This is a genomic window from Methylobacterium sp. J-090, from assembly GCF_022829345.1.
In the GTDB taxonomy this organism is placed as follows: domain Bacteria; phylum Pseudomonadota; class Alphaproteobacteria; order Rhizobiales; family Beijerinckiaceae; genus Methylobacterium.
The window spans coordinates 1-57,671 of record NZ_JAKSXV010000063.1; the positions used below are offsets into that span (position 1 = coordinate 1).

Genomic DNA, 57,671 nt, shown 5'->3' on the forward strand with positions numbered 1-57,671 from the left:
AAAAATATAGTGTTGTCTTTCCAAACCGCTACAGTATCGAACTTGCGCGCACGAATTGTTTCTCGTGTCGTCTTACATGTAGTTTAGGCCCGTTTCGGTTGTCCGATTTCGTCCGCCCCGGACCCGCCTATGAAAATACGCCCCTCTTCATCATCGACGTGATTGTCATAATAAATATGATTCATCGGCCCGCTCGTGCGGAAAGAATCGCGGACCGTGAAGGGCGATGGAAGTCACCGGTTGCTGCGGGCGGACCGAGATCAGGCCGAGAAAGACCGGCGGCGACTTTCCCCGGCCATGCCTTTGACACGTGCAGGCCGAGTTGACGTCGAATCTCGTCCCAGCGGCACCGGACCGGACGCCGGGCCCGTGGGGAGCGGGCGTCGTGCAGCGTCGTCCGGCCGGGCCGCCGGTGCCGCCTTGACCCGGACGCGCCCGGCTTCCATCCCATCGGCATGCATCCCACCCGCATGACCCGTCCGCGCGACCACCTCTGGCGGCCCTACACGCAGATGAAGAATGCCGCCCCGCCCCTGGAGGCGGTGCGGACCCACGGCACGCGCATCGTGCTCGCCGACGGGCGCGAGCTCGTGGACGGCATCGCCTCGTGGTGGACGGCGGCGCACGGCTACAACCATCCCCATATCCGCGCCGCCGTCGCCGCCCAGCTCGAGGCCATGCCGCACGTGATGTTCGGCGGCCTCACCCACGCTCCGGCCGAGGGCCTGGCCGCCCGCCTCGCCGCCCTCCTGCCGGGCGACCTCGACCACGTGTTCTTTTCGGACTCCGGCTCGGTGGCCGTCGAGGTCGCGTTGAAGATGGCCGTCCAGCTGTGGCTCAACCGGGGGGTCGCCGGGCGCACCCGCATCCTCGCCTTCCGCGGCGGCTACCACGGCGACACCCTGGGGGCGATGTCGGTCTGCGACCCGCAAGAGGGCATGCACCGGCGCTTCGGCGCCTACCTGCCGACCCAGGTCTTCTGCGACCTCCCGACGGATGCGGAACGGATCGCGGCCCTCGATTCCTGCCTCGCCCGACACCGCGAAACCCTGGCGGCGGTGATCGTCGAGCCCCTGGTCCAGGGGGCCGGCGGCATGCGGATGCATCCCCCCGCGGTGCTGGCCGCGGTGGCGCGCCTCGCTCAAGCCCACGGCCTGCCCCTCATCGCCGACGAGATCTTCACCGGGTTCGGCCGCACCGGCACCCTGTTCGCCTGCGAGCAGGCCGGCATCGTCCCCGACATCCTCTGCCTGTCGAAGGCGCTGACCGGGGGCACGATGGCGCTGGCCGCCACCGTGGCCACCGGCGCGGTGTTCTCGGAATTCCTCTCGGACGACCCCGCCGCCGCCCTCATGCACGGCCCGACCTTCATGGCCAATCCCCTGGCCTGCGCGGCGGCACAGGCCAGCCTCGACCTGTTCGAAACCGAACCCCGCCTCGCGCAAAGCCGGGCCATCGGCCGGCGCCTGGACGCCGGCCTCGCCCCCTTGCGCGGCCGGCCCGGCCTCGCCGACGTGCGGGTGCTCGGCGCCATCGGGGCGGTGCAATGGACCGACGTGCCGGACCTCGCCGAGGTCAAGCGGCGCCTCGTCGAACGCGGCGTCTGGGTCCGGCCGTTCGGCGACATCGTCTACCTCACGCCGGCCCTCACCATCGACGAACCGGACCTCGACCGGCTCATCGAGGCCGTCGTGACCGTGGTGTGCGACGTGACACGGACATGAGGGCTGCAACCTGCGGCGCGCTTTCTCGTTGGACCAGGGTCGGGAGCGGCGCAGGACCCCGTGGACCGTTACGGGTACGCCCGTGGACCGTTACGGGCCGCATCCCATGGAACGGGCGGGAGGGTGCATCGTGGTGGATGAGACGACGGGCTCGGACGACGATCGGCCGGTGATTCTCTTGGTCGAGGACGAGGCGCTGACCATCATGGATCTCGGCGACGTGCTCGAAGGGGGGGGCTACGACACGGTGCAATGCGCCTCCGCCGAGCGGGCCCTCGGCATCCTCCACGAGCGCCCCGATATCTGCGGCCTCATCACCGACGTCGAATTGTCGGGCAAGACCAATGGGTTCGACCTCGCCAACGCGGCCTCGGCCGCGCGCCCGCACCTGCCCATCGTCATCGTCTCAGGGCGGGCCGCACCCGATCCCGAGCGGATGCCGCCGGGCGCCCGCTTCATCGCCCGCCCGTGCACGGGCGAGGATATTCTCCATCAGATCAAGGGCTTGCTGCCCGTCTGAGACTCTCCGGCGAGGTGGTTCCGCCACCATGCCAAGGTGTCGTCGAGGCCCGTTTCCAGGGTGAACCGGGGGCGAAAGCCCACCTCTTCAGCAAGGCGCGCGACGGCGGCCTCGATCACCGCCGGCTCGGACGGCCCCAGCGCCCGGGCCCCGTATTCCAAGAGGTCCGGTCGCCCCGTCCGCTCGGCCAGCCCGTCGAGGAGTTCGCGCACCGACACGGCTCGTCCCGATGCGATATTGACGGCGCCCGCCACCGGACTGTCGAGGAGAGCGGCCAAAGCGCCTGCCGTATCAACGACATGCAGGAAATCACGGGCCTGGTGTCCCGGCGACGTCGGGAACGCGGCGCCGGTGAGGAGGGCGTGGGCGGCGTCGCTCACGAGGCGGCCCCGGCGCTCACCGGGTCCGTAGAGATAGAATAGCCGCCCCCAGGCGAAGGACAGACCGACGCTCTCGGCGTAGGCCGAAAGTATTCGGCGCGTTCCGTCCTTGGCTGCGCCGTAGAGGGTCGCTGGCCGGCAGGCACTGGTTGCCTCGTCGAAGCGCGGAGGACCCCAGGCATACTCGGCGCAGGTGCCCGATACGACGAGCCGCCTGCCTCCCGCCTCGTGAAAGCTTCGAGCGAGGTCGAGGCTGGCCGCGACCCAGTCGAGGTTGCGCGGCGAGGTCCAGTACCGGCCCGGCTCGGCGTCCCAGGCCAGGTGCAGGAGGTGGCTCGGCGCCACCTCGGCGATGAGCGCGCGGCGCTGGACTTCGTCGAGGAGGTCGGCGGCGTGGACGACGGCGCCGGACATCGGAGCCCGCGCAACGGCATGGACGATGAACCCGCGCGCCGCCAGGGCCGGGACGGCATGACGCCCGACGAAGCCGGAGGCGCCGGTGACGAGGACCCTCATGCGGTCCAGTCCGGGTAGGCGAGATCGCGCTCGGCGATCACCGTGACGGGCTCGGGCCAGGTCACATCGAGGGCCGGATCGTTCCAGCGCAGCCCCCGCGCACTGCCGGCGACGTAGGCGCGGTCGATCATGTAGAGCACCTCGGCGTCATCGCTCAGGGCCTGGAAGCCGTGGGCGAAGCCGGCCGGGATGTAGAGGGCGCAGCGGTTGGCCGCCGTCAGCTCGACGGCGAAGCTCTTGAGATAACTCGCGGAATCCGGCCGCAGATCGACGATCACGTCGTGGATGCCCCCCCCCGTGCAGCGCACGAGCTTGGTCTCGGCGTGCGGAGGAACCGAGAAATGCATCCCCCGCACGGTGCCGCGCCGCGTGTTGAACGACACGCTCGACTGGGCGAACGCCCCGACGAGGCCATGCGCCGCGAACTCGTCGGCGCAGGCGGTCCGGGCGAAGAAGCCGCGCGCGTCGGCCATGGGCTCGGGCCACACCCGGTAGGCGCCGGCGAGCGGCGTTTCCTCGAAGCGCATGGCGTCAGTTTATGTCGAGGCGCGGGATCGCCGTGACGAAGCGCCCGCCCCAGTCGCGGATGGCGGCCATCTCGCGGGCGATCTCGTCCTTGAGGTTCCAGGGCAGGATCAGGACGTAGTCCGGCCGCAGGGCGAGCAGGTCTTCCGGCGAGACCACGGGAATCCGGCTCCCGGGCAGGAGGGTGCCCTGCTTGTGCGGCGAGCGGTCGGCCACCGCCGCGACAAGTTCGGGGCCGATGCCGCAATAGTTGAGGAAGGTGTTGCCCTTGGCCGCCGCCCCGTAGGCGCAGACCCGGGCGCCCTTCAGGCGAAGATCCGCCAGGAAGGCGAGCGTCGCGCATTTGATGGCGACCACGTCCTCGGCGAAGGCCGCGTAGCCGTCCGCCGCGAACAGACCGCCGGCGCGCTCGGCCTCGCGGACGCGCTCCACCGCCGGACCGGTCGGATGCCCGGCCTCGGTATGGCAGAAGAACACCCTGAGGGAGCCGCCGTGGGTCGGCAGTTCCTCGACGTCGAACACCCGCAGGCCGTGGCTCTCCAGGATGCCCGACACCACACCGAGGGACAGATACGAAAAATGCTCGTGGTAGATGGTGTCGAACTGGCGCTCCTCGATCATCCGCAGGAGGTGCGGGAACTCGAAGGTGCCGGCGCCCTCGGCCTTGAGCAGGATGCGGAACCCCTCCACGAAGTCGTGGATGTCGGGCACGTGGGCGAGCACGTTGTTGGCCGCCGTGAGGTCGGCGGCGTGGCCCTCGGCCACGAGGCGGCGGGCGGTCTCGGCGCCAAAGAACGCGACCTCGGTCGGCACGCCGCGCGACACGGCGACCTTGGCGACATTGGCCGCCGGCTCGACGCCCAAGGCCGGGATGCCGCGCGCGACAGCGTATTGCAGGAGGTAGCCGTCGTTGCTCGCCACCTCCACGACCTTGCTGTCGGCCCCGAGGCCGAAGCGCGCCTGCATGCCTGCGACATAGGCCTCGGCATGCGCCAGCCAGCCGGCGGAAAAGCCTGAAAAGTAAGCGTAATCCGAAAAAATCGCCTCCGGCGTCTCGAAGGCTTCGAGCTGCACGAGGTAGCAGGTGTCGCAGACGAAGGCGTGGAGCGGGTGGAACATCTCGCCCATCCCGGCCCGGTCGGCCGGCACGTAGGCGTTGGCCAGCGGCGACAGGCCGAGATCGGCCACGGTGCGGGAGAGGGGCGCGCCGCAGGCGCGGCAGGCGGGTCGGGTCACGGTGCTCACGCTCCCAGGGTCTCGTAGGCGCCGATCTGCGCCAGGGTGAGGTCGAGGGCCGACGCCCCCTGCGCGTGCGCCCGGTGCCAAGCCGTGGTCCAGGCCAGCGCCGTGTCGAGGCGCAGGCGCCGGTCCCATCCGAGATACGCGCGCGCCTTCGAGGCATCGACCTTGAGGAAGGTCGCCTCGTGCGGGTGGGTCTTTTCGGAGAGATGCCAGGCGGCACCCTCGCCCCATTCCCGCGCCAAAGTCTCGACGATGGTCGAGACCGGCCGGCAATCCTCGTCGGCCGGGCCGAAATTCCAGGCCTCCGCCACCCCTGCCCCGCATTCCCCGCACAGGGCTTCGGCCAGCCGGAGGTAGCCGCTCAGGGGTTCGAGGACGTGCTGCCACGGCCGGGTGGCGTGGGGCGCCCGGATCTCGACGGAGCGGCCGCTTAAGAAGGCCTGGACGATGTCGGGGATGAGCCGGTCTTCGGACCAGTCGCCGCCGCCGATGACGTTGCCGGCCCGGGCGGTGGCCACGCGGCAATCGCGCTCGGCGAGGAACGAGGCGCGGTAGGCGCTGGTGACGAGTTCGGCGCAGGCCTTGGAGCTGCTGTAGGGGTCGTGGCCGCCCAGCGCCTCGGTCTCGCGGTAGCCGTAGGGCCATTCGCGGTTGGCGTAGGCCTTGTCGCTCGTCACCACCACCACGGCGCGCACCGACGGGGTAGCGCGCACGGCCTCCAGCACGTGGGCGGTGCCCATGACGTTGGTGGCGTAGGTGGCGAGCGGATCGCGGTAGGACGGGCGCACCAGGGCCTGGGCGGCCATGTGGATCACGATCTCGGGCCGCGTGGCCGAGAGGGCATCGCGCACGGTGTCGGCGGACCGGATGTCGCCGAGATGGGATTCCATGCGCCCGGAAAAGCCAGTGAGGTCGAACAGGTTCGGGGTGGTCTCGGGCGGCAGGGCGAGCCCGCTCATCCGGGCGCCGAGGCGCTCCAGCCACAGGCTCAGCCACGCGCCCTTGAAGCCCGTATGCCCGGTGACGAGCACCGGCCGCCCGGCCCAGAAGGCGGGGTCGGGGTTGCGGGCGCCCGCGTTCGGCGGCGTATGAATAGGACTCTGCAAGCCGTCGTGTCTCCGGATCGCGCCTCCCTACACCGGGATGGCGCCGGTGTCAGTTCGCACCTACCAGCACTTCCACGGCGCCTGCCCCCCGGCCCAGAGGGCTTCGAGGTGGTTCTTGTCGCGCAGGGTATCCATGGCCTGCCAGAAGCCCGTGTGGACGTAGGCCGAGAGCTCGCCGTCATGGGCGAGGCGCTCCAGGGGCTCGGCCTCCCACACGGTACCGTCACCGGCGATGTGATCGAGGACGCGCGGCGACAGCACGAAGAAGCCGCCGTTGATGGTCGCCCCGTCGCCCGCCGGCTTTTCGCGAAAGCTGCGCACGGCATCGCCGTCGAGTTCGAGGGCGCCGAAGCGGCCCGGCGGCGTCACCGCCGTGAGGGTGGCGAGACGCCCATGGGACTTGTGGAAGGCGGCGAGCGCGGTCAGATCGACGTCGGCGACGCCGTCGCCGTAGGTCATGAAGAAATCCTCGTCGCCGAGATAGTCGCGCACGCGCTTGAGGCGACCGCCCGTCATGGTGGTCTCGCCGGTCTCGATGAGGGAGACGCGCCAGTCCTCGGCGGCGCTGCGGTGGAAGTCGACGTGCCCGGCCCCGACATCGATGGTGACGTCCGACAGGTGCAGGCGGTAGTTCAGGAAGAACTCCTTGATGACGTAGCCCTTGTAGCCAAGGCAGATCACGAACTCGCGCACGCCGTGGGCAGCGAAGATCTGCATGATGTGCCACAGGATCGGGCGCCCGCCGATCTCCAACATGGGCTTGGGCCGGGTCACCGTCTCTTCCGACAGGCGCGTCCCGAGACCGCCCGCGAGGATCACTGCCTTCATGGTTTCCCCCGCCCGCCCTCGTGCGGCGGCCCACGATTAGTCGAGGGGGGCCGACCCGTCCAGGCAACCCGCCGGAGACGAAAACCCGGGCCGTGTCATATCGGCGTCACGACTCCCCTGGCAGATGCCGAGTCGGCGATGGACGTGCCTGGAGATTCCGGCGCGGACCCACCGTTTGCGCGCTATGATGCGAAGGGAACGCGGCGATGCGGGCGGTTGACGATCGATCCGGCCCCGAGGCGATCTTGGACCGCGCACCGTTCGCCGACGGACATTCCCTTTCCAATTCCCTCCCCTTGGGTGCCGAGCGGACCATGAGCAAGTCGGACAAGCGTATCCGCCCGCCGGGGTCCAGGAACGATTCCGAGAAGGATGCGCCGAGCTCCAAGCATGCGCCGGGATCGAAACATGTCCCCGGGTCGAAGAGCGTCGGCTGGGCCCTGGTCCAGGCGGCGCGTCTTCACCGCTCGCGGGTCGGCGACCGGCTCGCGGCCCTCGACCTGTTCGCGGGCCAGGAACAGGTGGTCCAGGCGCTGGCGGCTTCCGGCACCATGACCATGGGGGATCTGGCCGCCACCCTGCGGGTGCGCCCGCCGACGGCCTCGAAGACCATCTCGCGTCTCGCCGCCCTCGGCTTCGTCGAGCGACGGGCCGAGGCGGGCGACGGGCGCATCGTGCGCGTGCGTCTGACCGAGATGGGGCTCGCCAAGGCCGAGGCCATCGAGCGGATCGGCGAGGCGGTCGAGGCGGAGCTGCTCGCCGGGTTCGACGGCAAGGAGCGCCGCCGCCTGCGCAAGCTCCTGCGCAAGGCCGCCCGCAATCTCGCCGCGATCTCGGGCGCCCTGGGTCACGAGGTCGAGGGCGACGCCGAGATCGACGAGGACGAGGCGGACGCCGACGGGATCGTTCCCACGCTCTGACCCGGCCGTCCTAGAGCATCGCGTCCTGCGCCAGGCGATACGCGCGCCCGAGCTCGCGGTAGCCCTCGACGACGCGGGCCATCATCGTGCGCTTGCCCTCGTCGAGGGCTCCCAGAACCCGGGCGGGTCGCCCGCCCCAGAGGTGCCCCCCCTCCAGCAACTGGCCCGGATCGGTGGTGGCGCCCGCCGCCAGCAGCACGTCGTCCGCCACGACGGTGCCGGGGGCGACGACGCAGCCGATGCCGATGAGGCTGCGCGCACCGATACGGCAATCGGCGAGCCGCACGTTGTGGCCGATGGTGGTGTCGCGGCCGATGACGACGCCCTCGGCCCGGGTGCGGATCACCGTGTTGTCCTGGATGTTGGTGTCGGCGCCCACCACGATGGGACCGACCTCGGCGTGGAGATCGCAGGAGAACAGGACGGTCGAGCCGGCGCCGAGGCCGATGCGGCCGCGCAGGCGCGCCGTGCGGGCGACGAACACGCTCGCCTCCGCCTCGGCGGCGTCGGCTTCGGGCGGCTGGGGCAGATCGCCGGAGGCTTCGCGCAGGCGCTCGGCCCGCTCGGTGATCTCCGGCAGGGTGATGGGCCGCAGGGGTTTTGCCGGGCTGCCCGCATAGGCGAAGCCCGCCCCCAGGTGCGCACGGGGAAACACCGTGGCACCGGCCTCGATGAGCACGCCATCCTCCACCGTGGCCCCGTCGAGGATGATGACGTCGTCTTCGATCACCACGTCGGAGCCGACCGTGCAGGCATGCACCACGGCGTTGCGGCCGACCGTCACCCGGTCGCCCACGAGGGTCGCGTAGGAATTGGTGGCGATGTGGACCGTGGAGCGGTGCCCGAGCCAGAAGCGTTCGCCGATGGTCACCGCCTGCCCGTCGGCACGGATCACGCTGTCGTCGCCGAGCCACGCCTGAGCCCCGAGGGTGGCGGTGCCGATCACCGTGCTGCCGCGCCCGCACCAGACCGGGCGGGCGGAGAAGACGGGCAGAACGCCGTCATGGGGCAGGATCAGGTCGGGGGTCACGCGGGCGGTCTCCTTCGAGGCCCGGTGGCGCGGACCGGGACGAGGGGCATATAGGTCTTTCGGGACCGGGCGGACATGCTCGGCCACGAAGCGGCGTGTCGGGGCGCGGGGTCCGCGCCCAGCAATGTCCTGTCGCCGCGCCGTGCTCAAGAGCCATCGAGCGTCCCCGTACCAGCGAGCCGCCATGACCGCACCGCGCCCCGACGTCAGCATCCAGGCCGCCCCCTTCGACGCGGCGCACGAGATCGCGGCCCTGACCCGCGACCTCCAGGGCCGGGCCGGCGCCATCGTGACCTTCACCGGCCTGTGCCGCGACGAGGACGGGCGTCTCACCGGGCTCGAGCTCGAACACTACCCCGGCATGGCCGAGGCCGAGATCGGCCGAGTGGTGGAGACCGCACGCGGCCGCTGGCCGCTCCAGGGGGTGCGGGTGATCCATCGCCACGGCCTCGTGGCCCCGGGCGACGGCATCGTCCTCGTGATCACGGCCGCAGGCCACCGGATCGCGGCCTTCGAGGCGGCGAGCTTCCTCATGGACTACCTCAAGACGCAGGCGCCGTTCTGGAAGCGGGAGCACCTCGTCGGGGGCGCCGTCGGGGGCTGGGTCGAGGCGACGCAAGCCGACGATGCCGCCGCCGCGCGTTGGAGCTAGGACGTCCACAGGCAAGCCATCGCCTGCCCTTGTGCCGACCGGCACCGCATGTGCCGGGTCGGCACCCGATCCCAGGAGTTCACCCGATTTCCATGCCCGACCTCCGGCCCGATTCCCATGCGGCCCCGCCAGCGGCCGGCCCACAGCCGCGGGGCTGGTCCCATGCCGTCTCGGGCATCGCCATCGTGGCCTTCACCGCATTCCTAGCCTTGGCCTGGAGCGCGGTCTCGACACTGATGCTCATCTTCGCCGGCATCCTGCTCGGGGTGTTCCTCGACGGGTTGACCCAGCTCCTCGGCAAGGTGCTGCCCGCCGGGCGCGGCCTGCGGCTCAGCCTCGTCAGCCTCGTGCTCGCCGGCCTCAGCCTGTCGATGGTCGCCTTCGGCGGCGCGACGATCATGCAGCAGGGCCGCGACCTCGGGCAGACGGTGGCGTCCCAGGCCGGCACCGTGCGCGACCGGCTCAAGGAGTACGGCATCGACGTGCCGGGCCTCTCCGCACCGAAGAAGGCGCCGGACGGACAGGCCGCGCCGGACGGCGACAAGGACAAAGGCAAGGACAGGGACGGGTCCGACGCCAAGGGGCAGAAACCGGGGGGCCTCGCCGGCCTCGCCTCGGGCGCCATGGAGAGCCCGGGCTCCCTCCTGTCGGATGCCGGCAGCGTCCTCGGTCCGGCGGCCAGTGTGGTGATCGCCCTGTTCGGGGCGCTCGGCAACGTCCTCGTCATCGTGTTCCTCGGCCTGTCCTGCGCGGCCGATCCCGGAGCCTACCGCGACGGCCTCGTGCGCTTCGTGCCGCCGCGCCACCGCGAGCGGGCGACAGCTCTCCTCGACGGCATGGGCGAGACCCTGCGGCACTGGCTGTTCGGCCAGCTCATCACCATGGCGGTGATCTTCCTGTGCACCTGGGCGGGCCTGAGCTTCCTCGGGATCGGCGGGGCGCTGATCCTCGGCCTCCAGGCCGGTCTCCTCGCCTTCATCCCGACCATCGGTCCCCTCATCGCGGGCGTGGTCATCATCCTGGCGGCCCTGGCCTCGGGCCTCACGGCGGTGCTCGGCGCCCTGGGCGTCTACCTCGCCGTGCAGACCCTGGAGAGCTACGGCCTGACGCCGTACATCCAGAAGCGGGCCCTCGATATTCCACCCGCCACCATCTTCGCAGGGCAGCTCGTGCTGGGCGTCCTGTTCGGCCTGTGGGGCATCGCGCTGGCCCTCCCCCTGATGGCGGTGATCAAGGTGCTGCTGGCGCAGCTCTACATCGAGGACACCCTGAAGGAGGACGCCGAGGCCTGAGGGGCACCGTCCTCAGGCGGGCTCGTCCTCGGCGTCGGACAGGGGGTGGAGGTCGCGCACCATCCCCTTCAGGCGCTCGTCGAGGATGTGGGTGTAGATCTGCGTCGTGGCGATGTCGGCGTGGCCCAGCAGCTCCTGCACGATGCGCAGGTCCGCGCCGTTCTGCAGGAGGTGGCTGGCGAAGGCGTGGCGCAGGACGTGGGGGCTGACCCGGTCCGGGCGCAGGCCGGCGGCGGCAGCCACATCCTTGAGGTCGCGGGCGAAGGATTGCCGGGTGAGGTGTCCGCTCGCGCTGTCGGCGGGAAACAGCCACGGCCCATCGGGACCCGAGCGGGCGAGGTGGTCGCGCATGGCGGCGCGGGCCATCTCGGTCAGCGGCACCAGCCGTTCACGACCGCCCTTGCCCTTGACCACGAGGTAGCGCTCCCGCGTCGATCCCGCCGCCCGCGGCAGGGCGATGAGCTCGGAGACGCGCAGTCCCGTGGCGTAGAGCAGCTCGATGAGGCACAGCATCCGCCGGCTTCGCCCCATGCCGTCCGCCTCGGCCTGCGCCCGGGCGGCGGTCAGAAGGGCATCGACCTCGGCGACCGACAGCACCTTGGGCAGCGTCCGGCCCTTGCGCGGCGCGGCCACGGGCGCGCTCGGGTCCCCCTCGGCGAAGCCTTCCGCGTAGAGGAATCGGTAGAAGCCGCGGATGCAGGAGAGGCGCCGGGCGGCGGAGGCCGCCGAGAGGCCGCGGGTCTCGAGATCCGCCATGTAGGCCCGCACCGGCCCGGCCTCGATCCGCACGGGGTCGCGACCGTCGCGGGCCAGGGCGGCGAGATAATCGGACAGGTCGCGGCGATAGGCGCTGAGGGTGTTGGCCGCCGCCCCGCGCTCGGCGGCGAGCATGTCGAGGTAGCCCTGGATCAGCGCCTCGCCCGATGGGTCCTCCGCCGTCGGCGCCGCGCTCACCGGCCGGGCGGCTGGAGCTTGGAGGCGGGGATCGTCACGCTCATCTCGCGCGGTGTCGGCACCACCAGGGTCGCCAGGGCGAACAGGCCCGCGAAGGCGAGCCCGCCCAGGATGACGAGGGTGGCGAGGAAACGGAACAGGGTCGGCACTCGGACGAACCTCGATCGCGGGGCGCAAGGGGGAAATGCGGCGCCGATGGCGCAAGGGCAAGTCATCGGTTGCACCATGCAGGGCGCGCCGTGGCAATGACTTCGCGGCCACAGGTTGCGGCGCAATAGGCGCGTCGGTGCGCCGGGACGCGTGCGGACGGACCATCGGGTTTTCCTGCGTGCCCCCGCGGGCACCGCTTCGCCCGATCCTCAAAACGCGCTAAGACCCGCGCAACGATGCGAAGAAGCTGATGACCGAAGCCGAGCCTCAGGGTCCCCCGCCCCCGGGCGACCCCATCGAACTGCGCCTGCGCCGCGCCCTGGGCGACCGTTCCATCGTGCTCGTCGGCCTCATGGGGGCCGGCAAGAGCACGGTCGGCCGGCGCCTGGCCTCGCGCCTCGGCCTGATGTTCCGGGATGCCGACCTCGAGATCGAGACGGCGGCCAAGCTGACGATCCCGGACATCTTCGCGATCTACGGCGAGCCGAGCTTTCGCGATGGCGAGGAGCGGGTGATCGCCCGCCTCATGCGCGAAGGCCCCCTCGTCCTCGCCACGGGCGGGGGCGCCTTCATGCGCGCCACGACCCGGGAGCGGATCGCCGAGCGCGGCGTCTCCGTCTGGCTCAAGGCCGAACTCGACGTGCTCATGCGCCGGGTCCGCAAGCGCGGCGGCCGCCCCCTCCTCCAGACCGAGGACCCCGAGGAGACCCTGCGCGGATTGATGGAGTTGCGCCATCCGGTCTACGCCACGGCCGACGTGGTGGTGGTTTCCCGCGATGTGGCCCACGACCGCGTGGTGCAGGACGTGATGGAGGCCCTCGACGCCCATCTCAACGGCTCCCTCCACGAAGGAATCGCAGCCCAGTGACCGACCGTCTGACGGTGGGCGTGCCCCTCAACCAGGGTCGCGCCTACGATATCCTCATCGGCCGTGGCCTGCTGGACGAGGCCGGGGCGCGGATTGCGGCCCTCGGCGCGCGAGCCGCAATCATCGTCACCGACACCAACGTCGCCGCCCTCTACGCCGAACGCCTGAGCGCGAGCCTGGAAGCGGCGGGCCTGCGCTCCGGCCGCGTCACCGTGGCGCCGGGCGAGGCCTCGAAGAGTTACGCGACCTACGCGGAGGTCTGCGACGGCCTGCTCGCCCACAGGGTGGAGCGCGGCGACATCGTCGTGGCGCTGGGCGGCGGTGTCGTCGGCGATCTCGCGGGGTTTGCCGCCGCCACCCTCCGGCGCGGCGTGCGCTTCGTCCAGGCGCCGACCTCGCTGCTGGCTCAGGTCGACTCCTCCGTCGGCGGCAAGACCGGCATCAATTCGCCGCTGGGCAAGAACCTCATCGGCGCCTTCCACCAGCCGCGCCTGGTGCTGGCCGACACCGGCACCCTCGATACCCTGTCCGAGCGCGAGATGCGCGCCGGCTACGCGGAAGTGGCGAAGTATGGCCTCATCGGCGACGCGACGTTCTTCGACTGGTGCGAGGCGCATTGGGCCGGCATCTTCTCCGGCGGCCCGGAACGCGACGAGGCCGTGGCGATCTGCTGCCGGTCCAAGGCCGGCGTGGTGGTGCGCGACGAGCGCGAGGACGGCGAGCGCGCCCTGCTCAACCTCGGCCACACCTTCGGCCATGCCCTGGAGCGCCTGACGGCCTACGACTCCGCCCGCCTCGTCCATGGGGAGGGCGTCGCCATCGGCCTCGCCCTCGCCTTCCGGTTCTCGGCCCGCCTCGGCCTGTGTCCGGGCCAGGATGCGGGCCGCGTCGCCAACCACCTGGCGCTCGCCGGCCTGCCCACCACCCTGGGGGCGGTGCCGGGCGGCTGCGGCGACGCCGACGCCCTCCTCGACGCCATGGCGCAGGACAAGAAGGTCCGCGACGGGGCGCTGACCTTCATCCTCGCACGCGGGATCGGCCGGAGCTTCATCGCGCCCGGCATCGACGCGGCCGAGGTGCGGGCCTTCCTTGACCACGAACTGCGCGCCGGCTGAGCCTGTGGCCATCGATCCGACGACCATCCTCGATTCATCCGGACGGACCGCGCCGGGAGCAACCGAGGTCGAGGACCTTCGGGCTCGCCTGCGCGCACTCGAGGCCGAGGTCGCGCGGATGCGCGAGACCGAAGCGGCGCGGATGCGTGAGGCTCTCCTCGGCCATCGCGCGGAGGACCTGCGCCTCCTCACCGACGCCCTGCCCGCCCTCGTCGCTCAGATCGGTCGCGACTACCGCTACCGGTTCAACAACCGGCACTACGAGACGTGGTTCGGGCGCCGCCCGGAGGGCCTCGTCGGTGCCCATGTCCGGGACGTGATCGGCGCGGCGGCCTTCGACGAGCGCCGTCCGTTCATGGACCGGGCGCTTGCCGGCGAGCACGTCCGCGTCGAGGGCTTCCTGCCCGACGGCAGCGGCCGGCGCCGGCCCTGCACCATCGCGTACATCCCCCGCCGGAACGAGGCCGATGCGGTGGACGGTTTCATCGTCACCGTGGTCGATCTCGGCGAGGGCCGCGCCGCCGAGAGCCGGCGCCTGGCCCTGGCCGACCTCGGCGATCGCCTGCGTGACCTCGACGATACGGCGCAGATGGCGTTCGTGGCCGCCGAGATCCTGGGCCGGACCATCGGAGTCAGCCGGGCCGGCTACGGCACCATCGACCCCGCCACGGAAACCATCACCATTGAGCGCGACTGGAACGCACCCGGCATCACGAGTCTCGCCGGCACCCTGCGGTTTCGCGACTACGGCTCGTATATCGAGGACCTGAAGCGCGGTGAGACCGTGGTCTGCGTCGATGCCGAGACCGACCCGCGCACGGCCGCCACGGCCCCTGCCCTCAAGGCGATCTCGGCCCAGTCCTTCGTCAACATGCCGCTCACCGAGCACGGCGGCTTCGTCGCCCTGCTCTACCTCAACCATGCCACCGCACGCGCCTGGCCGGCGGAGGAACTCGCCTTCGTCCGCCTCGTCGCCGAGCGCGTCCGGGCCGCCACGGAACGGGTACGGTCCGAGGCCGCGCGCCGGGCGAGCGAAGCCCAGTTCCGCGCCTTCGCCCAAGCGGTCCCCAACCACGTCTGGGCGGCCTCGGCGGACGGCCGCCTCGATTGGTTCAACGCGCAGGTCTACGCCTATAGCGGAGCCGGGCCGAACGACCTCGACGGCGCCGCCTGGGGCACCATCGTCCATCCCGACGACCGCGGCGGGGTCGTGGAGACCTGGGGGGCGGCCCTCGCCGAAGGCACGCCCTACGAGACCAGCTTCCGCATCCGGCGCGCGGACGGCGCCTATCGCTGGTTCCTCGTACGGGCCGAGCCGATCCGGGCGGCCGACGGCGTCATCGTACGCTGGGTCGGCACCAACACCGACATCGACGACCAGCGCGCCGCGGCGGCCGAACTCACGCGCCTCAACGCCCTCCTGGCCGAGCAGGTCGAGCACCGCACGCGCGAGCGCGACCGCATCTGGGATACCACCACTGACCTCATGGGCACGGCCGGCCTCGACGGCTACCTCAAGAGCGTGAATCCGGCCTGGAGCCGAACGCTCGGCTGGTCCGAGAGCGAACTCCTGGCGCAGCCCTTCACGGTGCTCATCGATCCGGCCGACCATGCCGAGACCGGGGACGTGGTCCGGCGCCTCGCGCGGGGCGAGGCGGTGACAGGCTTCGTCGACCGGATCGCCTGCAAGGATGGGCGTCAGCGCGTGGTGATGTGGACGGCCGCCCCCGGCGGCGATGTCTTCTACATCGTCGGCCGCGACATCACGGAGCAGCGCCAGACCGAGGAAGCCCTGCGCCAGGCCCAGAAGATGGAGGCCGTCGGCCAGCTCACCGGTGGCCTCGCCCACGACTTCAACAACCTGCTGACCGGAATCTCCGGCAGCCTCGAACTGCTCCAGACTCGGATGAGCCAGGGCCGGCTGACGGACCTCGACCGGTACATCAACGCGGCGCAGGGAGCCTCGAAACGCGCCGCCGCCCTGACCCACCGCCTGCTCGCCTTCTCCCGCCGCCAGACCCTCGACCCGAAGCCGACGAACATCAACGGCCTCATCGCCGGTATGGAAGAGCTGATCCGCCGCACCGTCGGTCCGGCCATCACCATCGAGGTGGTCGGCACCGCCGGCCTGTGGACCGCGCTCATCGATCCCAACCAGCTCGAGAACGCGCTGCTCAACCTCTGCATCAACGCCCGGGACGCCATGCCGACGGGCGGGCGCATCACCATCGAGACCGCCAACAAGTGGATGGACACGCGCGCCGCCAAGGAGCGTGACCTCGAGCCCGGCCAGTATCTGTCGCTCTGCGTCACCGATACCGGAACGGGCATGCCGCCCGAGGTGGCGGCCCGCGCCTTCGACCCGTTCTTCACCACCAAGCCCATGGGCGAGGGTACGGGGCTCGGCCTGTCGATGATCTACGGCTTCGTGCGCCAGTCGGGTGGGCAGGTGCGGATCTACTCGGAGGTCGGCGACGGGACGACCCTGTGCCTCTACCTCCCGCGCCATTACGGGGCGGCCGAGACCGCCGAGCTTCCGGCGGACCTCGCCGACGCGCCCCGGGCCGAGCAGGGCCAGACCGTGCTCATCGTCGACGACGAACCCACCGTGCGGATGCTGGTCACCGAGGTGCTGGAGGATCTCGGCTACACCGCCATCGAGGCGGCGGACGGGGCGGCGGGTCTCAAGGTCCTGCAATCGGACGTGCGCCTCGACCTCCTCGTCACCGATGTCGGCCTGCCCGGCGGCATGAACGGCCGCCAGATGGCCGATGCCGGCCGCGCCGTCCGGCCCGGCCTGAAGGTGCTGTTCATCACCGGCTACGCCGAGAACGCCGTGCTCGGCAACGGCACCCTGTCGCCGGACATGCAGGTGCTGACGAAGCCCTTCGTGATGGAAGCGCTGGCGGTGCGGATTCGGGATCTGATCGCCGGCGGGTAGGCGCGGCCCATTCCCGTCGAGCCGAGGGCCAAGCCTGATCGTGGGAGCCTGATCGTGGAAGCCTCGTTGTGGGAGCGTCACGGAACGCCTGCCTGCGCGGGAATGCGGCTCCGGAGCAAGGCCCCGCATGGCCGAAGCCATGCCGGGAAGATGGGGCCTGGAAGGCGGAATTCCGCACCATCGACACCATCACCGAAGGGGGTATCGTTTCCGCCTGTGACGGCGGGCGGATACGCCCGCCCTTCGATCCCGCAGCCACGGCGCTTCCGCCCAGGCCGTACATGCCACAACCGCCCGGGTACCGATGGTGACGAACGCTCCGCGCCTCCTCGATCTCGGCGAAGCCGCGCTCGTCGTCGAGTTCGGGCAGGCCGTCGATCCCGCCGTGCACGACCGAGTCCTCGCCCTCGACGCGGCCCTGGGCGCCGCCTCGGTGACCGGTCTGCTGGAGCGCGTGCCGACCTACCGCTCGCTGACGATCCACTACGATCCCCTGGTCCTCGACCGGGCGCAGCTCTGCCGGACCGTCACGGACCTCCTGGCCCGGGCCGTCCCGTGGCCGCGGGCCGGGCGGCTCTGGACGGTGCCATGTTGCTACGATCCGGCGCTTGCCGAGGATATCGCCGTCGTCGCCACGTGGGCCGGTCTCTCGGCGGCTCAGGTCGCCGCGCGCCATGCCGAGGCCTATTACCGCGTCTACATGTACGGCTTCGCGCCGGGCTTCGCCTATCTCGGTGGGCTCACCGCCGATCTCGGCATCGCGCGGCGCGAGAGCCCGCGCCCGCCGCATCCCGCCAACGCCATCCTGATCGGCGGCGGCCTTGCGGCCGTGGCGACCGTCCCGATGCCGACGGGCTGGTACGTGATCGGCCGGACCCCCGAGCGGCTCTACTCCGAGGCCCGCCACCGGACCTTCCTCGTCGAGCCCGGGGACACCCTGCGGTTCGAGCCCATCGACGCCGCGACCTTCGCCGGGCTCGAGCGGCGGGCCGCCGGCGGCGAGACGATCGCCCGGTCGGAGGACTGACGGAGATGGACGCGACGCTCAGCATCCTGTCGGCCGGCGGCGGCATCACGCTCCAGGATGCGGGGCGCCACGGCTACATGCGCTACGGCATCACGCCGGCGGGGCCCATGGACCCCCTCGCCCATGCCGGCGCCAACCGGGCCCTGGACAATCCGCCCGACGCCACCGCCATCGAGATCTCCCTCGGCGGCGTGTCCCTGACCGTCACGGGCGCCGCCGTCGACGTCAGTCTGGTCGGGGGCGGCTTTCGCATCGATCACGCGGGCCGGACCCTGCCCTGCGCGACGGCCCTGACCCTGGAGCCGGAGACGCGCCTGACGATCCGGGCCGGGTCAATGGGCGCGTGGTGCTATCTCGGCGTGGCGGGCGCGATGGATGTGGCGCCGACCCTCGGCTCGACGGCGACCCACACCCGGTCCGGGCTCGGCGGCCTCGACGGCCGGGCGCTCCGGGCCGGCGATACCGTGCCGATCGCACGGCCCCGCGCCGCGATCGGCGAGCCGTCGATCCTCGTCGCGCCCTGGCTCGATCGGCCGCCGGGCGCGATCCGGGTCGTCCTCGGTCCCCAGGACGATCATTTCGACCCGGCGGCCGTCGCGGCCTTCCTCGCGGGTCCCTGGCGCATCGGCGCACGGGGCGACCGCATGGCCTGCTTCCTGGAGGGCGCCCCGATCCGGGCGCGGGACCACAACATCGTCTCCGACGGGATCGCCATGGGGGCGATCCAGGTGCCGGGCACGGGCCAGCCCATCGTCCTGATGGCCGATCGGCAGCCGACGGGCGGATACCCGAAGATCGCCACCGTGATCGGCGCCGATCTCGGGCGCCTCGCCCAGACGCGGACCGGGGACAGCGTGCGCTTCACCGCCGTCTCCGTTTCGGAGGCCGTGCAGGCACGGCGCCTGGAGCGGCAGGCCCTCGCCGGGCCCCTCGTGCGCCAGCCCCTCGTGCGGACCGACTTCACCTCCGAGTTCCTGCTGGCCCGAAACCTCATCGACGGCGTGGTGGGGTAGGCCCATCGGAACGGCGGCACCGGGCCGACCGCAACGCGGCGTTACGACAGCGCCGAAAAGGTCACGCCGACCCGCAGGCCGGGATCGTTGTCCGTGAGGGTCAGGACGGCCGTGTGCAGCTCCGCCACGGCCGCCACCAGCGGCAGGCCCAGGCCGTGTCCCTTTGCGCCGCGGCTCTTCTCGACGCGGTAGAAGCGCCGCAGCACCTTGTCCCGCTCCGCCGCGTCGATTCCCGGCCCATCGTCGGCCACGGCCGCGACCGCCCGCCTGCCGGCGCGCGTCAGGTCGAGGGCGATCGTCGTCCCCACCGGCGTATGGTGCAGGGCGTTCTCGACGAGATTGGCGAAGAGCTGGACCAGCAATTCGCGGTCGCCGTCGATGCGGATATCCGGCTCGATGGCGCAACGCAGCCGTCGCCCGCCATCCTCGATGGCGGGCGCATAGGCCTCCCCGACGGTGCGCAGGACGTCCGACAGGTCGATCGAGCGGAAGCCGGCCCGCCGCGCGCCGGCCTCGATCTGCGCGATGCGCAGCAAGGCCGTGAAGATCTCGAGGATTTCGTCGATCTCCCCCACCGCCCGCTCGATGGACGCGCCGTACTCGGTGACCGTCGCGGCCGTTCGGCCGGAGGCGAGCAGGCCGTGCCGCAGGCGGGTGAGCGGCGTGCGCAGGTCGTGCGCGACGTCGTTGGTGACCTGCCGGAGCGTCTCCAGCAGGCCGGCGATCCAGTCGAGCATCCGGTTCAGCGTCAGCGATAGGCGATCGAAATCGTCGCCCGATCCCGACAGGGCGATGCGGCTCCCGAGATCGCCCGCGATGATCGCCTCCGCCGTGCGCGTCACCGCATCGACCCGCGCGAGCAGGCGGCCCGAGACGACGAGGCCGAGGCCGAGGCCGAGCGCGACCGACGCCGCCAGGGCGAGGGCGAAGGCGCGTTTGAGAATCGCGCTCACCTCCGTGATGCCCTGGAGGTTGTCGGAGACGACGAGGATCGTCCCGTCGCCGAGCCTGTGGGTCGCCGCGATCATCGGCTGGGCGAGCCTCCGGCCACCGATCTCGGAGACCGGCCGCGCGGCGGTGTCGGCCCGACCCGCGAGGGCGGCGAGATCCGGATTGCCGATTCCGACACGGCCATCGGTCTCGACGATCGCGTGGCTCATGCGGCCGCCTCCGCGCGCTAACCGCCCGTTGAGCGCCACGTCCAGGTCGACGCGCCCGCCATGGACGAACTCGTCCACCAGCGCGCCGATCTCGTTGTCGATCCGCTGCTGCGCCTGCTGCCGGAGCGCGGAGGTCAGCTGGATCTCGACCAGGACTCCGAGCACCGCCACCGACGACACGAACGCGGCCGTGTAGAGCAGCGCGAAGCGGAAGCCGACGCTGTGGACGAGCTTATGCCAGGTCACGTTTATGCCAAGTCACGCTGGTCGGTCACGCAGGATGTATCCGGAGCCGCGCACGGTCTCGATCAGCCCTCGGTCGAAGGTCCGATCCACCTTGGCGCGCAGGCGGCTCATGTGGGTTTCGACGATGTTCGTCCTCGGGTCGAAGTGGAAATCCCAGACGTTCTCGAGGAGCTGGCGGCGGGTCACCAGGGACCCTACGTTGCGCATCAGAAATTCGAGGAGCCGGAACTCCCGCGGCTGCAGATCGATGGTGCGGCCGGCGCGGCGCACGGCGCGCGCCATCAGGTCCATCTCGAGATCGGCGGCACGCAGCACCGTCACCACGGTGGCGATGGGCGGACGGCGCGCCAGGGCGTGGACCCGGGCGAGCAGTTCGGCGAAGGCGAAGGGTTTGACGAGGTAGTCGTCGGCCCCCGCCTCGAGGCCTTCCACGCGATCGTCGATGCCCGACATCGTGGTCAGGAACAGCAGCGGCGTCGCAATCCGCGCCGCGCGCAACCGCCGCGTCAATTCGAGACCGTCGAGCCCCGGCAGCATGCGATCGACGATGGCGACGGCGTGGCCGCCCGCGAGGGCGCGCTTCAGGCCGGATGGTCCGTCAGCGGCGCGTTCGACGGTGTGCCCGGCTTCCGTCAGCTCGAACTCCACGAACGTGGCGGTCACCACATCGTCCTCGATCAGCAGGATCCTCACGATGACCTCGCCAACGCGGTTTCCACACCCCCACCGAAAGAGCCTGCGTGTCTGTTGTCCGGCTGCAACACAATGACAGACTCGAAGCTCAAAGTTCAGTTCCAGCGTCATATCCCAGGAACGAGACATGAGCTTAAGAGTTGCATGAAGCAAAATCGATGAAATATCAAACAATCCAGATTCTCATTCAAACAATAATAGTTCTAAACTGGAAATATTGGCAATCCGTAATTTGACCCTCCCCTGAAGGACGACGCCTAAGCGATGCCGGGACGACAAGCTGCGCGGCACGTCGCGGCGCTGTCCCCAAGCATCATAGGGCGTTGGGGGTTTTATCCGTGGCAACGAAAATCGGGCGCGTTCTGGCGCAGTCATTCCTGGCGACGACGGTGCTTGGCTCCGGGGTCGGGTTCGGTTCGCTCGGCGCGCGCGCGCAGGCACTGACGCCGGCCCGCGGCACGCCCGTGCAGCCCCTGGAAGCCGGGGCCGTGACCCTCGACCAGCTCAGCGTCGAGGGCCAGGGCGGCACCAGCGTCGGCTACCTGACGAAGCGCACCCGCAGCGCGACGAAGACCGACACGCCCCTGATCGACACGCCGCAATCGGTGACCGTCGTGACCCAGGCGCAGATCCGCGACCAGGGCTTCCAGTCCATCGAGGAGGCGGTACGCTACGTGCCGGGCATCATCCCGCATCAGGGCGAGGGCAACCGCGACGACCTCGTCATCCGCGGCCAGCGCTCGAACGCGGACTTCTACGTCAACGGCGTGCGCGACGACGTCCAGTATTTTCGCGATCTCTACAACACCCAGCGCATCGAGGTGCTGAAAGGTCCCAACGCCCTCGTCTTCGGGCGCGGCGGCGGCGGCGGCGTCATCAACCGGGTGCTGAAGGAGGCCGACGGCATCCCGATCCGCGAGGTGCTGGTCCAGGGCGGCCAGTACTTCAACAAGCGCGTCGCCGTCGATGTCGGCGATCGGGTCAGCGACAGCGTGTTCTTCCGCATGAACGGCGTGTTCGAGGATACCGAGACCTACCGCGACTTCGTCGATATCCGCCGCTACGGCTTCAATCCGACGATGACGTTCCTGCTCGGACCGGCAACCACCCTGAAGCTGTCGTACGAGTACTTTCACGATGAGCGCACCACCGATCGTGGCATCCCCTCCCAGTTCGGCCGGCCGTACAATTACCGCAACAACATCGGGACGTATTTCGGCAATCCGGGCCTGAGCTACGCCAAGGTCAATGCCAACATCGCCACTGCGACCCTCGATCACCTGTTCGAGTCCGGCGTTGCCCTGCACAGCACCCTGCGGTTCGCCGATTATCAGAAGTTCTATCAGAACGTCTATCCGGGCGGCGCGGTCAACGCGGCCGGGACATCGGTCAACATCACCGCGTACAACAACGAAACACCGCGGACGAACTACTTTTCTCAGAACGACTTCACCTACAAGTTCGATACCGGCTTCCTCAAGCACACGCTTCTCGCCGGGTTCGAGCTCGGATACCAGGAGGGCCGCGCCTTCCGGGAGGAGGGCTTCTTCTCCAACGGAACCTCGACACTCGCCGTCAACCCGCTCTTCCCGACGACGCGCGCGCCGGTCAGCTTCCGCAACACCACCGGCGCCAACACCCGCTACAACCTCGGGCTCGCGGCCGTCTACGCGCAGGATCAGATCGAGATCGGACCGCACCTGCAAATCATCGGTGGCCTGCGCTACGACCACTTCGACTTCACGGCGAACAACCTGAACGCGGTCGCCCCCACCCCCGTCCGGACCAATCGCATCGACGATCTGCTCTCGCCGCGTGCCGGCGTCGTCGTGAAACCGATGGACAACCTCGCCTTCTACGGCAGCTACAGTCTCTCGTACCTGCCGTCCTCGGGCGACCAGTTCAGCTCCCTGGCGCCGGGTCTGGCGATCGCGCAGCCGGAGCGGTTCGAGAACGCGGAGATCGGCATCAAGTACGACGTCTCGCCGGCGCTGCAGCTCACGGGCGCCCTGTACAACCTCGATCGCTTCAATCAGCGCATCGCCGATCCGAACCGAGCCGGCTTTTTCCTCACGACGGGTCAGACGAACACGCAAGGCGCCGAGATCGGTGCCAATGGGTATGTCACGGATTGGTGGCAGGTTGCGGGCGGCTACGCCTTCACGGACGCTCGCATCGTGAGCAATGTTTCGACCACGATCGTCAAGGGCAACACCGTCGGCCTCGTGCCCTTCAACGCCTTCACCCTGTGGAACAAGTTCGACGTGACGCCGGAATTCTCGTTCGGTGTCGGCTACATCCAGACCGGTCACACCTTCGCCTCCTCGGACGACACGGTGCGGCTGCCGGGCATCACCCGGTTCGATCTCGGCCTGTTCTACCGGGTCAACGAGTTCTGGCGGGCACAGGTCAACATCGAGAACCTCTTCGACCGCCGCTACATCGCCACGGCCGACGGCAACAACAACATCTCGCCCGGTGCGCCGCGCCTCGTCCGCTTCCAGGTCATCGCACGGTTCTGAGGGCGAGCGCAGTCCTTGGCGGTCCGGCACGCGATCCCGTCGCGTGCCGGATCATGCTCCGTCGCGGGGAAGGCGTACGCGTGGCGGCCCCCCTTTCGAGACGGGGCGCCGATGCGGGAGCCTTCACGGATCATTTTTCCGGCTCACTGTATTCGAAGCGACTCCGAGCGATCGGTTCGCGACGGTGAATCTCGACGCCCCTCGCAGACCGAACCGACATGACATCATCGTGATCCCGGCCTGCACGGACTCGCCCGTCCCGCGGCTCCCGCCATGCCTCGGGAATCGCTCGATATTCTCATGACAGGGCTGCCCGCCACGTCCTGCCTGCCACGTCCTGCCCCATCCGGGCACCCACGGGGCATAAGCCTTTGAGCGGCATGACCGGTTAGGCATGACCGGTTAGGATACCGTCATAGTCGTCTCTGGCCGGCCGCCGCATCATTCGGATGCGGGCGCACCGACGGCGTGGAACCGATCAATGGCGCTGGACGCCCCGACCCTGCTGCTGGTGACGGTGATCCTGACTTTCATGGTCGGGAGCCTGTTCCTGCTGTCTTGGAGCCAGGCCCGGGAGATGCACGCCCTGGCGATCTGGGGCATCGCCCACCTCGTCGGCGGCGTCGGCTCGGCCCTCCTCGCCCTGCGCGGGCAGATCTCGGATCCGCTGTCCATCGGCCTCGCCAACACCCTGATCATCGGCGCCTACGGACTGATCTGGAACGGCGTCCTCGCCTTCGAGGGGCGGCGCCTGCGCCCGTGGCCGGTCCTCCTCTGCATCGCCCTGTGGAGCGGCGCGTGCCTGGTACCGGACTTCTTCGCCTCCCTGTCGGCGCGGATCGTCCTGGCGTCCGGCGTGGCCGCCGGCTTCTGCTTCTCCATGGCGGCCCTGGTCTGGAAGGGGCGGACCGAGCCCCTGGTCTCCCGCTATCCGGCCACGATCCTGCTTACCGGCTACGGACTCATATACGCCGTGCGCATCCCCATGGCGGTCCTGAGCCCACCCCAACCCGTCGGGGTCCATCCCCTCCAGACACCCGCCTTCGCCATCCTGGTGTGCCTCGGGATGCTCTTCACCGTGGCCCTCGCCTTCGTCTTCATGGCGCTCACCAAGGAGCGCGCCGAACGCCTCCAGCGCCTGGCCGCCGATACGGACCCGCTGACGGGCATTGCCAACCGGCGGGCCTTCGTGGCCGGGGCGAAGGCGACCCTGAGCACCCTGGACCGGACGGCGACCCTGCTGCTGTCCGATCTCGACCATTTCAAGCGCGTCAACGACACCCATGGCCACGCCGTGGGCGACGCCGTCCTCGTCGGCTTCTGCCGTATCGCCGAAATCCTGATGCCGCCCGGCACCATCGTCGGCCGCATGGGTGGGGAGGAATTCGCCTGCCTGCTGACGGGGGATGCGGACCAGGCCCTCGCCTGCGCCGATCGGATGCGCCGGGCCATCGCCCATCTCACCGTCCCGTCGCTGCCGGATCTGCGCATCGGCGTCAGCATCGGCGTGGCGACGACGCAGGTTTGCGGACCCGATCTCGACCGGCTGATGCGGGCGGCCGACGACGCCCTCTACGCGGCCAAGCGCAACGGCCGGAACCGGATCGAGCTCGGCGGACCCGGCCCAGATCGGCTCCCGGCGAACCCCGACGCCGCCCTACTCGATCCGCACCATCACGCTGTCGGAGGCACCGGTGGCGTCCATCACCGAGATGCGGGCGAAGCCGGCGCCCTCGGGACTCCACGCAGCGTGTCGCCGGGCGCCCCCGGCCACGGGCAGGCCGTCGACCATCCAGGTCAGGGGCGGCACCCCGCCCAGGGCCTTGAGGGCGAGACCCGTGTCAGGCGCGCCGCCCGCTCGGCCAGGGTCTGAACCGAGGTCCGTGAGACCGAGGTCGATCCGAGCGCCGTCGGGCGGATAGGCGATCCTGAGGGCCGCCCCCAGGGCGCCTTGGACGGTCTTCGGCACGTCGCGGCGGATGTGGCGCAGGGGCGGCGGCAGGCCGGCGGTGGTGGTCACCAGGGCGTCGGCCGGTTGGGGCACCGCCTCGGGTTCGCCCCCGAACCGCGCGAAGGCGTCGAACAGGATCGGGGCGGCCACCACCCGTCCGACGAGGCCCGGCACGGCGTTGCCGTCCGGTCGCCCGGCCCAGACTGCGAGGGTCACCCGCCGGTCGAACCCCACGGCCCAGGCATCGCGGTAGCCGTAGGAAGTGCCGGTCTTGTAGGCGATCCGGTTGGGAAGGGCGTTCTCGGGCGGCGGCGCCCCGCGCAGGATGTCGGCGACGTACCAGGCCGCCACGGGCTCGGCGATGCGGGCTTCGGATGGGCCGGGGGCGGGCGCATCGAGGCGGCGCAGAAGGGGCGGCACCAGCCCGCCCCGGGCCAGCCCCGAGAACAGCCGCGCGAGGTCGGTCAGCGTGATGCCGAGCCCGCCCAGTGCCACGGGCAGGCCGGGGGCGGTGTCGCGCGGCAGCTCGATGCGCGCGCCCGCCGCCCGCAGGCGGGCGATGAACCGGGCCGCGCCCACCGCCTGGAGTAGCTCCACCGCCGGCACGTTCAGCGAGAGCTGGAGGGCGCGCCGCGCCGTCACCGTGCCCTGGTAGCCGAGGTCGAAGTTCTCGGGCGCGTAGGCGCTGGGAAAGCGCACGGGCCGGTCGTCGAGCTGGGTCTCGGGATGGGCGATCCCCTGCTCGAAGGCGAGCGCGTAGATGAACGGCTTCAGGGCCGAGCCCGGCGAGCGGATCACCCCCGTCATATCGATGGCGCCCGCGCGCGTAGCATCGCCGTGGCCGGGGCTGCCGACCTGGGCCAGCACCGCCCCCGTGCGGTTGTCGAGCGCCAGGATGGCGGTGGAGAGGCCCGGTCCCAGGGCGGCGGCGCGCTCGGTGGCGAGCGCCTCGAGGCTCGCCTGCAGGCGCCCGTCGAGGGTGAGGCGGATGGTTTTCGCGTTGGAATCGGCCGCGACCGCCGCCTCCGCCGCGTGCGCCGCCAGCATCGGGAACGGCTTTCGCGCGTGCGGCACCGGCTCGGCCTTGGCTGCCTTTGCCTCGGCCGGGGTGATGATCCCTTGCGCGGCCACACGGTCGAGGACCCGGTCGCGGGCGCGCCGGCCGGCCTCCGGGAAGCGGTCGGGCCGGCGCGCCTCGGGGGCCTGGGGCAGGGCCACCAGCAGCGCGGCCTCGGCGAAGGAGAGCCGCGCCGGGTCGCGGCCGAAATAGGCCAGACTCGCCGCCCGCAACCCCTCCACCGGGCCGCCATAGGGGGCGAGCGCGAGGTAGAGGTCGAGTACCCCGGCCTTGCCGAGGCGGCGCTCCAGTTCGACGGCCCGCACCATCTGGCGCAGCTTGGCGGTGAGCGAGCGCGCCGCGCGGGGCTCGACGAGGCGGGCCACCTGCATCGACAGGGTCGAGCCGCCCGAGACGATGCGGCCGTGCCGCAGCCATTGCCCGGCGGCGCGGAGCGTCGCGGCCGGATCGACGCCCGGATGGTCGGCGAAGCGCCGGTCCTCGTAGGCGTTAAGCATGGCGAGCATGCGCGGATCGACCTGCCCTGCGGAGAGCGGCAGGCGCCAGCGCCCATCCACGGTGGCGAAGGGGCGCAGCAGCCCGCCGTCGCGGTCGAGCACCACGGTGGAACGGAGACTCGCCTGGGTGAGATCGAGCGGCGGGAGGGTGGCGACGAAGCGCCAGAGGGCGAGGGTGGCGACGAGGAGCATCGTTAGAAGGAAGACAGACAGCCCAGTTGCGACTGTCCTCATCGATCGCCGGCATCGCAACGAGCTCCCTCTCCTGGAAGGAGAGGGTTGGGGTGAGGTGTGCGAACTCTCCGAACAAGTCACACACCTCACCCTGTCCCTCTCCTTCCAGGAGAGGGGACCCGCGCCTTTCACGCCTCCCCTTGCATTACCTGCCGTTGCAGAGGGCTGTTCACCCTCGCCCGTAGCGGAACCGGAGATCGGCGCCCCGCGCGTCATCGTCCTACTTCGCGCTCACCACCACGGACCCGAAGCCCGTGCGCCCGAAGCGCTCGGGCCGGTACATGTCCTCGATGGTGGCGGCCGGGTGGACGTAGGTGCCGGGCGAGACGGCGCGCACGGTGTAGGCGACGCGGAAGAACGCCGATTGCTCGGGCGTCCGCTCGTAGGCGGCGACGAACCGGTCGTCGCGGAACGCCGTATAGACCGGGGCGACGTCGGACTTGGCGAAGGCGAGGCCGGCGAGCGCGTCGGCATCGAGGAGCTTCGGGTTGTCGATCTCCAGGCCGGCGGGCAGTCGGTCGACGAGGAGCAGGCGCCCGGGGCTGGCCTTGGCCTCCGTCACCTTGAGGACGACCACAAGGCGGTCGTTCTGGCGAACCCCTTGGGTAAGATCGACGGGGCTGCCGTCGAGGCGGTGATAGGTCCGCTCGATGGCGTAGCCCCGCGATTCTGCGGGTTCCGGCGCGATGGGATTGCCGACCACGCTCACCACCATCTGGGCCGTCGTGGTGCCGGCGTTGACGATGGCGACGGGCTTTTCCGCCAGCGCGTCGCCGCGATAGAGCTGCGCTAAGGCACCAGCCTCGGGCTTGCCGTCGATGGTGAAGCGCAGGGCGTCGGAATCCTTGGCGAGGCCTTGGGCGGCCATCACCATCCAGGCGTTCTCCTGGGTGCTCGTCGGGCGTCCGCCCTGGCGCTCCTCGGCGATCACCGTCGCCAGGGGCTGGACCGCGTCGCGGGCGAGCCCCGTCTCGGCGGCGAGCGTCAGGAGGCCGGCACCGTCGCGCAGGCGCGAGCCGTAATCCGGCCGGTCGGTGGGGCCCGGTCCCTTCAGCGCCGTCACCGCCGAGGCGAAGGCCTTGGCGGCCCGGCCCCGGTCGCCCAGCAGCGCCAGGGCCGCCGCGATCTGGCCGCGCCCGAGGGGCGTCGAGAAGGCGTCGATCCGGGTGTCGGCGAGGTAGCGCAGGTCGCCCATCACCGGGCGTCCGTTGCGGGCGAGCACGTAGGCCGCGTAGGCGATGTCCATGCCGCCGTCGCGGACCTCGCTCGTGTTGGCCACCGCGTTGCGCAGGCTGTCGAGGGCGCTGGCGAAGGCGGTCGGCGGCACGGCGAAGCCGCGCTCGCGCGCCCGGGTGAGGAAGTCGGTGACGTAGGCGTTGAGCCAGACGTCGGTCTGGCCGCCGACGGACCACAGGCCGAACTCGCCCGACGCGCCCTGGCGGGCGAGCACCCGGTCGATGGCCTCGCGGATGTGGGTGTCCACCGTGTCGTCGAGGCCCATCCGGTCCTGGGGCGCCGCGCGGCTCAAGCCCAGGAGCGGCATCGCCCGGCTCACGGTCTGCTCGGAGCAGGCGTAGGGGTAGCGCTCCAGGGCCTGGAGCAGGGCCGGTACGTCGAGGCCGGCGAGCGTCGAGGCCGTGACCGAGACGGCCCCGGTGCCGGGCAGGATGTCGGCCAGGAGCTCGTCCGTCACCCGCAGGGTCGCGCCGGGGGGGAGCGGCTGCACCGTGCGGCGGGCGAGCGGACCCGTGCCGGCGCCGATCCCGAGGGCGAAGCTCTGGCCGAGGCCGGGCGGCAGGCCGGGGCCGGAGAGGGTCACGTCGAGGCGCGTCGTGCCGGGACCGGCGGCGGTGATGGGGATCACCAGCGCCCCCTTGGCCCCCGCCTCCAGCCGCAGGGTCTTGTGGAGCGCCTCGGCGCCCACCACCACGGAGCCGGTGAGGCCGAGATCCACGGTGTAGTCGCCGGCCGGCCCCTCGACGTTGTCGATGGCGATGTGGAAGCGCGAGCGGTCGCCGACGTTGAGGAAGCGCGGCAGGGTGCCGGTGAGGATGACGGGATCGCGGATGACCACGTCGGCCTGGGCCGCGCCGACCTTCGCCCGGCTCCAGGCCGTGACCATGACCCGGCCGGTCCCGTTGAAGGCCGGGAGCGGGAAGCTGACGATCGCCCGCCCATCGGGGCCGACGGTGACGGGGCCGGAATAGAGGGCGAGCGGCGCCTGGGTCGGCGGCGTGTCGGCGAGTTCGGCCGCGCCGCCGTCGCCGCCCGAGCGGATGGCGCCGAGCGTCCCCTGCATCCCATCAATGAGGTATCCGTAGAGGTCGCGGATCTCCGGTCCCAGGGCCTTCTGGCCGAAGAAGTGGCGGAACGGATCGGGGGATTCGTAGCGCGTCAGGTTGAGGATGCCGACATCGACGAGCGCCACGCTGACCCGGGCCGTCTCTCCGGGCCCAAGGCCGGCGAGGCGGATCGGCAGGGTCAGGGTCTCGCGGGGTCGCGCCTTGGCCGGCGCCTCCACGGTGACGGCGAGGCTGCGGCTCGCCGGGTCCACGGCGAACCACGCCACCCCGAGCGCCCGGCCCGGCAGGCGCTTCGCCGCCTGATCCAGGGGCCGATAAGCGGTGGCGACGAGGTAGGCGCCGGCCCCCCATTCGGGCTTGACCGGGATGTCGACGGTAGTCCCACCGCTCGGCACCGCCACGGTCAGCACGGCGTGGACCCGGTCGCTCACCACCGCGAGGGTCGCCTGACCGGCAAAGCGCGGCTGCAGGCGCGCCCGCAGGGTGTCGCCGGCAGAGTAGGCCGGCTTGTCGAGGCGGAGATCCAGGAGGTCGGGCACGTCCGCCGTCTCGCCCCCGCCCCAGCCGACCGTGAAGGTGACGCTCGCCGTGGCCTGCGGCCGGCCGGGCACGCTCGCCTCCAGGCGATAGGTGCCGTAGGTTACGACCGAGTTGATCCGGCCCAGCGCCTCGGCCGTGAGATCGAGCTTGCCGTCGGCGAGGCGCCGGGTGCTGGTGACGGGCTCGAACGACCAGCGCCCGCCCTCGCGGTACCACTGGTAGGACTTCTCGACTTTCTGCAGGGTCCAGGCGACGCCGGCCTGGGCGAGGCGCCGTCCGTCGGGCGCCGCCATGGCGACCTCGAAACCGGCGGTGCCGCCCTCGGGCAGGTCGCCCGCGAAGGTCTTGCGGAGGGCGAGCACCGGACCGTCGGGCAGGATCGGCAGGGTCAGGCTGCGCGACAGTGCCCGGCCGCCCGGCTCGCCGACCTGAAGGGTGATGCGGGCCTCCGTGGGGCGCGGCGCGGGAACCGCCGGCACCGGCACGGTGAGGCGGGCGGCCCCCTGCGCGTCCGTGGTGGCCCGCGCCTCGACCTCCTGGGAGACGGCCTCGACCCGCTCGTCGTCGAGGCCGACGGAGAAGCCCTCCAGTCCCTTGATGCCGCTGCCCGCCGCCTGCTGAACCAGCACGGTGCCGGAGACCTCGAGCCCCGAGCCCGGTGCGCCGTAGAGGTAGCGCGCCGCGACATCGATGGTGGCCGGCGCGTCCCGGAGGAGGCTCGGGGTCGCGCTCGACAGCGTCACCTCCAGGCGCTCGGGCACGTAATCCTCGACGAGGAAGCTCGCCTCGCCGATGGCCGGCGCCTTGGGGTCGGTATAGGCCGACACCCGCCAGGTGCCGTGCATGGCGCCCGCCAGGAGGGGCACGGCGAGCGAGCGGCCGCCGAGGCCGGCATCCGGCACGGCGACGCGGCGGGCCTCGACGCCGTCGGGGCGCTTGAGCACGAGCGTCAGGGGCAGGTCGGGCACCGCGACGCCGACGGCGTCGCGCAGAAGTGCGGTGAGGTTCACGGTCTCGCCCGAGCGGTAGACCCCGCGCTCGGGGAACACGTAGGCCTCCACGGCCCCGGGCTGCGGCCGGCCCTTCACGCCGCGATCCGTGAGGTCGAAGGCGGATTGGTTGAGGTCGAGGAAGCCGTAATCGTCGCCCAGCTGCGCCACGACGAGGCCCGGCGCGATGCCGCCCTCTCCGCGCGCGAGGCCGGCCGCGAAGGCAACGTGGCCCTGCGCATCGGTCTTCGCGGTGGCCAGAACCTCGTTGTTGCGGGCCACCAGCCGGATCTCGGCGCCCGTCACCACGGCGGCGGAGGCGAGCGAGCGGGCGAAGACGTGGACCCCGTCGCGGCCCTTGAACACGGTGAGCCCGAGATCCGAGACCACGAACCACTGCGTCGCTTGGTTGTCGTAGCCCCCCTCCTCGTCCACCGCACTGGCGACGCCCGAGGGCTGGGCCAGCATCACGTAGAGGCCGGGTTCGAGCTTGCCGACCGCCTCGAGCACGGGGAAGGCGGTGACAGCCTCGGCGTTCGGCTCGGCCTTCGCCGTGTCGAGCACGCCCTTCCAGACCCGCTGGCCCTTCTGCTCGGCGATGGTTTTCGCCGTGGAACCGTTGAGCTGACTCAGGAAGTCCTCGGAGCGCAGGGAGGGCAGCAGGCCGCGGTCGCCGATGCGCAGGACCTCGATGTCGAGCTTCGGGGCGTTGACCGAGACCAGGGGCACGCCGGCCTGGCCCGTGCGCGGCAGGACGTAGTTGCGCCCGGTGAACCGCACCTGGGGCGAGCGGTCCCGGACGTAGACCTCGTAATCGAAAGACTTGAGAAGGGTTTCGCCCGCCGCCGACGGAATTCCCTGGCGCAGGACGAAGGCGTAGCGCTCGCCGTGGCGCAGGCCATCGACGCAGACCTGCTGGCCGCTGCCCGTGACGGCGGCGTTGGCCGCGCCCGAGACGGCGACGAAGGGGGTGAAATCGGTCTTCGGGGCCAGCCCTTCCGAGAATTGGAAGCAGACGCGCGGGGCGGCTGCATCGGAATCGACCTTGTAATCGAGGATGCGGAAGCCGTGCTCGGCGCGAAGCCCCTCGTAGGTCTCGCGCACCTGCGGATCGTCGGCGAGCGCGAGGCTGGCGCGATAGGCCTCGAGGGCGGGGCGCCATTCGGATTCGGCGGCCTGGACCTCGCCGAGGGTGGCGAGGGCCTCGGCCTCCCCGGCGGCGGTGGCCGCGCGCAGGTACCCGACATAGGCGGCGGCCCGGGCGTTGCGGCGCAGGCGCAGGCGGGCGGTGTAGTCTCCGGTCTCGCTATTGCCGACGGCGCTCGCGGCGCGGGCATAGGCGAGCCAGTTGTCGGAATTGCCCGGCTCGGCGGCAACGGCGGCCCCGAGGGGCTTGAGCGCCTCGGCCGGCTTTTCGGCCTCCATCAGGGCTGCCCCATCGGCGCGTGCCCGGGCCGCCGGACGCGGGGGGCCGGCCTCGGCCTTGAGGGTGGCTTCGAGGCGCACGCCGTCGCTGGCGAGGTTTTCACGCTGAAAGGATTTTTGTGAGGGCGCCTTCAGGGCCGCCCTGGCGGGCTGGCCGAGGGGAGCCTGCGCATACCCGGGGACGATCAGTCCGCCCAAGAGGGCGAAAGCGCCGGCCGCGAGGATCATCGTCCGACCGCGCCGTGCCGCGCCCGTGCGTTCCGTCGATCGCGACATCACCCACCCCATCGACTCGCGCCATCGGCGCCACGGTTCAGGGCCGGAACCGTAGCACTTCGCCTCGCGCCCGCAATCGGGATCGACGGCCCTGGAATTCGCGCGTCGGCTCTGCCAAGCTTCGGCCCTCGCCTCGGGGGCACGGATCATGGCGCGAAGCGGTCGGGCTCGTTGGATGGCGGTGATCGTCGCACTCCTGGCCGCGCCGATTCCCTGGCCAATGCAGGCCCTGTCCCAGTCGCCCCCGGCGCCGCGTCCCAAATCGCCGCCGCCCTCACCCGGCAAGCCCGCCGCACCGGACCCAGCCTTCGAGGCGGCCAAGGCGGCGTTCGAGGCCCTGCCGGAGACCGAGCGCAAGGGCCTTCAGGACGCCCTGGTCTGGACGGGCGATTTCAACGGGGTCGTCACCGGCACCTTCGGAAAGCGCACCCACGACGCGCTGACGGCCTACCAGAAGCGCGCCGGCGGCGCGGGCACCGGCCCCCTCGACGCGCCGGGTCGGAGCGCACTCCTCAAGGCCGGTGCAGCGGCGCGGAACGCAGTGGGCTTCGCCGTCAGACCCGATCCCGCAAGCGGCACGGTCCTCGGCTTGCCCGAGCGGCGGCTGCCGAAACGCGGGCCGATCCCGGGCGGCACCCGCTGGCAGAGCGCGGATGGCCGCATCACCGTGGAGGCGAAGTCGTTCCCTCCTGGCGAGACCAGCCTGGAGGCTGTGTTCGCCCGCATCACTGCACCGAGCCCGGAGCGGCGCGTGACCTACAAGCTCCAGCGGCCCGACTTCCTCGTGGTCACCGCCGAGACGGCCACGGGCAAGTCCTACATCCGCTACGCCGCCGGGGAGATGGGCGTGCGCGGCCTGACGCTGGGCTACGACAAGGCACTCTCGGAGACGTTCGACCGCCTCGTCATCGCCATCGCCAACAGCTTCGTGCCGTTCCCCGACGCGGCACCGGCGGCACCGGCCGTTCCGGTCGCCCGTGCCGCCCCGACGCCACCCCTGCCGGCCGACAGGCCGGCCGCGCCGCACGCGACGGGGCTGGTGGTGGGGCCGGGGCGGGTGCTCACGAGCGCGGCGGCCTTCGACAAGTGCGCATCCCCGCGCATCGACGGCCAAGCGGCCCGCATCGCGGTGCGCGACACGGACCTGATCCTGCTGGACAGCACGGGGCTGACGAAATCCGGCTTCTTCCCGCCCCTGCGGCCCGAGGCGGCGACGCCCGCGGAGGCCATGCTGGTTCTGTCCGCCGAGGCGGGCGGCGCGGTGACGGCGGCACCGAGCGCCCTCGCGCAGGACGGCCGGATTACGGCGCCGCTTCAGCCTGGGGCGGGCGGGGCGCCGATCCTCGATCCGGCCGGAGCCCTTGTCGGACTCGTCTCGGTCTATCCCACCGCGCCGCGTCGGGTGGCCGGCGTGGTGCCGCCGGCCCGCTACGGAACGGTGGCGGGCGCCCGGATCGGGCAATTCCTGACCGCCGCCGGCATGGCGGTTCCGGCGGCCGACGCGACGGCCGCACGGCTGGCGGACGCCATCGTGGGAATCGCCTGCCAGCCGTGAGCGATCAGAGCCGCCCGGTGACCAGAAGCACGATCAGGATGATGATCAGGATGCCGCCGAGACCGAAGCTCTGGCCGCGGTAGGCGCCGCCGCCGAGAAAATTGCCGCCGCCGAGGACCGCGAGAATGAGGATGATGAGGAGGATGGTGGTCAAGGTCATGGAACGGAACTCCGGCGCGCGCCCAACCGCTGTGGCGTGAGCTTGACCGTTCAAACGCCCCGCGGCCGATTCCGTTCAACCGCACGTGCAGGGGAATCCGTTGCGCGCGCCGATTTTTGAAAGTTTTACGATCGATCGCGTCCGTCGCGCCGGATTGTCTCTCACAAAACTTCCGCTGCACCGTTGGTCGCAGAGCGAGAACCGTTCGGGATCGGGAGTTTCGTGAGGCACTCCTAGTAGAGCGGCGGGATTTCGACGTTGGGGATCGGGAACGGACCGAGCATGAGGCGGCCGTCCGCCAAGCGCAGGGGCGGCAGGGCCTTGAGGGCCGGATCGCCCGGGGTCGCCGCGTCAGGGGCGGCCTCGGCGCGGGCGCGGCGGCCTCCGCCGAGGAACTGACCGACGAGGTTGCCGATGAGGGCCCCCTTCTCGGCGCCGAAGCGCTGTCCCATGACCTGTCCGACGATGGCCTCGACGCCGGCGGCGCGCAGGTCGATCTGGCCCTCCGGGCGGTGGGCCGCATCGAGCCCGAGGCTGCCACGGGCCTGAACCCGGCGGTCGCCCTTGGCCAGGGACAGGAGGGCGATGTCGAGGCTGCCGCCGGCCTGGCGCCACGCCTCCAGCTCCCGCGCCACCGTTCCGGTCCGCAGGGTCGCGGCCCGGTTCACGGTGGCGTCGAGGGCGATGTCGGCCGCACTGGTGTTCCCGACGAAGGGATCGACCAGCGGCACCCCGGCCTTGGCGACGCGCAGGCTGAGATCGACGGCGCCGTCGGAGGCGAAGCGCCCGGGGGTCGGGCGGCCATGGGCTTCCAGGTGCTGGGCATCGAAGGCGATGTCAGGCTGTCCGGCCCCACGCACAGTGCCCTTCAGGGTGTCGACCGCCAGGGAGGCACGCACGAAGCCCTCGGATGCTCCGTGGAAGCTGGCATTCAGGGCGGTCCAGGTCACGTCGCCGGTGAGATCACCCTGCTCCACATGGAAGGGGCCGGCCACCTTGAGGATTCCCTGGCGCGGCTGGTAGACCTGAACCACGGCGGTCACCGGCCCGAGGGTGAAGCGGCTGTCGGCGCGGGCGAAGGCGAGGGAGGCGCAGCGCAGTTCGATGCGGAACGGATAACCGGCGATCGAGCGGTCGGCGCAGGTCCAGGTGCGGCCCGCCGCCGCCTCTGCGGCCAGCCAGGCATCCATCTCGCGCGCCGCCCGGTCGCGGACCCAGAACCACGCGGCCGACCACAGGACGACGAGGGTGGCGAGCAGGATGAAGGGGACGAACAGGCCTTTTCGCGATGGGGCGCGGGTCGCGGCCGGTATCTTCGTCGTTGTCATCGCGTCCCCGCCGCCGTCGAACCTTCGGAAGCGGGCCGTCTCGGGGCCTCGCCGTCCATCCGGCATGGCCTATCAGGGTCTTGGCGGCGAAAGCATGGCCGCGATTGGCGGGTTCAGGCGTCGGTCATCGTATCGGCCATCGTATCGGTCATGGCGACGGCGCCGAAGTCGGCCACGATGGCGCTGCGCTCGGCCTCGGTCTCGGCGAGGCGATGGACGTGCATCTCGTTGGCGCCGCGATACCGGGCGCGGGCCATCCAGTTGCGGGTCAGGCGCTCGCGCGGACTCTCTCCGGCGGAGGCCACGCCGACGATCTCGCCGATCCCCGCCGCGTCGCGGCGCACGGCCAGGACCACCGCATCGCCCATGTCGTCGAGCTCCGGCTCGGCGAGATCGTGGATGCCGACGATATAGCGGCGACCGGACCGGCCACGCCACGCGCTCAGCACCAGGGCCGGGGTTCCGCGCAGGCCTGCGGTGGTTCTGAGGCGTTCTTCGTGCACCGGTCGTCTCCGTGCTCGGTCATCCTCGGACGTCCGCGGGATTAGCGGACCGGGACAGGGCTCGTTCGTTCGCTATTTGTTCCCAATAGTCTTAACGAATGGTTATCGTCAAGAACGGGACCGACGCTGGAGAACGTCGATCGGAAGCAGCGGCCCGCGCCTCATGCGGTGGGCGAAGCGTCCCGCACGGGGGGCGGCACGGCATGGCCCCGGGCCAGGAGGTCGGCTCGGCCGGCGGCCAGCAGGGCGTCGGAGGCGGTCTCGATCCGGGCCTGGACGGTGTCGAGGAAGCGCGCCCGGTCGAGGCCGGGCGGAATGGGAGCCAGGAACTCGATCACCGTGATGCCGGGCCGGCGCACGAGGCTGCGGCGGGGCCAGTACAGGCCGGTGTCGAGGGCGACGGGCAGGCAGGGTACACCGAGGGTGGCATAGAGATGCGTGATCCCGAGCTTGTAGGCGGGCGGCGCGCCGGGCGGGCGGCGGGTGCCCTCGGGGAAGATGATGAGTTGGCGGCGCGCGCCGATCACGTCGGCGGCGGCCTCGTTCATCGCCGCCATGGCGCGCGAGCCCTTGGAACGGTCGATGGCCACCATCCCCGAGCGCGACAGGAACCATCCGACGAGGGGAATCCAGAGAAGCTCGCGCTTCAGAATGTAGGCGAAGTCCGGGAACACCGTGACGAGGGCGAGGGTCTCGAGGGCGGACTGGTGCTTGGCGGCCACCAGAACCGGACCTTCGGGGATGTTGGCGAGTCCCCGGAACTCCACGGTGACGCCGCCAACAACCCGCAGGAGCCACAGGGTGACGTTGCCCCAGCCTTGCGCGAGGCGGATGACCGCCCGGCGCGAGACGAGGGCCGGCAGCCCCAACACCGCGATGAGGGTGGTCGCAAGGTAGAAGGCGAGATTGAAGGCGATCGAACGGAGGATGACCATCGGGAACCAGACTGGAGGCGCCCGCGCCCGGCGCGGCCAGCGCTCCCTTTAGAGGGTTTTCGCGCACGTTGGACCTGTCGGGCGCCAAGAAAACGTCCGTCCCCAGGACAGGGCGGCGATTTCGTCGCCATGCCCCCCCGAGGCGCCCCCATCCGACGCGGCCCACCGACTTCGTTGACTTCTCCGGCGGAGGCTCCTTAACTCGACCCGCGACGACAACAAAACCGGAGGGATCATGGGGTCATTACGCGTCACGGGCCATGGCCTGGACCTCGGCGAAGCCCTGCGGGGCCGGGTCGAAGAGCGGATGGCGGCGACCCTCTCGAAATACCTCGACAGCCACATGAACGGGACCTGCTCGGGTCACGTCACTCTGCGGCGGGACGGGACGGCCTACCGGACGGATTGCGTCCTGCACCTCGTCTCGGGCCTGACCCTGGAAGCCTCCGGGGCCGCCCACGACGCCCATGCGAGCTTCGAGCAGACGGCCGACCGGCTGGAGAAGCGCCTGCGCCGCTACAAGCATCGGCTCAAGGACCACGGCGCCGCCGCCCACGAGGGCGCCACCGTGCAGGCGGCCTACGCCGTCTTCGCGGTCCCGAGCGAGACCGAGGCGACGGATGACGACGAGGATCTCGACGGCGGCGATCTCGATGACGGGGCGGATCACCCCCCCGTGGTGGCCGAGAGCACCAAGACCCTGAAGCGCCACTCGGTGAGCGAGGCCGTGACCGCCCTCGATCTGACGGGCGCGCCGGTGATCGTGTTCGTTCATGCTGGCACCGGACGCATCAACGTCGTATACCGCCGCAGTGACGGAGCGATCGGCTGGGTCGATCCGGCGGACGCCAACGCTTGAGCGCCCGACCGGAACTGACATCGGAACCCGGCGATTGATCCCTTAGGGCCGCGCGCGGCCCGACCTTTTACTCCGCGGTGGCCGATCCGGCCGCCGCCGAAGGGGCGGCGGTCCTTCATGCCAGTGATGGAATTCCTCAATCCGGATTCCGTGGTGCCATCCCTGCGCGCCCGCGCCAAGAAGCAGATCCTTCAGGAACTGAGCGCCCACGCCGTGCGCCACCTGCCGGCGCTCGACGAGCGCGAGGTGTTCGAGACCCTGTTGCAGCGCGAGCGTCTCGGCTCGACGGGCATCGGCGACGGCGTGGCGATCCCCCACGGCAAGCTGCCGGGCCTCGATCGGTTGTTCGGCCTCGTGGCCCGCCTGGAGCGGCCGGTGGACTTCGACTCCCTGGACGGCCAGCCCGTGGACATCGCCTTCCTGCTCCTCGCCCCCGAGGGCGCCGGCGCCGATCACCTCAAGGCGCTGGCCCAGGTGGCGCGACTCCTGCGCGAGCCCGGCATCCTGGAGCGCATTCGCGCCGCCCGCGACGCCAGCGCCCTCTACGCCCTCCTGACCCACACATCGGCCTCCCAGGCGGCGTGACGACGATGCCGCTCCGTCCACGCCTCCGGCCGGCCGTCGTCCTCGGCGGCCTCGCCCTCCTCTGCACCGTGAGCGCTCCAGCCGGCGCCGGCCCGACGGACACGGCCTGCGCGCGCGATGTCCTCGTGGCGAGTTCGATGCAGCGCCAGGCCATCGACCAGCTCGAACAGACGGGCAGCGACGAGGCCGAACTGTGCCGGATCTGGCGCCGCCACGTCGAGACCATGCGCCGCGTGGCGAGCGTCTACGGCCGCTGCCTGTCGGGGGCCGAGCGCAGCGAGCGCCTCGCCCAGGTGATGGGCTCCGAGAAGGAGTTTTCGGGCCTGATCAAGGGCCGCTGCAAAGGGCTCTGAGACCGGGTGCCGGCAGCCCTACTGCTGGCCGCGCAGGAGCAGGGGCTCGGCCACCATCTTGATGGGCTTGCCGCGGCCGATGAGGATCGCGGCGCGCGAACGCTCGGGGTCGTCCTCGAAGCGGGTGCGAAGCCAGGCGACCAGGAACTTGAGATATTCCGACGCCAGGAGCCGGGCCGCCGACGGATGCTGCCACCAGCGCCCGGCATCGAAGCCCTCGGCCACCACCGGATAGGGCACCACGCGCTCGATGCCCGGCAGGGCGTGGTCAAGCTCCACCAGGGTGCGGGGCATGTGGTAGTTCGAGGTCACCACCGCGACGGTGCTGAAGCGGTGCAGGCGCATCCAGCGCCGGGTCTCGATGGCGTTGCCGATGGTGTTGCGCGCGCGGTAGTCGAGATCGACGCAGCAATCGATCCAGTGGCGCTGGTTGGGGTTGAGGCGGGCGATCTCGTCGCGGCTGGTGCGCTCGTTGACCCCGGTGATGAGCAGGCGTCGGCCGTAGCCGTTGGCCAGGAGATCGATGGCGTCGCCGATGCGCTGGGCGCCGCCCGTAAGCGCCACGATGCCGTCGGCCCGACCGTCCGGGGGCCTCTCGTCGCGCTCGACGCAGGCGACGAAGGCGAGGAAGCCGCCGAACAGGGCCGCCCCGCCGAGACCGGCGAGCCCTAGGCCCGCCCGCAAGGTGCGGCCGAGGGACCGGACCGGCAGACGGAGGGACGGTGCCGAACGGAAGGTCGCGTCGGTCCAGGCCCAGCCGAAAGCCTCGGAGGGCCTCATGGTGTGGCTGCCTGACATCTGCGTCGTCATTCTCCGCAAGGATAGCCTGGATTGGGGCATCGACGAGGCAAGTATCTCGTCCCGGAAAGGTTCACGAAGGGTTAACGCGTTCCGGCCGTCCGCGGAGGAGCTCTTTCAACGGCGGGCGTTGGAGCGGATCGGCCCCCGAGCCCCGATCAGGCGAGGAAGCGCCGCACGGTCAGGCGGGAGACGATGCCGGTGACCACGGAGGCGATGACCCCGATGAGGAGCACGCTGGCATAGCCGCGCCAGCCGATGTGGAAGGCGCCGAACAGAGCCTCGATCTCCTCCCCCGCCGGCCCCGAGCGCCAGGCACCGGCGAGGAGGCCGGCGAGGGCGAAGGCGGCGAGCGCCGCCACGGACCCGATGATGCCGCCCCGCAGGCCGAGGCGGAAGAACCGGCGCTGGAACGCCCGGGCGATGAAGTCGTCGTCGGCGCCGACGAAGTGCAGCACCTCCACCACCTCGCGGTTGCCCGCCATGGCGCCCCGGGTGGCGAAGACCACGGCGAGGCCCGTGGCGACGAGGACGAGGGCGACGAGGCCGACGCCGACGCCCACGAAGGTGTTGGCCATGGTCGAGAGCCGGCGCAGCCACAGGGCGTGGTCGTCGAGGCTCGCGACACCGGGGAGCGCCTCCGCGAGGGACGCGCGCAGGGGTTTCAGGTCGGGCCGGGCGGAGTCCGCGAGCTTCAGGGTCACGAGGCGCGGCACCGGCAGGTCGGACAGGTCGAGGCCGCTGCCGAGCCAGGGCTCCAGCAGGCGTTCCGCCTCGGCCTTCGAGAACACCCGGGTGGAGGCGATGCCGGGGGTGGCCTTGGCGAGGGTTTCCGCCCGGGCGACGTCGGCGTCGAGGTCGCGTCCGGGACTCGGGCGGACTTGAATGGTGACCTCCTGGGCCACGGTGCCCTGCCACTGATCGGCGCTCGACGCGACGATCTCGGCCGCACCCGCGCACAGGGCGGCGAGGAAGGTGAGGATGGCGATGACGGCGGCGAGCGCCCGGCTCGCCGAGGAATCCGTCGGGACCAGGGGCGCGTTGCGCCGCAGGGTCGCGGGCAGCGGGCTTTGCGGCGGCGCGGCCACGCGCGGCGGGGAGACGGCTTGGCTCATGAATGCTCCGGGATCATGGGCGTTCCACGGCGAGACGGCCCTCGCCGAGCACCAGCCGGCGGGCATCGACGAGGTCCATCAGGGCGAAGTCGTGGGTGGCGATGAGCACGGAGGTGCCGAGGCGGTTGAGTTCGATGAACAGGCGCAGGAGGCGCCGACCGAGTCCCGGATCGACGTTGCCCGTGGGCTCGTCGGCGAGCAGCAGTTCCGGCCGGGCGATGAGGGCGCGGGCGATGGCCGCGCGCTGTTTCTCGCCGCCCGACAGGAGTGGCGGCAGCACGTGCATGCGCTCGCCGAGGCCCACCCAGCGCAGCAATTCGACGACCTCGGCCCGGTAGCTCGTCTCGGCCCGGCCCTGGACACGCAGGGGCAGAGCCACGTTCTCGTAGGTGGTCAGATGGTCGAGGAGGCGAAAATCCTGGAACACCACCCCCATGCGTCGGCGCAGGCCGGTCAGCTTCTCGCTGGAAATGCCGCTGACCTCCTCGCCGAACACCGACACGAGCCCCCGCGTCGGACGCACCGACAGGAGGATGAGGCGCAGGAGCGTGGTCTTGCCCGCCCCCGACGGCCCTGTGAGGAACTGGAACGAGCGCGGCGCGATCTGGAAGCTCACGTCGCTGAGCACCTCCGGGCCGAGGCCGTAGCGCATCCCGACATTCTCGAACTGGACCACCGGCTCCTCGGCGCCGGACAGCAGGCTTCCCGTGTTCACCCGATCCGCCACACTCCCCCCACTCAGTCTCGGCCCATCGATCCTGCCCCATCGGCCATGACCGCGGCGCCCGCTTCACGGATGATTAACCGCGTTCGCGCAGAACCGTGTGAGTCTTTTTGACCGAGCCGGCAACTGCCGATCGAGACCCCGGGGCGCCGATTCGCCATGCTGATCGTCTGCCCGTCCTGCGCAAGCGAATATGTGATCGACACCGATCGCGTCGGTGCGGAGGGGCGCTCCGTGCGCTGCGCGGCCTGCCGCGAGACCTGGTTCATCTCCCCCGACGACGTCGCCGCCGCCGTCGAGGCCGAGATGACGGCTGCCATGATGGAGGCAGTCCAGTCCGGTCCGGAGGACGCCAAGGCCCGGGCCGAGGCCCAGGCCTCCCTCGATGCCTGGGAGGCGGCACTGGCCGAGGCCATTCCGGTACCCGATGCCAAGCCGGAGGACACCCCTCTGCCGGAGCCCCGGTCGGGCCCGAGGCCCCCGGTGAAGGTTCCCAGGCGCGCCCGCCTCTCGCCCACCGCCGCCATCGGGCTGTCGATGGTGGCCGGGCTCGGCCTCGCCGTCTTCGGACGCACCACCGTGGTGCGGGCGATGCCGCAGAGTGCCGGGCTCTACGCCCGCATCGGGTTGCCGGTAAACCTGCGCGGCCTCGATCTGCGCGACGTCGTCGCCTTCCAGACGCAAGGGGACGGCGCCCAGCTCGTGGTCGAGGGCGACGTGGTTGGGGTCGCCCCCGAGGGCGCGCCGGTGCCGCCCATCGAGGTCGAGGTCCGCGATGGGCGCGACCAGCCCCTCTATCGCTGGAGCGTGGCCCCGCCCCGCCGCACCCTGGAGAACCGCGAGACCGCCCGCTTCCGCGCCAGCCTGTCGGCGCCGCCTGCGGAGGCGCGCTCGATCCGGGTGCGTTTCTCGCAACCCTCCTCGCAGGTGCCCTCGGCTCAGCGCCCGGACCCGACCGCCAAAACCGATGGCACCCGCGGCCACCCGTGATATGAAGCGCCCATGACGACTCCCTCCCGACGCGTTCGCGTCCTCTTCGACGAAGCCGCCATCGCCCGGCGCACCGAGGAACTCGCCGCCGCCATCGCGGCGGCCAAGCCCCAGAACCTGCTGGTGGTGGCGGTGCTCAAGGGCAGCTTCATGTTCGCCGCCGACCTCCTGCGCGCGCTGCACCGGACCGGGCTGGAGCCGCAGGCGGAGTTCGTCCACCTGTCGAGCTACCGCACGGCCACGGTCTCGTCGGGTCAGGTCGAGATCCTGCGCGACGTCGAGAGCGAGGTGCGCGGGCGCGACGTGCTGCTCATCGATGACATCCTCGAATCCGGCCGCACCATCGTGTTCGCCAAGGATCTGCTGATGGCGCGCGGTGCCAAGCGCGTGCTCACGGCCGTGCTCCTGGAAAAGCCCGGCAAGCGCGCCGTCACCATCGACGCCGACTTCGTCGGCTTCACCTGCCCCGACGTGTTCGTGGTCGGCTACGGCATGGATGTGGCTCATGCCTACCGGCAACTGCCCTTCGTCGGCCTCGTCGACTACGACAGCCCCGACCCGGACCTGTTCGGGGGCACCTGATTCAGGGGTGAATGAATCGGGCCCGGCGATCGCATCGTTCCGGCGAAGATTACGGTTCGATGCGAGAAAAAGTCCGCGCGGGTGCCCATATGGGGTCATATCCCTTGACAGCGCGGCGTCCCGCTTGCGTGACTGACATTCCTCCCATTCGAGAGAACCTGACGAGAGATGGCGCGCATCCTGCTCGTGGATGACGAAGAGACGGTTCGGGGCTTCCTCAAGCGGGGCCTGGAGATCGATGGCCATGCCGTGGTCACCGCCACGGACGGCAGCGATGGGCTCGATCGCCTGACGGAGGCCGACGGGGCCTTCGACCTGATGCTCACGGACATCCGCATGCCGCTGATGGACGGGATCGCCCTGGCGCTCGCGGCCAAGCGCGACTTTCCCAACCTAACGATCCTGCTGATGACGGGCTTTGCCGACCAACGCGAGCGGGCGCGGGGCCTCGATGCCATCGTCACCGATGTGTTGACGAAGCCGTTCTCCCTCGCCGACCTTCGCTCCACCGTGAACCGGGCCCTGGCCGCCTGAACGGCGCCCCTTCCCCAACAGTTGGGAAAGTCCGAGCGACGCGCGCGGCTGCGCGGGCGCGCGGGCTCCGTCCGGGTGAAGATTTCCTGTCCGCCGTGTCCGACACGGAACCCTGTCCGAACTTTCGGACAGCGGGCGGGCGATCCGGGCGGGATACCGCACTGCGGCGAACCACAAAAATCATTCAAGTCTTTGTTTCATCGATTTAATTTAAATGGACTAGACTTGGTCCGCTTCCTGCAAAATCATACTGACAAAGAGCGGGCGAACGCGTCAGATCCGCTCAAGAACCACCAGGGAGGATACTATGGAGCGTAGCCGCGATCTCGACCCCGTCGAGACGCAGGAATGGCTCGACTCACTCGATGGCGTCCTCGACGTCGACGGGCCGGAGCGGGCGCATTACCTGATCGAGCAAGTCATCGACGGAGCCCGCAAGAAGGGCGCTCCGGTTCCGTACTCGGCCAACACCGCCTATCTCAACACGATCCTGCCCCAGAACCAGGATCCGCATCCGGGCGACCGGGCCATCGAGCACCGCATCCGCTCGGCGATCCGCTGGAACGCCATCGCGATCATCCTGCGGGCCAACAAGGATTCCTCGGAACTCGGCGGTCACATCGCCAGCTTCCAGTCGGCGGCGACGCTCTACGACACCGGCTTCATGCATTTCTGGCGCGGGGCCAACGCCGATCACGGCGGCGACCTCATCTACGTGCAGGGCCATTCCTCGCCCGGCGTCTACGCCCGCGCCTTCCTCGAAGGCCGCCTCACGGAGGAGCAACTGCTCGGCTTCCGCCAGGAAGTCGGCGGCAAGGGCCTGTCGTCCTATCCGCATCCCTGGCTCATGCCGGATTTCTGGCAGTTCCCCACGGTCTCCATGGGCCTCGGGCCCCTGATGGCGATCTACCAGGCCCGCTTCCTGCGCTACCTGCACCACCGCGACCTCGCCAAGACGGACGGCCGCAAGGTCTGGGCCTTCATGGGCGACGGCGAGATGGACGAGCCCGAGAGCCTCGGCGCCATCGCCCTGGCGGCGCGTGAGAAACTCGACAATCTCGTCTTCGTCATCAACTGCAACCTCCAGCGCCTCGACGGGCCGGTGCGCGGCAACGGCAAGATCGTCCAGGAACTCGAGGCGGATTTCCGGGGCGCCGGCTGGAACGTCATCAAGGTGCTGTGGGGATCGGGCTGGGACGCCCTGATCCAGAAGGACACCACCGGCATGCTGGCGCGCCTCATGGAGGAGTGCGTCGACGGCCAGTACCAGGACTTCAAATCGAAGAGCGGCGCCTACGTGCGCGAGCACTTTTTCGGGAAGTATCCGGAGACGGCGGCCCTGGTGGCCGACTGGAGCGACGACGACATCTGGCGCCTGACCCGCGGCGGCCACGACCCGCGCAAGGTCTTCGCCGCCTACAGCGCGGCCTCCAAGCACAAGGGCCAGCCGACCCTCATCCTCGCCAAGACCGTCAAGGGCTACGGCATGGGTGAATCGGGCGAGGCCCAGAACATCACCCACCAGCAGAAGAAGATGGGCGAGGCGGTGCTGCGCCAGTTCCGCGACCGCTTCCAGATCGACCTCACGGACGACCAGCTGAAGGAGATCCCCTTCATCCGGTTCCCCGAGGGCAGCCCCGAGCACCGTTACCTGATGGCCCGGCGCGAGGCCCTCGGCGGCCCCCTCCCCCTGCGGCGGCAGAAGTCGCAGGCCCTGGAGATCCCGCCGCTCTCGGCGTTCTCGGCCCAGCTCAAGGAGACCGCGGGCCGCGAGATTTCCACGACCATGGCCTTCGTGCGCATCCTCAACACGCTCCTGCGCGACAAGAACATCGGCAAGCGCATCGTGCCGATCGTGCCCGACGAGAGTCGGACCTTCGGCATGGAGGGCATGTTCCGCCAGTTCGGCATCTTCTCACAGGTCGGCCAGCTCTACCGGCCGGAGGATGCCAACCAGCTCATGTACTACAAGGAGGACGAGAAGGGTCAGATGCTCCAGGAGGGCATCAACGAGCCGGGCGCGATGTCGTCCTGGATCGCGGCCGCGACCTCGTATTCCCACTCCGACGCGCCGACGATCCCGTTCTACATCTACTACTCGATGTTCGGCTTCCAGCGGGTCGGCGACCTCGCCTGGGCGGCGGGCGACATGCGGGCGCGCGGCTTCCTCGTCGGCGGCACCGCCGGACGCACGACGCTGAACGGCGAGGGCCTGCAGCACGAGGACGGCCACAGCCACCTCATCTCGTCCACTATCCCGAACTGCGTCTCGTACGATCCGACCTTCTCCTACGAAGTCGCGGTGATCGTGCAGGACGGCCTGCGCCGGATGTATGCCGAGCAGGAGGACGTGTTCTACTACATCACCGTGATGAACGAGAACTACGAGCACCCGGGCATGCCCAAGGGCGCGGAGGCCGGCATCATCAAGGGGATGTACCTCTTCAAGGAGGGGGCCAAGGAGACCTCCAAGGGGAAGCGGGTTCAGTTGCTGGGCTCGGGCACCATCCTGCGCGAGGTCATCGCCGCCGCCGCGCTACTGGAGCAGGATTTCGGGATCGCGTCCGACATCTGGAGCTGCCCGAGCTTCACGGAACTGCGCCGTGACGCCATGGCGGCCGAGCGCTGGAATCTCCTGCATCCCCTCGAAGGCAAGCGCCTGTCGCATGTCGAGACGTGTCTGACCGGCCGCACCGGCCCGGTGGTGGCGGCGACGGACTACATGCGCCTGTTCGCCGACCAGATCCGCACCTGGGTGCCCGGACGCTACCGCGTCCTGGGGACGGACGGCTTCGGCCGCTCGGATTACCGGGCGCGCCTGCGCGACTTCTTCGAGGTCAACCGGCACTGGGTCGTGGTCGCCGCCCTGCACAGCCTGGCCGAGGACGGCGTGATCCCGGCCCAGACCGTGGCGGACGCCATCGCCAAGTACGGCATCGATACGGACCGGCCGGCACCCTGGACCGTCTGATCCGCCCCCCGTCGGCCCCCCATCCCGGCGGCCGACGCCTTCGAATTCCCGACCGTTTCATCGAGCAGACCGCACGAGGGGCCCGAGAGAGGCTCCGACTCACCAGGGAGAATGCGCAGTGGGTATCGAGATCCAGATTCCGGATATCGGCGACTTCAAGGACATTCCGATCATCGAGATCCACGTCAAGGAGGGCGACACGATCGGGCCCGACGATCCGCTGGTCTCGCTGGAATCCGACAAGGCGACCATGGACGTGCCCTCGCCGAGCGCCGGCGTGGTCGAGAAGATCCTGGTCAAGCTCGGCGACAAGGTCAGTGAAGGCTCGCCGCTCCTCGTGTTCAAGGGCGAGGGTGCCAAGGGCGACACGGCCGCCGCCGAGAAGGCTGCCGACGCCCCGGCCGGCGCCGACGGCGCCGCTCTGCTGACCCAGCAGGAGCCGGCCCCGAAGTCCAGCCCGGCCCAGGGCGCCGCTCCGAGCCCCGCGCCCGCTGCGCCGGCCGGCAACATCCCCGATTTCTCGCAGGTCCATGCGAGCCCCGGTGTGCGCCGCCTGGCGCGCGAACTCGGGATCGACCTCACCGCCATCAAGGGCACCGGCGAGAAGGGCCGCGTGACGAAGGAGGACGTGAAGGGCCACCTCACACGCTCCGCGGCCCCGGCGCCCGGCGCCTCCGGCACGGCCGCGTTCGCGGGAAGCGGCATGGGCATCCCCGAGATCCCGGCCGTCGATTTCTCGAAGTTCGGCCCCACCGAGACCCGGCCGCTGTCGCGGATCAAGAAGATCTCCGGCGCGCACCTGCACCGGTCCTGGCTCAACGTGCCCCTCGTCACCCACCAGGACGAGTCCGACATCACCGAGACCGACGCCTACCGCAAGGAACTCGACAACCAGGGCAAGGAGCTCAAGGACAAGGGCTACCGCGTCACCCTGCTGGCCTTCCTGATCAAGGCCGCGGTCTCGGCCCTGCGCAAGCACCCCGAGTTCAACGCCTCCCTCAACCCCGAGAAGGACGCGCTGATCCTCAAGCAATACTACAATATCGGCGTGGCGGTGGACACACCGGACGGCCTCGTGGTTCCGGTGATCAAGGACGCCGACCGCAAGGGCATCATCGAGATCAGCCGCGACCTCGGTGCGATCTCGGCCAAAGCCCGCGACGGCAAGCTGAGCGCGGCCGACATGCAGGGCGCGACCTTCTCGATCTCCAGCCTCGGCGGCATCGGCGGCACCTCCTTCACGCCGCTGGTCAATGCCCCCGAGGTCGCGATCCTCGGCGTCGCGCGCTCGAAGATGAGTCCGGTCTGGAACGGCACGGAATTCAAGCCGCGCCTGATCGTGCCGCTCTCGCTCTCCTACGACCACCGCGTCATCGACGGTGCGCTCGCCGCGCGCTTCGCCCGCCACCTCGCACACGTCCTCGAGGACGTCCGTCGCCTCGTCGTCTGACGAAGTCCGGAAGCGCGCGAACGCAAGTGAGGTGACACCATGAGCAGCAACGACGTCCACCTGCCGGATATCGGCGACTTCAAGAACGTGCCCGTCATCGAGGTCAGCGTCAGCCCCGGCGACGTGATCTCCGTCGACGACGTCATCATCGTCCTCGAATCCGACAAGGCGACCATGGACATCCCGTCCCCGGTCGCCGGCACCGTCGCGGAGGTGAAGATCAAGGCCGGCGATACGGTCAGCCAGGGCGACCTGATCCTGGTGATGGCGGGCGCCGCCGCCGCTACGGGTTCGCCCAAACCCACCGTCACGGACACCACGAGCACGGGCGGAGCGGGGGCGCCCGCAGCGGCCGGCGCCCACGCGCCGGGCGAGGGTCAGGCCGGCTACGGCTCGGCCGCGACCCAGGGCGGCAACGGTGCCCAGAAGGCCCCCGCGCCCAAGGGCGCGGCCCCGGTCTCCGGCGAGGAGATGCGGGCGCAGGTGCTCGTCATCGGCGCGGGACCGGGCGGCTACACCGCCGCGTTCCGGGCGGCCGATCTCGGCCAGTCCGTGGTGCTCGTCGAGCGCTGGCCGAGTCTGGGCGGCGTCTGCCTCAACGTCGGCTGCATTCCGTCCAAGGCCCTGCTGCACGCGGCCAAGGTGATCGACGAGAGCCACGCCATGGCGGCGCACGGCATCTCCTTCACCGCGCCGCAGATCGACATCGACAAGCTTCGCGAATGGAAGGACGGCGTCGTCAAGCGCCTCACCGGCGGCCTCTCGGGCCTCGCCAAGCAGCGCAAGGTCACGGTGGTGACGGGCGAAGCCCGCTTCGTCAGCCCCAACCAGGTCGCGGTGGAGCATGAGGGCCAGACCCGAATCATCGGCTTCGACCACGCCATCATCGCCGCCGGCTCCGAGCCGGTGCAGATGCCGTTCATCCCGCACGACGACAAGCGGGTCATCGACTCGACGGGGGCGCTGGAACTCGACGGCGTTCCAGGCCGCCTCCTCGTGATCGGCGGCGGCATCATCGGGCTCGAGATGGCCACCGTCTACCACGCGCTGGGCTCGAAGGTGACCATCGTCGAGTTGATGGACCAGATCATCCCGGGTGCTGACAAGGACATGGTCACGCCGCTGATGAAGCGCATCAGCAAGCAGTACGAGGCGATCCACCTCAAGGCCAAGGTCACGGCCGTCGAGGCGACGCCGGAGGGATTGAAGGTCTCGTTCGAGGGCGGCACCGCGCCGGCGACCGACATCTTCGACAAGGTACTGGTCTCGGTCGGGCGGCGCCCCAACGGCAAGCGCATCGGCGCGGAGGCGGCCGGTGTGGCCGTGGACGAGCGCGGCTTCATCGCCGTCGACAAGCAGATGCGCACCAACGTGCCCCACATCTTCGCCATCGGCGACGTGGTCGGCCAGCCTATGCTGGCCCACAAGGCGACGCACGAGGGCAAGGTCGCGGCCGAGGTGGCCGCCGGCAAGACCAGCGTCTTCGACGCCAAGGTGATCCCGTCCGTCGCCTATACCGATCCGGAAGTGGCCTGGGTCGGCATGACGGAGAACGAGGCCAAGGCGAAGGGGATCAAGGTCGGCAAGGGCGTCTTCCCCTGGGCTGCCTCCGGACGCTCCCTGGCGCTCGGCCGCGAGGAGGGCCTGACCAAGGTCCTGTTCGACCCCGAGACCGACCGCATCCTCGGCTGCGGCATCGTCGGGCCGTCCGCCGGCGACCTCATCGCGGAAGCCGCGCTCGCCATCGAGATGGGGGCGGATGCCGAGGATATCGGCCTGACCATCCACCCGCACCCGACCCTGTCCGAGACCATCGGGCTGGCGGCCGAGGCCTTCGAGGGCACCATCACCGACCTCTACATGCCCAGGAAGGACGGGGCCAAGAAAGCCCACTGACTTCCTTCGAACCGGCGCGGCGCCCCTTTCGGGGGCCGCGCCGACAGGACGACCCAGCCTCCGTGCCATGCGGCCCGGGGGACGGGGACGGCCGTGCCAAGCACGGACAGGGGGTGTGGCCCGCGACCGGCCCCCTCGCGTCCCCCATCAGCAACCGACGCGTGGACCCGACGAGATCATGAGCAACGAAGCAGACCTGCGGGCGCCCGGCGCCGTCGCCAATGCCGATGCGGGCACCGAGGCCGCCCTGGAGCGCGCCGCCCTCGACTACCACCGCTTTCCCACGCCCGGTAAGATCTCGGTCCAGCCGACCAAGGACATGTCGACCCAGCGCGACCTCGCGCTCGCCTATTCGCCCGGCGTCGCGGCCGCCTGCATGGCGATCAAGCACGACCCGGAGGAGGCCTACAACCTGACCTCGCGCGGCAACCTCGTCGCGGTGATCACCAACGGCACCGCGGTGCTGGGGCTCGGCAATATCGGCGCGCTCGCCGGCAAGCCGGTGATGGAGGGCAAGGGCTGCCTGTTCAAGAAGTTCGCCGGCATCGACGTGTTCGACATCGAGATCGACGAGACCGATCCCGAGAAGCTCATCGAGATCATCGCCCGCCTGGAGCCGACCTTCGGCGGCATCAACCTCGAGGACATCAAGGCCCCCGAGTGCTTCACCATCGAGACCCGCCTGCGCGAGCGGATGAAGATCCCGGTGTTCCACGACGACCAGCACGGCACCGCCATCGTGGCGGCGGCCGCTCTGCTCAACGCCCTGCAGGTGGTGGGCAAGCCCATCGAACAGGTCCGCCTCGTCTGTTCGGGCGCCGGAGCCGCGGCCATCGCCTGCCTCAACATCCTCGTCGGCCTCGGGCTGGCGCGGGAGAACATCCTCGTCTGCGACAGCCGCGGCGTGGTCTCCACCGACCGCCTCGCCTCCCTCGATGCACAGAAGGCGGCCTACGCCCGGGACACGCAGGCCCGCACCCTGGCCGACGCCATCGTCGGGGCGGACATCTTCCTCGGCGTGTCGCAGGGCGGCGTCCTGAAGCCCGAGATGGTCGCCGGCATGGCGGACAAGCCCATCATCCTGGCGCTCGCCAATCCCGATCCGGAGATCCTGCCCGACCTCGCCCGGTCCGTGCGGCCGGACTGCCTCATGGCCACGGGCCGCTCGGACTACCCGAACCAGGTCAACAACGTCCTGTGCTTCCCGTTCATCTTCCGGGGCGCGCTGGATGTCGGTGCCACCGAGATCAACGAGGCGATGAAGCTCGCCGCCGTGCGCGCCATCGCCGAGCTCGTCCACGCCGAATCCTCCGACGTAGTCAGCGCCGCCTACGGCGCGCAGGACCTGAGCTTCGGCCCGGACTACCTCATCCCGCGCCCGTTCGATCCACGCCTCATCACCTCCGTCGCCCCCGCCGTCGCCAGGGCCGCCATGGAAAGCGGTGTCGCCGCGCGGCCCATCGCGGATCTCGACGCCTACCGGCGCTCGCTCCAGCGCTTCGTCTACACCTCCGGCACGGTGATGCAGCCGGTCTTCGCGGCGGCCTCCAGAGCCGGCCTCAAGCGCGTCGCCTTCGCCGAGGGCGAGGACGACCGGGTGCTGCGCGCCGCCCAGGTGGTGGCCGACGAGCGCCTCGCGCTCCCGGTCCTCGTCGGCCGGCCGGACGTCATCGCCGCGCGGATCAAGGCCCTCAGCCTGCGCCTCACCATCGGGCAGGACGTCGAGGTCGCCGAGGCGAGCGGGGACGCCACCCGCGCGGCGGCCACGATGCTTCGGGAGGGGCGGATCGACGGCCTGCTCTGCGGCACCACCGGCACCTACGCGGCGCATCTGGCGCAGGTTTCCGAGGTGATCGGCCGAGCCCCGGGCGCCGAACAGCTCGCCGCCATGGGCCTGCTGCAGCTGCCGCGCCACACGGTCTTCATCTGCGATCCCTACATCCACGCCGATCCGAGCGCGGAGGAGATCGCCGGGATGACGGTGCTGGCGGCGGCCGAGATGCGGCGCTTCGGCCAGACCCCGCGCGTCGCCCTCGTGTCGCATTCGAGCTTCGGGAGTGCCGACGACGCGGAGGCGCGGAAGATGCGGGACGCCCTCGGGCTCATCCGCGCCCGCGCGCCCGACCTCGAGATCGACGGCGAGATGTCGGCGGACGCGGCCCTGAACCGGACGATCCTCACCCGAATCAAGCCGGATTCCGCCCTGACGGCGGAAGCCAACCTCCTGATCATGCCGAACCTGGGCGCGGCCAACATCACCTTCAACGCCCTCAAGGTGGTGTCCGGCCAGGGCGTCTCCATCGGCCCGATCCTCCTCGGGGCGGCCAAGCCCGTGCACATCCTCACGCCCACGGCCACCGTGCGCGGCATCGTCAACATGACGGCCCTGACGGCGGTCGCGGCGTCGACGGAGGGCTGAGGGCCTACCCGCGCGCCCACTCTCACGGGCGCGCGGTCCGAGACTTCAAACGGAGGGCGAAGCCTTGTCCGGCACGGGCCCCGGCCGGGCGCGGCCGAAATCGGCTTCCGCGGTCTCCTGGCCCATGGCGACGATGCCCTTACGGATGGTGCGGGTGCGGCTGAAGAGTTCGTGGAGGGCATCACCGTCGCCCCAGCGGATGGCGCGGGCCAGCGCCGCGAGATCCTCGTTGAAGCGCCCGAGCATCTCCAGGACCGCGTCCTTGTTGGTCAGGAACACGTCGCGCCACATGGTCGGATCGGAGGCGGCGATGCGGGTGAAATCGCGGAACCCGCCGGCCGAGAACTTGATCACTTCCGATTGCGTCACCGCCTCCAGATCAGCGGCGGTGCCGACGATGTTGAAGGCGATGAGGTGCGGCACGTGGCTGGTGATGGCGAGTACGAGGTCGTGGTGCTCGGGCGTCATGGTCTCGACGATGGCGCCGAGCCCCTCCCAAAACGCCTGGACCCGGGCGCTCGCCGCCGCATCGGTGCCGTCGGGCGGTGTGAGGATGCACCAGCGCCCGGAGAACAGGGTCGAGAACCCGGCATCCGGCCCGGAATACTCCGTCCCGGCCACGGGGTGAGCCGGCACGAAGGCAACGCCGTCCGGCAGGTGCGGCGCCACGGCGGCGACCACGGAGGCCTTCACCGACCCGACATCGGAGACGATGGCACCGGATTTCAGGGCCGCCCCCATGGCCTCGGCCACGGCACCGACGGCGCCGACCGGCACGCACAGGATCACGAGGTCCGCCCCCGCCACCCCGGCCGCGACGTCGTCCGTCGCCGTGTCGGCGAGGCCGAGCGCCCGCACGCGCGCCAGCACGCCCGGATCGCGATCGATGGCCACGATGGTCCGGGCGAGCCCGTACTGGCGCGCGCCCCGGGCGATGGACGAGCCGATGAGCCCGAGGCCGACGATGGCGAGGGTATCGATCTCGGTCTCAGGCACGCGGCGCGGCCTTCAGGAAGTCGGCGAGCGCGGCCACGAAGGCGCGGTTGGCCTCCGCGCTGCCGACGGTGACGCGCAGGGCGTGGGGCAGGCCGTAGGACGAGATCCGCCGGACGATGATCCCGCGCGTCGTCAGGAACGCGTCCGCCTCCGCGGCCGTGCGCCCGGCCTCGTCCGGAAAATGCACGAGGAGGAAGTTGGCGACGCTCGGCGTCGCCGTCAGCCCGAGATCCGTCACCGCTCGGCCGAGCCAGGCCAGCCAGGTGTCGTTGTGGGCCACCGCCGCCGCCACGTGCGCCTCGTCGGCGATGGCCGCGGCGCCCGCCGCGATGCCGGGCCCCGAGAGGTTGAACGGCCCCCGGATGCGATTGACCGCGTCGGCCACCTCGGCCGGGGCGACCATCCAGCCGATGCGTAAGGCGGCCAGACCGTGGATCTTCGAGAAGGTCCGGGTCATCACCACGTTCTGGGATTCGAGCACGAGGTCGAGGCCGGCGCTGTAATCGTTGGCGCGGACATACTCGGCATAGGCCCCGTCGAGGACGAGGAGGACGTGCGGCGGCAGGCCGGCCTGCAGGCGGCGGACCTCGTCGAAGGGCAGGTAGGTGCCCGTCGGGTTGTTGGGGTTGGCGAGGTAGACGATCTTCGTGCGCGGCGTCACGGCGGCCAGCATGGCGTCGACATCGGCCGTGAGGTCGCGCTCGGGCACCACCACGGGGGTGCCGCCCGCGGCCAGGATGGCGATGCGGTAGACGAGGAAACCGTGCGCGCAGAAGATGCCCTCGTCGCCCGGTCCCATGTAGGCGTAGGCGAGGAAGGACAGGAGTTCGTCCGACCCGGCGCCACAGACGATGCGGGCGGGGTCGAGGCCGTAGCGCCGGCCGATGGCCTCGCGCAGGCGGCCGGAGGTGCCGTCCGGATAGAGTTCGAGCTTGGCCGACGCCTCCTGCAGGGCGGCGAGCGCCTGCGGGCTCGGCCCCAGGGGCGTCTCGTTGGAGGAGAGCTTGTGGACCTTGTGCGCCCCCGGCGCGCCGCTCTTGCCGGGCACGTAGGCCTCGATGGCGAGGACGCCCGGGCGGGGCACCGGGCGGGCGGAGACGAGCGTATCAGGGGACATGAGACGGGCCGGGGTGATCGCGAGGGCACCGTCTAGCAAAGCCGGTGGGGCTTGACGAGCGCGGGGCCGCTCACCGCCCCTTGCGCAGGGGCCGGACGAAGCCGGGGCCGCCCGGGACGAAGCCGGTGGCGCGGCAGAACGCGTCGAGGTCGGTCAGCTCCGGCGGCGCCACGAGCTCGAGGGTGTCGCACTCGGCCATGCGGGCGGCCTGGGAGGCGGCCTTCAGGAGGAGCCGCCCGACGCCGCGCCGGCGCTGCTCGGCGCCCACGAACAGGGTGGTGACCTGCGCCACCGGCCGGGGCTCCGTGAGGGTCCGGTACCAGTGCAGCACCACGAGGCCGCTCGGCGGCCCCCATTCCTGGGCGATGAGCGCCACACCGGCGCCCGTCCGCATCGCCTCCAGGCGTTCGGCCAGGGGGTCGGACGGAACCGCGAGCCCCGTCTCGGCGAGCAGCACGGCGAGGCCCGGCGCCTCGGCGGCACTCGCGGCGCGGATTTCCAGGCCGTAGCGGCTTCCCAACGCGTGTTCCGATCTATGTCCCGCCGGTCCGCGCCTCGGACCAGGCCCGGTCGCGCTCGCCTTGAGCGGCCCGGATGGCGGCGCTCTGGCGCTCCTGCTCGGCGTGGACGGCCCGCAGGCGCCGCGCCTCGCGCTCCGCCATCTTGCGCCGGCGCGTCTCGGCGGCAAGCTTCTGGGCCTGCAATTCCGCGACGGTGATCGGCTCGGGCTGGGTCTTGGGCGCCTGCCAGGCGTAATGCGGCGCCGGGCGCGGCGTCGCGGTGCCCCGCCGCGCCGTCCCGAACGCCTCGGCCTCGGCCAGGGTCAGGCCGGCGGCGGCGGCGATGCGGATGGCGGCGGCACGGCCGGCGGCGCGCTCGCCCGGGGTGGCGCCGCGCTCCATCAGGGTCCGGCACTTGGCGAACCGTTCGCGGTCGAGGGCCACCGGACCGCTCAGCGCTTCTTGTTGCCGCGGGGGCCGGTCGAGACCGGCGTGTTCACCCGGTTCTCGTCGAAGAGCTTGCGCCAGCGCGACAGGCGCTCGGGGTCGAGGCTGCCCTCGGCCACCGCCGCCTGGACGGCGCAGCCGGGCTCGTGTGCGTGGGTGCAGTCCCGGAACCGGCACCGGGGCGCCAACTCGACGATCTCGGCGAACAGGGTCTCGATCCCCTCGGCCGCATCGCTGACATGGAGCGTGCGCATCCCCGGCGTGTCGATGACCCAGCCACCGCCCGCGATGGCGTGGAGGGAGCGCGCCGTGGTGGTGTGGCGGCCCTTGGAGTCGTGCTCGCGGATGTCGCCGGTGAGCTGGGGCTCATCCACGCCGTCGCCCGCCAGGGTGTTGACCAGGGTCGACTTGCCGACCCCGGAGGAGCCGACCAGGGCCACGGTCCGGCCGGGACCGCACCACGGCGCCAGGGCCTCGGCGGCCCCCGGTTCGCGGGGGTTGAGGATCACCACGGGCAGGTCGCGCTGGAGGGCCTCGGCCTCGCGGCGATAGGTCTCGGCATCGGCCGCCGTGTCGGCCTTGGTGAGCAGGATCACCGGCTCGGTCCCGGCCTGGTTGGCCAGCGCCAGGTAGCGCTCCAGACGGCCGACGTTGAAGTCGGCGTTGCACGAGGTGACGACGAACAGGGTGTCGACGTTGGCCGCCGCGAGTTGCGGGACCTTGGAGCCCTCGACGCGGCGGGCCAGCAGCGTCCGCCGTTCCAGTCGGCCCTGCAGGGCGCGGGCGGCGGGATCGATGAGCACCCAGTCGCCGACGGCGTAGGCGCCGGTATTGGTGTGGTGGGCCAGGGCGAGCTTGATCGGACCGTCCGGCCTGATGGCGCTCATACGCGAGCGGTGAACCATGCTGATCCGGGCGGGCACGCCCGGCCTGTCCGCGACCTGATCGGCGAAGAAGGCGGACCAGCCCATGGCAACCAGGTCGGCAGGCAGATCTGTCATGGGCTCACGCAACGGTCGAAGATCCTCGGACGTGACATCCCGCGACGACGGACGAAGAAATTCCGAACGGAAACATTCTATTGCGCCGGCAAGTGGACAGTTTGCAGCCCTGCGGGGCAGCACCTCGCAGCGACGAGGCCGAGCGTGGTCACCACGACGCACCTCCCCTCTACACGTTTTCGGCCCGGGATGCGGGTTCCGTCGAGGTCCATCCCCGGCGACACACGGTTTCGTTGACGCTCGGCAAGGCGCACACTACCTCCCTCTCTACCCGACGCGACGGCTCCGTGCGCCGCCGGGACGATGCCTGCCCTCCTCCGAACGGACGGCGATCCCCCGGGAACGTCCCGCGACCTCCCCCCGTCAGATTCTCTGTCATGACCATGTCGCTCGATCCGCCCACCCAGACCCGAGCCGAGGCCGTCCCCACGGACGTGCCGCCGGACGTCGACACCAAGGCACCGAACGCTCAGGGGCATCTGGCGCAGTTCGGCCTGGACGAGCCCCTGGCCATGGATGCGGGCGTGGCGCTGGCCCCGTTCCAGATCGCCTACCAGACGGCCGGCACGCTCAACGCCGATCGCTCCAATGCCGTGCTCATCTGCCACGCGCTCACGGGCGACCAGCACTTCGCCCACACCCACCCGGTGACGGGCAAGCGCGGCTGGTGGGAGACCCTGGTGGGGCCGGGCAAGCCCATCGACACGGACCGGTACTTCGTCGTCTGCTCCAACGTTGTCGGCTCGTGCATGGGCTCGACGGGGCCGGCGTCCCTCGATCCGGCGACGGACCGGGCCTATGGCCTCGATTTTCCCCTGGTGACCATCCGCGACATGGTCCGCGCCCAGGCGATGCTCCTCGACCGGCTCGGCATCGAGGACCTGTTCCTCTGTATCGGGGGCTCCATGGGCGGCATGCAGGTGCTGCAATGGGCGGCGCTCTACCCCGAGCGGGTCTTCGCCGCCATGCCCATCGCCACGGGGGCCCGGCACTCGGCTCAGAACATCGCCTTCCACGAAGTCGGTCGGCAGGCGATCATGGCGGACCCGGCCTGGGCCGAGGGGCGCTACCTCGAGGCCGGCACGCGGCCCGCCAAGGGGCTCGGCGTCGCCCGCATGGGCGCGCACATCACCTAC

General features: G+C 70.8%; 47 protein-coding genes and 1 pseudogene (1 of these 48 running past the window's edge). 24 read left to right on the forward strand and 24 right to left on the reverse strand.

What is annotated here, in order from left to right; genetic code table 11:
- Nucleotides 1-470 precede the first annotated feature (470 nt).
- Nucleotides 471-1,724 (forward strand): adenosylmethionine--8-amino-7-oxononanoate transaminase, encoded by a 1,254-nt coding sequence (locus MKK49_RS09160; protein ID WP_244027863.1) that lies wholly within the window; start codon nt 471-473, stop codon nt 1,722-1,724.
- A 106-nt stretch (nt 1,725-1,830) separates the two neighbouring features.
- Entirely contained in the window at nt 1,831-2,244 is a 414-nt protein-coding gene (locus MKK49_RS09165; RefSeq protein ID WP_244027865.1) for a response regulator, read from the forward strand.
- Here MKK49_RS09165 and MKK49_RS09170 read toward each other — a convergent pair.
- Genes MKK49_RS09170 through rfbF form a run of 5 tightly spaced genes read right to left on the reverse strand, consistent with a single transcriptional unit; the run spans nt 2,217 to nt 6,841 of the window.
- Complete coding sequence (locus MKK49_RS09170; RefSeq protein WP_244027867.1) at nt 2,217-3,140, reverse strand: NAD-dependent epimerase/dehydratase family protein; 924 nt, start codon at nt 3,138-3,140, stop codon at nt 2,217-2,219. The two genes, MKK49_RS09165 and MKK49_RS09170, sit on opposite strands and share 28 nt — an antisense overlap.
- Nucleotides 3,137-3,667, reverse strand: coding sequence for a dTDP-4-dehydrorhamnose 3,5-epimerase family protein (locus MKK49_RS09175; protein WP_244027869.1), 531 nt, complete (start codon nt 3,665-3,667; stop codon nt 3,137-3,139). The genes MKK49_RS09170 and MKK49_RS09175 overlap by 4 nt, the downstream gene beginning before the upstream one ends.
- Before the next feature lie 4 nt (nt 3,668-3,671).
- Nucleotides 3,672-4,901: a class I SAM-dependent methyltransferase gene (locus MKK49_RS09180; protein ID WP_244027934.1), complete on the reverse strand. Its 1,230-nt coding sequence runs from the start codon at nt 4,899-4,901 to the stop codon at nt 3,672-3,674.
- Between the two features lie 5 nt (nt 4,902-4,906).
- Entirely contained in the window at nt 4,907-6,013 is a 1,107-nt protein-coding gene (rfbG, locus tag MKK49_RS09185) for a CDP-glucose 4,6-dehydratase (RefSeq protein ID WP_244027871.1), read from the reverse strand.
- Between the two features lie 60 nt (nt 6,014-6,073).
- Nucleotides 6,074-6,841: a glucose-1-phosphate cytidylyltransferase gene (rfbF, locus tag MKK49_RS09190; RefSeq protein WP_244027873.1), complete on the reverse strand. Its 768-nt coding sequence runs from the start codon at nt 6,839-6,841 to the stop codon at nt 6,074-6,076.
- Nucleotides 6,842-7,155: 314 nt separating this feature from the next.
- Between rfbF and MKK49_RS09195 the strand changes: the two genes are divergently transcribed.
- A complete protein-coding gene (locus MKK49_RS09195) occupies nt 7,156-7,761 on the forward strand; it encodes a MarR family winged helix-turn-helix transcriptional regulator (protein ID WP_244027874.1) in 606 nt (201 codons plus the stop codon).
- 10 nt (nt 7,762-7,771) lie between these two features.
- Here MKK49_RS09195 and MKK49_RS09200 read toward each other — a convergent pair whose 3' ends face one another.
- A complete protein-coding gene (locus MKK49_RS09200) occupies nt 7,772-8,791 on the reverse strand; it encodes a gamma carbonic anhydrase family protein (RefSeq protein WP_244027875.1) in 1,020 nt (339 codons plus the stop codon).
- Nucleotides 8,792-8,975: 184 nt separating this feature from the next.
- Here MKK49_RS09200 and MKK49_RS09205 point away from each other — a divergent pair, with 184 nt between their 5' ends.
- Together MKK49_RS09205 and MKK49_RS09210 are read left to right on the forward strand one after the other, a co-directional pair.
- The gene (locus MKK49_RS09205) at nt 8,976-9,443 is read left to right on the forward strand and encodes a molybdenum cofactor biosynthesis protein MoaE (RefSeq protein WP_244027876.1); all 468 of its coding nucleotides are present in this window, start codon (nt 8,976-8,978) and stop codon (nt 9,441-9,443) included.
- 92 nt (nt 9,444-9,535) lie between these two features.
- Entirely contained in the window at nt 9,536-10,735 is a 1,200-nt protein-coding gene (locus MKK49_RS09210; protein ID WP_244027877.1) for an AI-2E family transporter, read from the forward strand.
- A gap of 12 nt (nt 10,736-10,747) precedes the next feature.
- On the opposite strand, the gene MKK49_RS09215 is transcribed toward MKK49_RS09210, so the two are convergent.
- Together MKK49_RS09215 and MKK49_RS09220 are read right to left on the reverse strand one after the other, a co-directional pair.
- Nucleotides 10,748-11,626, reverse strand: a complete 879-nt coding sequence (locus MKK49_RS09215; protein ID WP_244027935.1) for a site-specific tyrosine recombinase XerD — start codon at nt 11,624-11,626, stop codon at nt 10,748-10,750.
- Between the two features lie 59 nt (nt 11,627-11,685).
- A complete protein-coding gene (locus MKK49_RS09220; protein ID WP_244027879.1) occupies nt 11,686-11,838 on the reverse strand; it encodes a histidine kinase in 153 nt (50 codons plus the stop codon).
- A 251-nt stretch (nt 11,839-12,089) separates the two neighbouring features.
- Between MKK49_RS09220 and MKK49_RS09225 the strand changes: the two genes are divergently transcribed.
- The 5 genes from MKK49_RS09225 to MKK49_RS09245 all read left to right on the forward strand — a co-directional run bounded on the left by MKK49_RS09225 (nt 12,090) and on the right by MKK49_RS09245 (nt 18,803).
- Entirely contained in the window at nt 12,090-12,707 is a 618-nt protein-coding gene (locus tag MKK49_RS09225) for a shikimate kinase (protein ID WP_244027881.1), read from the forward strand.
- The gene (gene aroB, locus MKK49_RS09230; protein WP_244027882.1) at nt 12,704-13,822 is read left to right on the forward strand and encodes a 3-dehydroquinate synthase; all 1,119 of its coding nucleotides are present in this window, start codon (nt 12,704-12,706) and stop codon (nt 13,820-13,822) included. Before MKK49_RS09225 ends, aroB begins: the two co-directional genes overlap by 4 nt.
- Complete coding sequence (locus MKK49_RS09235) at nt 13,797-16,763, forward strand: PAS domain S-box protein (protein WP_244027883.1); 2,967 nt, start codon at nt 13,797-13,799, stop codon at nt 16,761-16,763. Before aroB ends, MKK49_RS09235 begins: the two co-directional genes overlap by 26 nt.
- A gap of 304 nt (nt 16,764-17,067) precedes the next feature.
- Nucleotides 17,068-17,790: a 5-oxoprolinase subunit B family protein gene (locus MKK49_RS09240; protein ID WP_244027884.1), complete on the forward strand. Its 723-nt coding sequence runs from the start codon at nt 17,068-17,070 to the stop codon at nt 17,788-17,790.
- Nucleotides 17,791-17,795: 5 nt separating this feature from the next.
- A complete protein-coding gene (locus MKK49_RS09245) occupies nt 17,796-18,803 on the forward strand; it encodes a biotin-dependent carboxyltransferase family protein (protein WP_244027885.1) in 1,008 nt (335 codons plus the stop codon).
- 41 nt (nt 18,804-18,844) lie between these two features.
- Here MKK49_RS09245 and MKK49_RS24635 read toward each other — a convergent pair whose 3' ends face one another.
- Nucleotides 18,845-20,209, reverse strand: coding sequence for a sensor histidine kinase (locus MKK49_RS24635; RefSeq protein ID WP_244027886.1), 1,365 nt, complete (start codon nt 20,207-20,209; stop codon nt 18,845-18,847).
- 12 nt (nt 20,210-20,221) lie between these two features.
- Nucleotides 20,222-20,902: a response regulator transcription factor gene (locus tag MKK49_RS09255; protein ID WP_244027888.1), complete on the reverse strand. Its 681-nt coding sequence runs from the start codon at nt 20,900-20,902 to the stop codon at nt 20,222-20,224.
- Between the two features lie 488 nt (nt 20,903-21,390).
- Between MKK49_RS09255 and MKK49_RS09260 the strand changes: the two genes are divergently transcribed.
- Both MKK49_RS09260 and MKK49_RS09265 read left to right on the forward strand, forming a co-directional pair.
- Complete coding sequence (locus MKK49_RS09260) at nt 21,391-23,424, forward strand: TonB-dependent receptor (RefSeq protein WP_244027936.1); 2,034 nt, start codon at nt 21,391-21,393, stop codon at nt 23,422-23,424.
- A gap of 1,099 nt (nt 23,425-24,523) precedes the next feature.
- Nucleotides 24,524-24,973, forward strand: a pseudogene (locus tag MKK49_RS09265) (GGDEF domain-containing protein); the annotation flags it as partial.
- A gap of 108 nt (nt 24,974-25,081) precedes the next feature.
- Here MKK49_RS09265 and pbpC read toward each other — a convergent pair.
- Nucleotides 25,082-27,142 carry a penicillin-binding protein 1C gene (gene pbpC / locus MKK49_RS09270; RefSeq protein WP_244027937.1) on the reverse strand — a complete coding sequence of 687 codons (2,061 nt, stop codon included), beginning with the start codon at nt 27,140-27,142 and terminating at the stop codon, nt 25,082-25,084.
- Nucleotides 27,143-27,404: 262 nt separating this feature from the next.
- Nucleotides 27,405-32,669: an alpha-2-macroglobulin family protein gene (locus tag MKK49_RS09275; protein WP_409565048.1), complete on the reverse strand. Its 5,265-nt coding sequence runs from the start codon at nt 32,667-32,669 to the stop codon at nt 27,405-27,407.
- Between the two features lie 223 nt (nt 32,670-32,892).
- Here MKK49_RS09275 and MKK49_RS09280 point away from each other — a divergent pair, with 223 nt between their 5' ends.
- Nucleotides 32,893-34,272 carry a peptidoglycan-binding domain-containing protein gene (locus MKK49_RS09280; protein ID WP_409565045.1) on the forward strand — a complete coding sequence of 460 codons (1,380 nt, stop codon included), beginning with the start codon at nt 32,893-32,895 and terminating at the stop codon, nt 34,270-34,272.
- Nucleotides 34,273-34,276: 4 nt separating this feature from the next.
- On the opposite strand, the gene MKK49_RS09285 is transcribed toward MKK49_RS09280, so the two are convergent.
- The 4 genes from MKK49_RS09285 to MKK49_RS09300 form a co-directional block, all read right to left on the reverse strand.
- Nucleotides 34,277-34,432 (reverse strand): hypothetical protein, encoded by a 156-nt coding sequence (locus MKK49_RS09285; protein ID WP_018046049.1) that lies wholly within the window; start codon nt 34,430-34,432, stop codon nt 34,277-34,279.
- A 233-nt stretch (nt 34,433-34,665) separates the two neighbouring features.
- A complete protein-coding gene (locus MKK49_RS09290) occupies nt 34,666-35,760 on the reverse strand; it encodes a DUF2125 domain-containing protein (RefSeq protein ID WP_244027895.1) in 1,095 nt (364 codons plus the stop codon).
- A 113-nt stretch (nt 35,761-35,873) separates the two neighbouring features.
- Nucleotides 35,874-36,263: a hypothetical protein gene (locus MKK49_RS09295; protein ID WP_244027897.1), complete on the reverse strand. Its 390-nt coding sequence runs from the start codon at nt 36,261-36,263 to the stop codon at nt 35,874-35,876.
- A 161-nt stretch (nt 36,264-36,424) separates the two neighbouring features.
- On the reverse strand, nt 36,425-37,198 hold the full coding sequence (locus tag MKK49_RS09300) for a lysophospholipid acyltransferase family protein (protein ID WP_244027899.1): 774 nt from the start codon (nt 37,196-37,198) through the stop codon (nt 36,425-36,427).
- A gap of 235 nt (nt 37,199-37,433) precedes the next feature.
- On the opposite strand from MKK49_RS09300, the gene hpf reads away from it, so the two are divergent.
- The 3 genes from hpf to MKK49_RS09315 all read left to right on the forward strand — a co-directional run bounded on the left by hpf (nt 37,434) and on the right by MKK49_RS09315 (nt 38,995).
- A complete protein-coding gene (gene hpf, locus MKK49_RS09305; protein ID WP_244027900.1) occupies nt 37,434-38,057 on the forward strand; it encodes a ribosome hibernation-promoting factor, HPF/YfiA family in 624 nt (207 codons plus the stop codon).
- A 117-nt stretch (nt 38,058-38,174) separates the two neighbouring features.
- A complete protein-coding gene (gene ptsN, locus MKK49_RS09310) occupies nt 38,175-38,642 on the forward strand; it encodes a PTS IIA-like nitrogen regulatory protein PtsN (protein ID WP_244027901.1) in 468 nt (155 codons plus the stop codon).
- A gap of 5 nt (nt 38,643-38,647) precedes the next feature.
- On the forward strand, nt 38,648-38,995 hold the full coding sequence (locus tag MKK49_RS09315) for a hypothetical protein (protein WP_244027902.1): 348 nt from the start codon (nt 38,648-38,650) through the stop codon (nt 38,993-38,995).
- An 18-nt stretch (nt 38,996-39,013) separates the two neighbouring features.
- Here the strand turns inward: MKK49_RS09315 and MKK49_RS09320 are convergent, their stop codons facing one another.
- The 3 genes from MKK49_RS09320 to ftsE all read right to left on the reverse strand — a co-directional run bounded on the left by MKK49_RS09320 (nt 39,014) and on the right by ftsE (nt 41,623).
- Complete coding sequence (locus tag MKK49_RS09320; RefSeq protein ID WP_409565046.1) at nt 39,014-39,793, reverse strand: YdcF family protein; 780 nt, start codon at nt 39,791-39,793, stop codon at nt 39,014-39,016.
- 158 nt (nt 39,794-39,951) lie between these two features.
- The gene (locus tag MKK49_RS09325) at nt 39,952-40,908 is read right to left on the reverse strand and encodes a cell division protein FtsX (protein ID WP_244027903.1); all 957 of its coding nucleotides are present in this window, start codon (nt 40,906-40,908) and stop codon (nt 39,952-39,954) included.
- Between the two features lie 13 nt (nt 40,909-40,921).
- The gene (gene ftsE, locus MKK49_RS09330) at nt 40,922-41,623 is read right to left on the reverse strand and encodes a cell division ATP-binding protein FtsE (protein WP_147709011.1); all 702 of its coding nucleotides are present in this window, start codon (nt 41,621-41,623) and stop codon (nt 40,922-40,924) included.
- 168 nt (nt 41,624-41,791) lie between these two features.
- Between ftsE and MKK49_RS09335 the strand changes: the two genes are divergently transcribed.
- From MKK49_RS09335 to MKK49_RS09365, 7 genes are all read left to right on the forward strand, one after another.
- A complete protein-coding gene (locus MKK49_RS09335; RefSeq protein ID WP_244027904.1) occupies nt 41,792-42,622 on the forward strand; it encodes a zinc-ribbon domain-containing protein in 831 nt (276 codons plus the stop codon).
- Nucleotides 42,623-42,634: 12 nt separating this feature from the next.
- Entirely contained in the window at nt 42,635-43,204 is a 570-nt protein-coding gene (gene hpt / locus MKK49_RS09340) for a hypoxanthine phosphoribosyltransferase (RefSeq protein ID WP_244027906.1), read from the forward strand.
- 168 nt (nt 43,205-43,372) lie between these two features.
- Nucleotides 43,373-43,738, forward strand: a complete 366-nt coding sequence (locus MKK49_RS09345; RefSeq protein WP_055946868.1) for a response regulator — start codon at nt 43,373-43,375, stop codon at nt 43,736-43,738.
- A gap of 307 nt (nt 43,739-44,045) precedes the next feature.
- A complete protein-coding gene (aceE, locus tag MKK49_RS09350; protein ID WP_244027908.1) occupies nt 44,046-46,709 on the forward strand; it encodes a pyruvate dehydrogenase (acetyl-transferring), homodimeric type in 2,664 nt (887 codons plus the stop codon).
- Complete coding sequence (gene aceF / locus MKK49_RS09355; protein ID WP_313899154.1) at nt 46,678-48,159, forward strand: dihydrolipoyllysine-residue acetyltransferase; 1,482 nt, start codon at nt 46,678-46,680, stop codon at nt 48,157-48,159. Before aceE ends, aceF begins: the two co-directional genes overlap by 32 nt.
- A gap of 39 nt (nt 48,160-48,198) precedes the next feature.
- A complete protein-coding gene (gene lpdA, locus MKK49_RS09360; RefSeq protein ID WP_244027912.1) occupies nt 48,199-50,055 on the forward strand; it encodes a dihydrolipoyl dehydrogenase in 1,857 nt (618 codons plus the stop codon).
- Nucleotides 50,056-50,233: 178 nt separating this feature from the next.
- The gene (locus MKK49_RS09365; RefSeq protein ID WP_244027915.1) at nt 50,234-52,474 is read left to right on the forward strand and encodes an NADP-dependent malic enzyme; all 2,241 of its coding nucleotides are present in this window, start codon (nt 50,234-50,236) and stop codon (nt 52,472-52,474) included.
- A gap of 45 nt (nt 52,475-52,519) precedes the next feature.
- Here the strand turns inward: MKK49_RS09365 and MKK49_RS09370 are convergent, their stop codons facing one another.
- From MKK49_RS09370 to rsgA, 5 genes are all read right to left on the reverse strand, one after another.
- A complete protein-coding gene (locus tag MKK49_RS09370; protein ID WP_244027916.1) occupies nt 52,520-53,470 on the reverse strand; it encodes a prephenate/arogenate dehydrogenase family protein in 951 nt (316 codons plus the stop codon).
- Nucleotides 53,463-54,587: a pyridoxal phosphate-dependent aminotransferase gene (locus MKK49_RS09375; protein ID WP_244027917.1), complete on the reverse strand. Its 1,125-nt coding sequence runs from the start codon at nt 54,585-54,587 to the stop codon at nt 53,463-53,465. The genes MKK49_RS09370 and MKK49_RS09375 overlap by 8 nt, the downstream gene beginning before the upstream one ends.
- Nucleotides 54,588-54,657: 70 nt before the next feature.
- Entirely contained in the window at nt 54,658-55,107 is a 450-nt protein-coding gene (locus MKK49_RS09380) for a GNAT family N-acetyltransferase (protein ID WP_244027918.1), read from the reverse strand.
- Between the two features lie 13 nt (nt 55,108-55,120).
- Complete coding sequence (locus tag MKK49_RS09385) at nt 55,121-55,531, reverse strand: hypothetical protein (RefSeq protein ID WP_244027919.1); 411 nt, start codon at nt 55,529-55,531, stop codon at nt 55,121-55,123.
- Nucleotides 55,532-55,539: 8 nt separating this feature from the next.
- Nucleotides 55,540-56,535, reverse strand: a complete 996-nt coding sequence (gene rsgA, locus MKK49_RS09390; RefSeq protein WP_244027920.1) for a ribosome small subunit-dependent GTPase A — start codon at nt 56,533-56,535, stop codon at nt 55,540-55,542.
- 377 nt (nt 56,536-56,912) lie between these two features.
- On the opposite strand from rsgA, the gene MKK49_RS09395 reads away from it, so the two are divergent.
- On the forward strand, nt 56,913-57,671 hold the 5' portion of the coding sequence (locus MKK49_RS09395; RefSeq protein ID WP_279595425.1) for a homoserine O-acetyltransferase. It continues 450 nt past the right edge of the window; only the first 759 of its 1,209 coding nucleotides appear in the window; its start codon is at nt 56,913-56,915; its stop codon lies beyond the right edge, outside the window.

Excerpts from the sequence above, each read along its gene's own strand:
- aceE (WP_244027908.1), top strand. The coding sequence starts at position 44,046 with ATGGAGCGTAGCCGCGATCTCGACCCCGTCGAGACGCAGGAATGGCTC.
- MKK49_RS09225 (WP_244027881.1), top strand. The coding sequence starts at position 12,090 with ATGACCGAAGCCGAGCCTCAGGGTCCCCCGCCCCCGGGCGACCCCATC.
- rsgA (WP_244027920.1), bottom strand. The coding sequence starts at position 56,535 with ATGACAGATCTGCCTGCCGACCTGGTTGCCATGGGCTGGTCCGCCTTC.
- MKK49_RS09335 (WP_244027904.1), top strand. The coding sequence starts at position 41,792 with ATGCTGATCGTCTGCCCGTCCTGCGCAAGCGAATATGTGATCGACACC.
- MKK49_RS09275 (WP_409565048.1), bottom strand. The coding sequence starts at position 32,669 with ATGATCCTCGCGGCCGGCGCTTTCGCCCTCTTGGGCGGACTGATCGTC.
- MKK49_RS09195 (WP_244027874.1), top strand. The coding sequence starts at position 7,156 with ATGAGCAAGTCGGACAAGCGTATCCGCCCGCCGGGGTCCAGGAACGAT.
- lpdA (WP_244027912.1), top strand. The coding sequence starts at position 48,199 with ATGAGCAGCAACGACGTCCACCTGCCGGATATCGGCGACTTCAAGAAC.
- ptsN (WP_244027901.1), top strand. The coding sequence starts at position 38,175 with ATGCCAGTGATGGAATTCCTCAATCCGGATTCCGTGGTGCCATCCCTG.
- MKK49_RS09325 (WP_244027903.1), bottom strand. The coding sequence starts at position 40,908 with ATGAGCCAAGCCGTCTCCCCGCCGCGCGTGGCCGCGCCGCCGCAAAGC.
- MKK49_RS09290 (WP_244027895.1), bottom strand. The coding sequence starts at position 35,760 with ATGACAACGACGAAGATACCGGCCGCGACCCGCGCCCCATCGCGAAAA.
- hpt (WP_244027906.1), top strand. The coding sequence starts at position 42,635 with ATGACGACTCCCTCCCGACGCGTTCGCGTCCTCTTCGACGAAGCCGCC.
- MKK49_RS09375 (WP_244027917.1), bottom strand. The coding sequence starts at position 54,587 with ATGTCCCCTGATACGCTCGTCTCCGCCCGCCCGGTGCCCCGCCCGGGC.
- rfbF (WP_244027873.1), bottom strand. The coding sequence starts at position 6,841 with ATGAAGGCAGTGATCCTCGCGGGCGGTCTCGGGACGCGCCTGTCGGAA.
- MKK49_RS09205 (WP_244027876.1), top strand. The coding sequence starts at position 8,976 with ATGACCGCACCGCGCCCCGACGTCAGCATCCAGGCCGCCCCCTTCGAC.
- MKK49_RS09300 (WP_244027899.1), bottom strand. The coding sequence starts at position 37,198 with ATGGTCATCCTCCGTTCGATCGCCTTCAATCTCGCCTTCTACCTTGCG.
- MKK49_RS09170 (WP_244027867.1), bottom strand. The coding sequence starts at position 3,140 with ATGAGGGTCCTCGTCACCGGCGCCTCCGGCTTCGTCGGGCGTCATGCC.
- MKK49_RS09280 (WP_409565045.1), top strand. The coding sequence starts at position 32,893 with ATGGCGGTGATCGTCGCACTCCTGGCCGCGCCGATTCCCTGGCCAATG.
- MKK49_RS09245 (WP_244027885.1), top strand. The coding sequence starts at position 17,796 with ATGGACGCGACGCTCAGCATCCTGTCGGCCGGCGGCGGCATCACGCTC.
- pbpC (WP_244027937.1), bottom strand. The coding sequence starts at position 27,142 with ATGCTCCTCGTCGCCACCCTCGCCCTCTGGCGCTTCGTCGCCACCCTC.
- hpf (WP_244027900.1), top strand. The coding sequence starts at position 37,434 with ATGGGGTCATTACGCGTCACGGGCCATGGCCTGGACCTCGGCGAAGCC.
- MKK49_RS09165 (WP_244027865.1), top strand. The coding sequence starts at position 1,831 with ATGGAACGGGCGGGAGGGTGCATCGTGGTGGATGAGACGACGGGCTCG.
- MKK49_RS09215 (WP_244027935.1), bottom strand. The coding sequence starts at position 11,626 with ATGCTCGCCGCCGAGCGCGGGGCGGCGGCCAACACCCTCAGCGCCTAT.
- MKK49_RS09240 (WP_244027884.1), top strand. The coding sequence starts at position 17,068 with ATGGTGACGAACGCTCCGCGCCTCCTCGATCTCGGCGAAGCCGCGCTC.
- MKK49_RS09315 (WP_244027902.1), top strand. The coding sequence starts at position 38,648 with ATGCCGCTCCGTCCACGCCTCCGGCCGGCCGTCGTCCTCGGCGGCCTC.
- MKK49_RS09345 (WP_055946868.1), top strand. The coding sequence starts at position 43,373 with ATGGCGCGCATCCTGCTCGTGGATGACGAAGAGACGGTTCGGGGCTTC.
- MKK49_RS09365 (WP_244027915.1), top strand. The coding sequence starts at position 50,234 with ATGAGCAACGAAGCAGACCTGCGGGCGCCCGGCGCCGTCGCCAATGCC.
- MKK49_RS09285 (WP_018046049.1), bottom strand. The coding sequence starts at position 34,432 with ATGACCTTGACCACCATCCTCCTCATCATCCTCATTCTCGCGGTCCTC.
- MKK49_RS09320 (WP_409565046.1), bottom strand. The coding sequence starts at position 39,793 with ATGTCAGGCAGCCACACCATGAGGCCCTCCGAGGCTTTCGGCTGGGCC.
- MKK49_RS09160 (WP_244027863.1), top strand. The coding sequence starts at position 471 with ATGACCCGTCCGCGCGACCACCTCTGGCGGCCCTACACGCAGATGAAG.
- MKK49_RS09210 (WP_244027877.1), top strand. The coding sequence starts at position 9,536 with ATGCCCGACCTCCGGCCCGATTCCCATGCGGCCCCGCCAGCGGCCGGC.
- MKK49_RS09175 (WP_244027869.1), bottom strand. The coding sequence starts at position 3,667 with ATGCGCTTCGAGGAAACGCCGCTCGCCGGCGCCTACCGGGTGTGGCCC.